At 69.2% G+C, this 57,671-nt stretch carries 51 protein-coding genes and 1 pseudogene (2 of these 52 running past the window's edge); 21 read left to right on the forward strand and 31 right to left on the reverse strand.

The annotated features are described in order from the left end of the window. On the reverse strand, positions 1-865 hold the 5' portion of the coding sequence (locus ABH927_RS18525; RefSeq protein ID WP_370023126.1) for a hypothetical protein. The gene continues 128 nt to the left of window position 1, outside the view; only the first 865 of its 993 coding nucleotides appear in the window; the start codon lies at positions 863-865; its stop codon lies off the left edge, out of view. 550 nt (positions 866-1,415) lie between these two features. Between ABH927_RS18525 and ABH927_RS18530 the strand changes: the two genes are divergently transcribed. The 3 genes from ABH927_RS18530 to sppA all read left to right on the forward strand — a co-directional run bounded on the left by ABH927_RS18530 (position 1,416) and on the right by sppA (position 5,576). Next, complete coding sequence (locus tag ABH927_RS18530) at positions 1,416-1,712, forward strand: hypothetical protein (protein WP_370023128.1); 297 nt, start codon at positions 1,416-1,418, stop codon at positions 1,710-1,712. Positions 1,713-2,065: 353 nt separating this feature from the next. After that, a complete protein-coding gene (locus ABH927_RS18535; RefSeq protein WP_370023130.1) occupies positions 2,066-3,598 on the forward strand; it encodes a glycosyl hydrolase family 18 protein in 1,533 nt (510 codons plus the stop codon). A gap of 286 nt (positions 3,599-3,884) precedes the next feature. Further along, complete coding sequence (gene sppA / locus ABH927_RS18540; protein ID WP_370023132.1) at positions 3,885-5,576, forward strand: signal peptide peptidase SppA; 1,692 nt, start codon at positions 3,885-3,887, stop codon at positions 5,574-5,576. A gap of 3 nt (positions 5,577-5,579) precedes the next feature. On the opposite strand, the gene ABH927_RS18545 is transcribed toward sppA, so the two are convergent. The 5 genes from ABH927_RS18545 to ABH927_RS18565 form a co-directional block, all read right to left on the reverse strand. Then, positions 5,580-6,056 carry a flavin reductase family protein gene (locus tag ABH927_RS18545; RefSeq protein ID WP_370023134.1) on the reverse strand — a complete coding sequence of 159 codons (477 nt, stop codon included), beginning with the start codon at positions 6,054-6,056 and terminating at the stop codon, positions 5,580-5,582. Positions 6,057-6,344: 288 nt separating this feature from the next. Next, positions 6,345-7,262, reverse strand: coding sequence for an ABC transporter substrate-binding protein (locus ABH927_RS18550; protein ID WP_370023136.1), 918 nt, complete (start codon positions 7,260-7,262; stop codon positions 6,345-6,347). Between the two features lie 36 nt (positions 7,263-7,298). After that, positions 7,299-7,961, reverse strand: a complete 663-nt coding sequence (locus tag ABH927_RS18555) for an ABC transporter permease (RefSeq protein WP_370023138.1) — start codon at positions 7,959-7,961, stop codon at positions 7,299-7,301. Continuing rightward, on the reverse strand, positions 7,958-8,632 hold the full coding sequence (locus ABH927_RS18560) for an ABC transporter permease (protein ID WP_370023140.1): 675 nt from the start codon (positions 8,630-8,632) through the stop codon (positions 7,958-7,960). Before ABH927_RS18560 ends, ABH927_RS18555 begins: the two co-directional genes overlap by 4 nt. Further along, positions 8,629-9,726, reverse strand: coding sequence for an ABC transporter ATP-binding protein (locus ABH927_RS18565; RefSeq protein WP_370023142.1), 1,098 nt, complete (start codon positions 9,724-9,726; stop codon positions 8,629-8,631). The genes ABH927_RS18560 and ABH927_RS18565 overlap by 4 nt, the downstream gene beginning before the upstream one ends. Positions 9,727-10,041: 315 nt before the next feature. On the opposite strand from ABH927_RS18565, the gene ABH927_RS18570 reads away from it, so the two are divergent. Beyond that, complete coding sequence (locus ABH927_RS18570; protein WP_370023144.1) at positions 10,042-11,625, forward strand: RNA polymerase sigma factor; 1,584 nt, start codon at positions 10,042-10,044, stop codon at positions 11,623-11,625. A 95-nt stretch (positions 11,626-11,720) separates the two neighbouring features. Here ABH927_RS18570 and ABH927_RS18575 read toward each other — a convergent pair whose 3' ends face one another. The 6 genes from ABH927_RS18575 to ABH927_RS18600 all read right to left on the reverse strand — a co-directional run bounded on the left by ABH927_RS18575 (position 11,721) and on the right by ABH927_RS18600 (position 18,403). Beyond that, complete coding sequence (locus ABH927_RS18575; protein WP_370023146.1) at positions 11,721-12,893, reverse strand: lipid-transfer protein; 1,173 nt, start codon at positions 12,891-12,893, stop codon at positions 11,721-11,723. 102 nt (positions 12,894-12,995) lie between these two features. Continuing rightward, complete coding sequence (locus tag ABH927_RS18580) at positions 12,996-13,418, reverse strand: MaoC family dehydratase (protein ID WP_370023147.1); 423 nt, start codon at positions 13,416-13,418, stop codon at positions 12,996-12,998. Then, positions 13,418-14,338, reverse strand: coding sequence for a bifunctional MaoC family dehydratase N-terminal/OB-fold nucleic acid binding domain-containing protein (locus tag ABH927_RS18585; RefSeq protein WP_370023149.1), 921 nt, complete (start codon positions 14,336-14,338; stop codon positions 13,418-13,420). The genes ABH927_RS18580 and ABH927_RS18585 overlap by 1 nt, the downstream gene beginning before the upstream one ends. Positions 14,339-14,361: 23 nt before the next feature. Then, positions 14,362-15,534, reverse strand: a complete 1,173-nt coding sequence (locus tag ABH927_RS18590) for an acyl-CoA dehydrogenase family protein (protein ID WP_370023151.1) — start codon at positions 15,532-15,534, stop codon at positions 14,362-14,364. Beyond that, entirely contained in the window at positions 15,534-16,604 is a 1,071-nt protein-coding gene (locus ABH927_RS18595) for an acyl-CoA dehydrogenase family protein (RefSeq protein ID WP_370023153.1), read from the reverse strand. The genes ABH927_RS18590 and ABH927_RS18595 overlap by 1 nt, the downstream gene beginning before the upstream one ends. Continuing rightward, positions 16,604-18,403: an AMP-binding protein gene (locus ABH927_RS18600; protein ID WP_370023155.1), complete on the reverse strand. Its 1,800-nt coding sequence runs from the start codon at positions 18,401-18,403 to the stop codon at positions 16,604-16,606. The genes ABH927_RS18595 and ABH927_RS18600 overlap by 1 nt, the downstream gene beginning before the upstream one ends. Before the next feature lie 256 nt (positions 18,404-18,659). Here ABH927_RS18600 and ABH927_RS18605 point away from each other — a divergent pair, with 256 nt between their 5' ends. From ABH927_RS18605 to ABH927_RS18615, 3 genes are all read left to right on the forward strand, one after another. Continuing rightward, the gene (locus tag ABH927_RS18605; protein ID WP_370023156.1) at positions 18,660-19,262 is read left to right on the forward strand and encodes a TetR family transcriptional regulator; all 603 of its coding nucleotides are present in this window, start codon (positions 18,660-18,662) and stop codon (positions 19,260-19,262) included. Between the two features lie 137 nt (positions 19,263-19,399). Beyond that, entirely contained in the window at positions 19,400-20,560 is a 1,161-nt protein-coding gene (locus ABH927_RS18610) for a steroid 3-ketoacyl-CoA thiolase (RefSeq protein WP_370023158.1), read from the forward strand. 442 nt (positions 20,561-21,002) lie between these two features. Continuing rightward, positions 21,003-21,674, forward strand: a complete 672-nt coding sequence (locus tag ABH927_RS18615; protein ID WP_370023160.1) for a FadR/GntR family transcriptional regulator — start codon at positions 21,003-21,005, stop codon at positions 21,672-21,674. A 125-nt stretch (positions 21,675-21,799) separates the two neighbouring features. Here ABH927_RS18615 and ABH927_RS18620 read toward each other — a convergent pair whose 3' ends face one another. Next, complete coding sequence (locus ABH927_RS18620) at positions 21,800-22,288, reverse strand: NlpC/P60 family protein (protein WP_370023161.1); 489 nt, start codon at positions 22,286-22,288, stop codon at positions 21,800-21,802. A gap of 581 nt (positions 22,289-22,869) precedes the next feature. Between ABH927_RS18620 and ABH927_RS18625 the strand changes: the two genes are divergently transcribed. Then, positions 22,870-23,322: an NUDIX domain-containing protein gene (locus ABH927_RS18625; protein ID WP_370023163.1), complete on the forward strand. Its 453-nt coding sequence runs from the start codon at positions 22,870-22,872 to the stop codon at positions 23,320-23,322. Between the two features lie 116 nt (positions 23,323-23,438). On the opposite strand, the gene ABH927_RS18630 is transcribed toward ABH927_RS18625, so the two are convergent. The 6 genes from ABH927_RS18630 to ABH927_RS18655 all read right to left on the reverse strand — a co-directional run bounded on the left by ABH927_RS18630 (position 23,439) and on the right by ABH927_RS18655 (position 28,748). Then, positions 23,439-24,287 (reverse strand): amidohydrolase, encoded by an 849-nt coding sequence (locus ABH927_RS18630; RefSeq protein WP_370023165.1) that lies wholly within the window; start codon positions 24,285-24,287, stop codon positions 23,439-23,441. A gap of 242 nt (positions 24,288-24,529) precedes the next feature. After that, positions 24,530-25,465, reverse strand: coding sequence for an aldo/keto reductase (locus tag ABH927_RS18635; protein WP_370023167.1), 936 nt, complete (start codon positions 25,463-25,465; stop codon positions 24,530-24,532). Then, the gene (locus ABH927_RS18640; protein ID WP_370023168.1) at positions 25,462-25,767 is read right to left on the reverse strand and encodes an L-rhamnose mutarotase; all 306 of its coding nucleotides are present in this window, start codon (positions 25,765-25,767) and stop codon (positions 25,462-25,464) included. Before ABH927_RS18640 ends, ABH927_RS18635 begins: the two co-directional genes overlap by 4 nt. A gap of 24 nt (positions 25,768-25,791) precedes the next feature. Next, positions 25,792-26,544 (reverse strand): SDR family NAD(P)-dependent oxidoreductase, encoded by a 753-nt coding sequence (locus tag ABH927_RS18645; RefSeq protein WP_261584085.1) that lies wholly within the window; start codon positions 26,542-26,544, stop codon positions 25,792-25,794. 39 nt (positions 26,545-26,583) lie between these two features. Further along, entirely contained in the window at positions 26,584-27,894 is a 1,311-nt protein-coding gene (locus ABH927_RS18650; RefSeq protein WP_370023170.1) for an L-fuconate dehydratase, read from the reverse strand. Next, the gene (locus ABH927_RS18655; RefSeq protein ID WP_370023172.1) at positions 27,891-28,748 is read right to left on the reverse strand and encodes a fumarylacetoacetate hydrolase family protein; all 858 of its coding nucleotides are present in this window, start codon (positions 28,746-28,748) and stop codon (positions 27,891-27,893) included. The genes ABH927_RS18650 and ABH927_RS18655 overlap by 4 nt, the downstream gene beginning before the upstream one ends. A gap of 296 nt (positions 28,749-29,044) precedes the next feature. Between ABH927_RS18655 and ABH927_RS18660 the strand changes: the two genes are divergently transcribed. After that, on the forward strand, positions 29,045-30,328 hold the full coding sequence (locus ABH927_RS18660; RefSeq protein WP_370023174.1) for a cytochrome P450: 1,284 nt from the start codon (positions 29,045-29,047) through the stop codon (positions 30,326-30,328). 391 nt (positions 30,329-30,719) lie between these two features. On the opposite strand, the gene ABH927_RS18665 is transcribed toward ABH927_RS18660, so the two are convergent. Then, positions 30,720-31,745: a GDP-mannose 4,6-dehydratase gene (locus ABH927_RS18665; RefSeq protein ID WP_370023176.1), complete on the reverse strand. Its 1,026-nt coding sequence runs from the start codon at positions 31,743-31,745 to the stop codon at positions 30,720-30,722. Positions 31,746-31,944: 199 nt separating this feature from the next. Here ABH927_RS18665 and ABH927_RS18670 point away from each other — a divergent pair, with 199 nt between their 5' ends. The 3 genes from ABH927_RS18670 to ABH927_RS18680 all read left to right on the forward strand — a co-directional run bounded on the left by ABH927_RS18670 (position 31,945) and on the right by ABH927_RS18680 (position 35,098). Next, positions 31,945-33,258, forward strand: a complete 1,314-nt coding sequence (locus tag ABH927_RS18670) for a glycosyltransferase family 4 protein (RefSeq protein WP_370023178.1) — start codon at positions 31,945-31,947, stop codon at positions 33,256-33,258. Positions 33,259-33,326: 68 nt separating this feature from the next. Continuing rightward, positions 33,327-34,040, forward strand: coding sequence for a class I SAM-dependent methyltransferase (locus ABH927_RS18675; RefSeq protein WP_370023180.1), 714 nt, complete (start codon positions 33,327-33,329; stop codon positions 34,038-34,040). Beyond that, positions 34,037-35,098 carry a prenyltransferase gene (locus ABH927_RS18680; RefSeq protein WP_370023182.1) on the forward strand — a complete coding sequence of 354 codons (1,062 nt, stop codon included), beginning with the start codon at positions 34,037-34,039 and terminating at the stop codon, positions 35,096-35,098. The genes ABH927_RS18675 and ABH927_RS18680 overlap by 4 nt, the downstream gene beginning before the upstream one ends. Positions 35,099-35,183: 85 nt before the next feature. Here the strand turns inward: ABH927_RS18680 and ABH927_RS18685 are convergent, their stop codons facing one another. After that, positions 35,184-35,813, reverse strand: coding sequence for a class I SAM-dependent methyltransferase (locus ABH927_RS18685; protein ID WP_370023184.1), 630 nt, complete (start codon positions 35,811-35,813; stop codon positions 35,184-35,186). A gap of 147 nt (positions 35,814-35,960) precedes the next feature. Here ABH927_RS18685 and ABH927_RS18690 point away from each other — a divergent pair, with 147 nt between their 5' ends. From ABH927_RS18690 to ABH927_RS18700, 3 genes and pseudogenes are all read left to right on the forward strand, one after another. After that, on the forward strand, positions 35,961-36,452 hold the full coding sequence (locus ABH927_RS18690; RefSeq protein ID WP_370023186.1) for a pyridoxamine 5'-phosphate oxidase family protein: 492 nt from the start codon (positions 35,961-35,963) through the stop codon (positions 36,450-36,452). Between the two features lie 69 nt (positions 36,453-36,521). Beyond that, positions 36,522-36,710, forward strand: a pseudogene (locus ABH927_RS18695) (ferredoxin); the annotation flags it as partial. A gap of 99 nt (positions 36,711-36,809) precedes the next feature. After that, a complete protein-coding gene (locus ABH927_RS18700; protein ID WP_370023188.1) occupies positions 36,810-37,895 on the forward strand; it encodes an alcohol dehydrogenase catalytic domain-containing protein in 1,086 nt (361 codons plus the stop codon). Positions 37,896-38,094: 199 nt separating this feature from the next. On the opposite strand, the gene ABH927_RS18705 is transcribed toward ABH927_RS18700, so the two are convergent. Both ABH927_RS18705 and ABH927_RS18710 read right to left on the reverse strand, forming a co-directional pair. Further along, complete coding sequence (locus ABH927_RS18705; RefSeq protein ID WP_370023190.1) at positions 38,095-39,105, reverse strand: sugar phosphate isomerase/epimerase family protein; 1,011 nt, start codon at positions 39,103-39,105, stop codon at positions 38,095-38,097. Then, entirely contained in the window at positions 39,102-40,361 is a 1,260-nt protein-coding gene (locus ABH927_RS18710; RefSeq protein WP_370023192.1) for an ROK family protein, read from the reverse strand. The genes ABH927_RS18705 and ABH927_RS18710 overlap by 4 nt, the downstream gene beginning before the upstream one ends. 182 nt (positions 40,362-40,543) lie before the next feature. On the opposite strand from ABH927_RS18710, the gene ABH927_RS18715 reads away from it, so the two are divergent. Continuing rightward, the gene (locus ABH927_RS18715) at positions 40,544-41,287 is read left to right on the forward strand and encodes an HAD family hydrolase (protein WP_370023194.1); all 744 of its coding nucleotides are present in this window, start codon (positions 40,544-40,546) and stop codon (positions 41,285-41,287) included. Next, complete coding sequence (locus ABH927_RS18720; RefSeq protein WP_370023196.1) at positions 41,284-43,653, forward strand: glycoside hydrolase family 65 protein; 2,370 nt, start codon at positions 41,284-41,286, stop codon at positions 43,651-43,653. The genes ABH927_RS18715 and ABH927_RS18720 overlap by 4 nt, the downstream gene beginning before the upstream one ends. Before the next feature lie 199 nt (positions 43,654-43,852). On the opposite strand, the gene ABH927_RS18725 is transcribed toward ABH927_RS18720, so the two are convergent. Continuing rightward, positions 43,853-44,749, reverse strand: coding sequence for an SDR family oxidoreductase (locus ABH927_RS18725; protein ID WP_370023198.1), 897 nt, complete (start codon positions 44,747-44,749; stop codon positions 43,853-43,855). Positions 44,750-44,958: 209 nt separating this feature from the next. Between ABH927_RS18725 and ABH927_RS18730 the strand changes: the two genes are divergently transcribed. Continuing rightward, complete coding sequence (locus ABH927_RS18730; protein WP_370023201.1) at positions 44,959-46,017, forward strand: dihydrodipicolinate reductase; 1,059 nt, start codon at positions 44,959-44,961, stop codon at positions 46,015-46,017. Positions 46,018-46,053: 36 nt separating this feature from the next. Here ABH927_RS18730 and ABH927_RS18735 read toward each other — a convergent pair whose 3' ends face one another. From ABH927_RS18735 to ABH927_RS18760, 6 genes are all read right to left on the reverse strand, one after another. Continuing rightward, entirely contained in the window at positions 46,054-46,671 is a 618-nt protein-coding gene (locus ABH927_RS18735; protein ID WP_370023203.1) for a flavin reductase family protein, read from the reverse strand. Between the two features lie 148 nt (positions 46,672-46,819). Beyond that, positions 46,820-47,512 (reverse strand): NADPH-dependent FMN reductase, encoded by a 693-nt coding sequence (locus tag ABH927_RS18740; RefSeq protein WP_370023205.1) that lies wholly within the window; start codon positions 47,510-47,512, stop codon positions 46,820-46,822. 52 nt (positions 47,513-47,564) lie between these two features. Further along, positions 47,565-49,001, reverse strand: a complete 1,437-nt coding sequence (locus ABH927_RS18745; RefSeq protein ID WP_370023207.1) for an LLM class flavin-dependent oxidoreductase — start codon at positions 48,999-49,001, stop codon at positions 47,565-47,567. Further along, complete coding sequence (locus ABH927_RS18750; RefSeq protein WP_370023209.1) at positions 48,998-49,915, reverse strand: ABC transporter permease; 918 nt, start codon at positions 49,913-49,915, stop codon at positions 48,998-49,000. The genes ABH927_RS18745 and ABH927_RS18750 overlap by 4 nt, the downstream gene beginning before the upstream one ends. Beyond that, entirely contained in the window at positions 49,908-50,696 is a 789-nt protein-coding gene (locus ABH927_RS18755; RefSeq protein ID WP_370023346.1) for an ABC transporter ATP-binding protein, read from the reverse strand. The genes ABH927_RS18750 and ABH927_RS18755 overlap by 8 nt, the downstream gene beginning before the upstream one ends. A gap of 35 nt (positions 50,697-50,731) precedes the next feature. After that, positions 50,732-51,742 carry an ABC transporter substrate-binding protein gene (locus ABH927_RS18760; RefSeq protein ID WP_370023211.1) on the reverse strand — a complete coding sequence of 337 codons (1,011 nt, stop codon included), beginning with the start codon at positions 51,740-51,742 and terminating at the stop codon, positions 50,732-50,734. A 282-nt stretch (positions 51,743-52,024) separates the two neighbouring features. Here ABH927_RS18760 and ABH927_RS18765 point away from each other — a divergent pair, with 282 nt between their 5' ends. After that, positions 52,025-52,192: a discoidin domain-containing protein gene (locus tag ABH927_RS18765; protein WP_370023213.1), complete on the forward strand. Its 168-nt coding sequence runs from the start codon at positions 52,025-52,027 to the stop codon at positions 52,190-52,192. 260 nt (positions 52,193-52,452) lie between these two features. On the opposite strand, the gene ABH927_RS18770 is transcribed toward ABH927_RS18765, so the two are convergent. Continuing rightward, complete coding sequence (locus tag ABH927_RS18770) at positions 52,453-53,520, reverse strand: MBL fold metallo-hydrolase (RefSeq protein ID WP_370023215.1); 1,068 nt, start codon at positions 53,518-53,520, stop codon at positions 52,453-52,455. Positions 53,521-53,880: 360 nt separating this feature from the next. On the opposite strand from ABH927_RS18770, the gene ABH927_RS18775 reads away from it, so the two are divergent. After that, positions 53,881-54,546, forward strand: a complete 666-nt coding sequence (locus ABH927_RS18775) for a B3/4 domain-containing protein (protein ID WP_370023217.1) — start codon at positions 53,881-53,883, stop codon at positions 54,544-54,546. Between the two features lie 171 nt (positions 54,547-54,717). Continuing rightward, on the forward strand, positions 54,718-57,671 hold the 5' portion of the coding sequence (locus ABH927_RS18780) for a multifunctional oxoglutarate decarboxylase/oxoglutarate dehydrogenase thiamine pyrophosphate-binding subunit/dihydrolipoyllysine-residue succinyltransferase subunit (RefSeq protein WP_370023219.1). It continues 742 nt past the right edge of the window; 2,954 of the gene's 3,696 nt are visible here — the first part of the coding sequence; the start codon lies at positions 54,718-54,720; its stop codon lies off the right edge, out of view.

Raw genomic sequence — 57,671 nt, forward strand, 5'->3', positions numbered from 1 at the left:
GGTAGCCGGGTGCCAGGGAGCCGATCACGGTCGCCGCCTTGCGCGTGCCCTCATCGACTCCGCCCTGGGCGACCGTGCACAGCGCCTCGTGGAGCCGGACATTGGCGCCGTACTGGTAAGTAGAGGTGAGCGTGAGCACATCGTCGCGTGCCCTGTCCGCCGCCCTCTCCTCGCCCGCACCGGCGTAGACCCAGCTCTCGGCGAAGTGAATCTGGTCAGCCTTCCAGAAGCCAAAGGAGTCCGCCGCGACGCCTGCCGACGCCAGATCTAGCAGGTCGTTCAGCGTTGCCCGAGCCTCGTCGTGCCTGCCAAGCATCGTCAGGGCCTTGGCCCGGTTGGTCAGCACATCGACGGTGGGTCGGCCGGCGATCCCCTGGGCGCTATCGAGGAGGCGGAGAACCGTCTCCGGATCGCGCTGGCCGTACAGGCCGTGACCGGCCTCCTCGCCCCTGACCAGCAACCGCAGCCGCAGGTCTCCGGAGGCGTCAGCCGCGTGCCGTGCCGTACGCCACCAGCGCAGCGCGGCCCCGTGCTCACCCAACCTCGTCAGCGCGTTCGCGTACACGGATGCCATCGCCGCCGTGACCCGCTGCAACTCGGTCACATCGCTCGGCGAGGACACCTCCATCTGCCGCCGTACGGCCAGCAGGTCGATGAGGAGATCCGCCGCTACCTGGGCCGGAGGGCGGGTCCGCAGCGCGTACAAGTGATCACCGCAGGCGAGGTTCCAGTCCTCGATGCTCCGGGGCTCGCCGTCCATGGCCATGTCGAGAAGCTGGCGCACCGACTCGTCCGCGGAGCCGCCGGTGAGCGCTCCGATTCCAATACTCGCCGCGGCCAACTGGAGCAGACGACGACGCTCCATAAAGTCACCCTCATCATCATTTGACGTCTGAATCTTGGTCGCGGCTCGTAGCCGTTCCAATTCGGCCACCGATTCACGGAGTGCGACGAGAAATCCCTCCGCGCCGAAGAACCCGTCCAAGCGCCGCACGGAATCGGCATGAGGCAGGCATTCCCCCCGTTCCCATCGTGCAATCCTGGACCAATCGGTAAGAGTCTCCTGCCCCACGGTGGTCAGAGGAACGTCACCGCGCATCCGGCGCAGCGCCGCACCGAACAGATGCAGCGGAGAAGCACTCGGATCGACCGGATTCGGCTTACGCGACATGCCGCTCCAATTGGCGAGGTTGGCTCCCTGATTCGGCCAGATCAAAACCCTTGGACGGGCTTTGATCCCGCCTCAGTATGGACCCGGAAACAGCCCCCTGGCCTCGAAAACAACGGACCCGCAGGCGTTCGCACCGCCGTACGGGTCCCTTGATCAGGAAACGGAGCCCTGACCCATGACACACGATAAAACGACACACGATAAAACCACGGCGCCGGCTACGGAATTCGCCGGGTGGCGAGTCATGAGAAGCGACACCGGGCGCTTCTGGGCCACCCGGGAGCGTCCCTTCTCTGCGGCGGCCCAGCGCGCGGGGGCCATGCGCACAGTCGACGGCGACGACCTCAGCGGTCGGCAGCCACAACGGCTGTGGCTCGATCTGATCCTCGCCTCCGACGACGAGCCACCCCGCGTGCATCTCCAACTCGATGACCTCCCCATCGCCACGCTGACCGCCGACGAGGCCCAGCGCCTCGGCCTCAACCTCATCGCCCTCGCAACCCTGAGCGCGATGGAGAGCCCACCCTCCATCCGACCGTGACGTCGGCCCTCGCGCCGCCTGCGAGCCCCCACAAACCTCCCGCCTGCCGTACATTCCCCGTCCCGGCAGGCGGGCCATACTGTTTCTCCCGAGATCTGCGACGGCCCTGTGGTCTCTCGCATCCGAGGCGTGATGCCTGGCAAGTACGTCTACGGCTTGCGTGATGCCGACGGCGCAAGGGGGGGCCGCACCGGTCGGCGCGGCGCGACGCCGCACCTTAGGGGAGGCTTAAGCGAAGGTTAACCCGGCACGAACCCGTTGACCGGAGGGTGAACGCTGCCTAGTGTTCACTACTAATAGGAAACTTTCCTATGAATAACCCAGGTCCCCCCTCCCCCCACCTGGAGCCTTTCTTGCGAAGAATCCTGCTCGGGTCCCTCGTCGCCGGAGCGGCGCTCCTCGCGCCGCTCGCCCTCGGGACCGCCTCCGCCAGCACCGCCGCCGCCCCCCAGAGCCAGTTGGTCGCGCTGGCCTACGCGGCCTGGGCCCCCAACACCTCTTATGCCATCGGCGCGCGGGTGACCTACAACGGGGCCGACTACGAGTGCATCCAGGCGCACACGTCTCTCACGGGCTGGGAGCCGCCGAACGTCCCGGCCCTGTGGAAGCCCGTCTCGGGCTCCACCCCGACGCCGACTCCCACCAGGACGCCGACGCCGACGCCGACGCCGACTCCCACCAAGACCCCCACCCCCACGCCGACCCCGACGCCCACGAAGACGCCGACGCCCACGCCGACCCCGACGCCGACCGGCACGCCGACCCCCGGCGGCAAGAAGGTGATCGGCTACTTCACCAACTGGGGCGTCTACGCGCGCAATTACCACGTGAAGAACCTCGTCACCAGCGGTTCGGCCGCCAAGCTGACGCACATCATCTACGCCTTCGGCAACGTCGCGGGCGGCCAGTGCGCGCTGTCGGACACCTACGCCGACTACGACAAGTTCTACGACGCCGGATCCAGCGTGGACGGCACGTCCGACACGTGGGACGCGGGCGCGCTGCGCGGCAACTTCAACCAACTCCGCAAGCTGAAGAAGCTCTACCCGAACATCAAGGTCCTGTTCTCCTTCGGCGGCTGGACCTACTCGGGCGGCTTCACGCAGGCGGCGGCCAACCCGACGGCCTTCGCCAACTCCTGCTACAACGCCGTCGAGGACCCGCGCTGGGCGGACGTGTTCGACGGCATCGACATCGACTGGGAGTACCCGAACGCCTGCGGCCTCTCCTGTGACACCAGCGGCACCAGCGCGTACACCAACCTGATGAAGGCGCTTCGCGCCAAGTTCGGGTCCAGCTACCTGATCACCTCGGCCATCACGGCCGACGGCACCAGCGGCGGCAAGATCGACCTCGGCGGGTACGGCACCGCCGCCCAGTACGTCAACTGGTACGACGTGATGACCTACGACTACTTCGGGGCCTGGGCCGCGCAGGGACCGACCGCGCCGCACGCGCCGCTCACCTCCTACACCGGCATCCCGATCGCGAACTACTACTCCGACGCGGCCATCCAGAAGCTGAAGAGCCTCGGCGTCCCGGCGAGCAAGCTGCTTCTCGGCATCGGGTTCTACGGTCGCGGGTGGACCGGCGTGACGCAGAGCGCGCCGGGCGGCACCGCCACGGGCGCGGCGCCCGGAACGTACGAGCCCGGCATCGAGGACTACAAGGTCCTCAAGAGCAGCTGCCCGGCGACCGGCACCATCGCCGGCACGGCGTACGCCAAGTGCGGCAGCAACTGGTGGAGCTACGACACCCCCAGCACGATCGGGGGCAAGATGACCTACGCCAAGAACCAGGGTCTCGGCGGCGCCTTCTTCTGGGAGTTCACCGGGGACACCTCGAACGGTGAGCTGATCACGGCCATCTCCAACGGCCTGAGGTAACCGGCCGAGCACCCTTCGGCCTCACGTGGATCCATCGACTCCAGCCGCGGTATCAGCCCACCCCCCGGGCCACCTCGGCCGCCACTGACCGCGGCTGGCAAGGCCCCCGCGTCTCCGGACGCGGGGGCCTTCACATGTCTCCCGCAGCCTCCCGCGACACAGCACCCCATCTCGTACGGCACAGCCTCTACGCCCACAGCCTCGGACGGCACGGCTCGAAAGCAGGCGAAAGCCGTACCAATCGGGAGGGGCGTCGATAGGGATACCGTCGCTTAAGGTGGCATTTATGGACGCGACTAAGGCGATCTTGGAGACTGTCGACCGGGTGCGGCAGCGCCGTACCGCACCGCTGGTGCTGGAGCTCGATCTGACCGAGGGGCTGTCCGAGGGCCCGCCCGCCGACCCGCTGGGCGCGCTGCTGTCCATGCGCAAGGCGCGCCTCACCGACGTGCTGTCCGGCCTCAAGCGGGCCCGCAAGGACCCCCGCGTCAAGGCGCTGATCGTCAAGATAGGCGGCAACCCGCTCGGGCTCGGCATGGTCCAGGAGCTGCGGACCGCCGTGCTCCAGTTCAGAGCCGCGGGCAAGCGGACCGTCGCGTTCGCGGAGACGTTCGGCGAGTTCGGCGCCGGGACCGTTCCCTACTACCTGGCCAGCGCGTTCGAGAAGGTCTACCTCCAGCCCTCCGGCGACGTGGGCCTGACCGGCGTCGCGCTCGAACAGCGGTTCCTCCGGGACGCGCTCGCCAAGGCCGGCGTGGAGTATCAGCTCGGCCAGCGGCACGAGTACAAGACCGCCGCGAACACGTTCACCCAGAACCACATGACCGAGCCGCACCGCGAGTCGGCCACCCGGATCGCCGAGTCGGTGACCGAGCAGATCACGGCCGGCATCGCGGAGGCCCGCACGCTCGACCCGCTGCGGGTGCGGGAGCTGATCGACCGCGGCCCGTTCATCGGCGCCGAAGCCGTCGAGGCCGGACTGGTGGACGCGCTCAAGTACCGGGACGAGGTCTACGCCGAGACGGTGAAGGACGACGCCCACCTGCTCTACGTGTCGCGGTACGCCAAGTCCGTGCTGTCGAAGCGGCTGCCCCACCCCGGAGAGGACGTCGTCGCGCTGGTGCACGGCACGGGCATGATCCGGCTCGGCCGCAGCGGACGCTCCCCGCTGGGCGGTGGGGGCGCCATGGGCTCCGACACGATCTGCGCCGCCCTGCGCTCGGCCCGGAAGGACGAGAAGGTCAAGGCCATCGTGTTCCGGGTGGACAGCCCCGGCGGGTCGTACGTCGCCTCCGACGCCATCTGGCGTGAGGTCGTGCTGGCCCGGAAGGCGGGCAAGCCCGTGATCATCTCCATGGGCGACCTGGCCGCGTCGGGCGGATATTTCGTGTCGATGGCCGCCGACGTGATCGTGGCCCAGCCCGGCACGCTCACCGGATCGATCGGCGTGTTCGGCGGCAAGCCGGTCGTCGGGGAGCTGCTGGGCAAGCTCGGCGTGGTGACCGAGGCGATCACGGAAGGCGCCAACGCCGGGATGTTCTCCCCGGCGCGCGAGTTCTCCGACGCCCAGTGGGAGCGGGTGAACGCCTGGCTCGACCGGATCTACGACGACTTCGTCGGCAAGGTCGCGGACGGGCGTCGCATGGGCAAGGACAGGGCGCACGAGCTGGCCAGGGGCCGGGTCTGGACGGGCGCCGATGCCCGGGAGTCCGGCCTCGTCGACGAGCTCGGCGGCCTGGAGGACGCGCTCGACCTCGCCCGTAAGAAGGCCGGGCTCGCCTCGGATGCCACCGTCCGGACATATCCGCGCATGCACCCGCTGGAGCGGCTGCGGCCGCCGGAGTCCAGCGAGGACAAGTCGGCCGCGCTGACCCGTGTCCGGCTGGAGGCCTGGGGCCCGATGGCCCGGCTGGCCGGTGAGCTCGGTCTCCCGGCGTACGGCCCGCTCGTCCTGCCCGGCTGGTGGACGATCCGCTAGCCCTTACTGGGAAACCGGGCGGTAGCGGGCGCGGAGCCGTACCAGCGGGGCCTTGACGGGGTCGACGTAGTCGACGCCGAGGACCTCCCCGATGAACAGGGTGTGGTCACCGGCCGGGACGACCTGTGCCGTCTCGACCTCCAGCGCCGTCACGCCGCCGTCGATGACGAGCGCCTCGCTGTGCGTCCCGCGATGATGCGGGACGCCGGCGAGGAGGAGGCGGGCACTGGGCCTGCCCGGAGTGGCGAACCGCGAGGCGATGGCCTGCTGGCCGTCGGCGAGCAGGCTGGCCGACCAGCGGTCCCGGCGGAGCAGCACCTCGGCGAGGTAGCTCTCCGCGCCGAGGCTGACGAGGACGAGCGGAGGGTCGAGCGACACCGACATGAGCGTCGCCACGGTGGTGCCGACGTCGTCCCGGTCATCCTTGACCGTCACCACGCCGACCCCCGCCGGCACCTGCCCCATGGCCTCCGTGAACATTCCCCGCCTCCCTGTCTGTGTGGAGGTGATCATGCGCAGGTTCCACGGCGGCCCGTGTGACCCGCACCTCCCATTTTCGTGATCATGCACAGATTCCCCGCGAGGAGCCATGACCTGCGGCGCCGCCGTTCGTGATCATGCATTCTGTAAACGCATGATCACCAACAGTCTTGGCGCAGGTCAGCAGCCCTTCGCGGGAACCCGTGCATGATCACGCACGAGGTTGGACCTGACGAGAACACCTTCCCAGGAACCTGTGCATGATCACGCCCGAGGGGGGAGTTCGGGTTACAGGAGGCCGTTCTGGGTCAGCCAGTCCTTGGCGACCACCGGCGGGTCGTCCTTGTCGACCGCGATCCGCTTCATCAGCGACACCAGCGTGGCCGTGTCGAGCTTGGCCGAGATCGCGTTGAGGGTCGAGGTCACCGTGTCGTTGGCGCCCGACTTGTAGACGAGCGGAGCGACGTTCTCGGCGCCGAAGGCGTTCTTGGTGTCCTTCAGGGGCACGAGGTCGTTCAGCACGATCTTGGGGTCGGTCGTGAAGACGTTGCCGACCTGGATCGTGCCGCTCTTGATCGCGTCAGCGGTGGTGTCGGCTGTCGGCTTCCACTGCTTGAACTCCAGGCCGTAGACGGACTTGAAGTTCGCCTCCTGCCGCTCCTTGAACTCCGGCGGGCCGCCGACGACGAAGCCCTTCGACACCTTGGCCAGATCCTCGATCGTCGCGAGGTTGTTCTTGGTGGCCGTGTCCTTGGTGACCGTCAGCGAGTTGTTGTCCTCGGCCGCGGCCGGGTCCAGGACCTCCAGCTCAGGCGGAAGCTTGGCCTTGAGGTTGGCCAGGATCTCGTCCTTGGTCTTCGCCGTGGTGCTCTTGTCCACGAAGGCGTTCAGCGAGCCGATGTACTCGGGCAGGATCGTCAGCCCGCCGCTCTTCACCTGGTCGTAGACCACCTCACGGCTGCCGATGTTTGGCTTCTCCTCGACCGTGACGCCCTTGGCCTGAAGAGCCTGCGCGTAGATCGAGGCGAGGAGCACGCTCTCGGGGAAGTTGAAAGAGCCGACGACGACCTTGGCGGCCATTCCCCCCGAGGTCGCGGGAGCGGCGGACGTCGTGGCTGTGGTCAGGGGGTCTGACCCTCCACCACACGCGGATAGGGCGAGCGCTGCGGTCAGGGCGACCGCGGCAGCGCTGAGGATACGTCTCATCGTGCAATCCCTTCACATTCGGGGGGTAATAGAAGGTTAGCGGACCTGCCGCACCCCCGGGGAGACGACCACCCGGTTGAGCAGTGTGAATCCCAACTGGACGGCTAGGGCGAGGGCCGCGATGAGCACCGCTCCCCCGATGACACTGGAGTAACTCTTGGTGGCGAGACCGTCGATGATGAACCGTCCGAGCCCGCCCAGGCCGACGAACGCGGCCACGGTGGCGGTCGACACCACCTGGATCGCGGCGAGCCGCAGGCCCAGCAGGATCAGCGGCAGCGCCACCGGCGTCAACGTCTGGAACAGGACCTGGTGGCCGCGCAGGCCCATGCCGTACGCCGCGTCCCGGAGGTCGGCGTCCACTCCGCGCACGCCCTCGTAGGTGTTGACCAGGATCGGCGGGATGGCGAGCACGACGAGCGGGACGAGCACCGGGAGGACGGTCCCGACGCCGATCAGCAGCACGACCAGCACCAGCAGCCCGAGCGTGGGAAGAGCGCGGGCGGCGTTCGCGGAGATCACGACGAGCAGCGCGCCCCGCCCCGTGTGGCCGATCAGCATGCCGAGCGGGACCGCGACCAACGCCGAGATGAGGAAGGCGGCGGCCGAGAACTCGAGGTGCTCCAGCAGCCGGACGGGGATCCCGTCGGGGCCGGACCAGTTCGCCGCGTCGCCGAAGAAGTCGATCAGCCAGTTCACGCCGTCCTCCTCGCCCGGGACCACGGGGTCAGCAGCCGCTGCGCGAGCACGAGCAGGCCGTCGGACAACACGGCGAGCAGCACGATGAGCGCGATCCCGACGACGATCGGCGTGTAGAACTGCCGCTGCCAGCCGTCGATGAAGAGGTTGCCGAGGCCGCCCTGACCGATGAGCGCGCCGACGCTGACCAGGCTGATGCTCGACACCGTGGCGACCCGCAGGCCCGCGAGGACCACGGGCACGGCGACCGGCAGCTCGACCTGGAGAAGGCGGCGCAGCGGCCGGAATCCCATCGCGACCGCCGACTGCCGCACGTGGTCCGGAACCGAGGTGAGCCCGTCGACCACGGCCGGGATCAGCACGGCCAGCGTGAAGAACGTGAGCGGGAGGATCACCGTCGACTGGCTGAGCCCGGTGACGGACAGGAAGATCGAGAAGAGCACGAGCGAGGGCAGCGAGTAGGTCACGTTCATCAGCCCGGCCGTCGGCTGGTAGAGCCAGCGCCAGCGCATGCAGGCGAGCCCGAGCGGCAACGCGATGAGCAGCCCGAAGACCACCGGCAGGAACGCCATCACGACGTGGTTCTCCAACAGGGTCTTGATTGCGGAAGGGCTGCCGTTGTCCCAGTTCCGCAGGATCCAGTCCCAGCGGACCAGCGGCTCGTCGTTCATGACGGCGACCCTCCCAGATCAGACCCTCCCGAATCGGCCCCGGCCGTCTCCCCGCCGGGCCCGCCGCGGCCGGGGTCCTCGTGGACGCCCACGGCGTACTGGCCGAGGACCTCGTCCAGCGCCTCGCGGGTCACGACGCCCTCCACGCGGCCGTCACCGTTGACGGCGACCGCGGTGCCGTTCGGCGAGAGGAGGGCCGCGTCCAGCACCGCGCGCAGCGAGTCACGCTCGGGGTTGAAGGTCCCGTACGGCGCGAGCCCGCCGTTCCAGCGCCACCCGAGGGGCCGGTTGTGGTCGTCCACCACGAGGTCGGGGGGAGCCGCGCCGGGCCGGACGCTCTTGGCGGAGATGAACGACAGCCGCCGGATGCCCCGGTCGCGGCCGAGGAACTCGCGGACGAAGTCGTCGGCGGGCTCGGTCAGCAGGGTGGCGGGGCCCGCCACCTGCGCCAGACGCCCTCCCACGCGCAGGACGGCGACCGTGTCGCCCAGCTTGATGGCCTCGTCGATGTCGTGGGTGACGAACACGATCGTCTTGTGCAGCTCGGACTGGAGGCGCAGCAGCTCGTCCTGGAGGCTGGCCCGCACGATCGGGTCGACGGCGCTGAAGGGCTCGTCCATCAGCAGCACGGGCGGGTCCGCCGCGAGGGCCCTGGCCACCCCGACCCGCTGCTGCTGGCCGCCGGAGAGCTGGAAGGGGTAGCGGCTCGCCAGCTTCGGGTCGAGGCCGACCAGCTCCATCAGCTCCATCGCCCGCGCCCGGGCCTTCTTCTTGTCCCAGCCCAGGAGGTACGGCACGGTCGCCACGTTGTCCACGATCCTGCGGTGCGGGAACAGGCCGGCCTGCTGGATGACGTACCCGATGCCGCGCCGCAGCGTGGGCGGGTCGATATTTTTCACGTCCTGGTCGTCGAGCAGAATCCGGCCGGAAGTGGCGTCGATCATACGATTGATCATGCGGAGCGAGGTCGTCTTGCCACAGCCGGAGGGCCCCACGAACACGGTGATCGCGCCAGTGGGCACCTCGAGGCTGAGGTGGTCCACCGCCACCGTTCCGTCCTCGTAGCGCTTGGTGACGCCTTCAAATGTGATCACGCGGACCTCGTCCCTCGAAATTGCGATCATCCCAACAGCGCGAGCGCCCTCACTGTTCCCAGGAGTGGCCGCCTTAGCCACTCGGCGTGACGGCCTCTTTCGTGGCCCCCGCCACATGATCCGCCCGTCAGCCTAAGGGCACCTGCCTAGTCTGTCCCGTCCGCCCGAGTTTCGGGAGATCCCAATGGTCCGCGAAACCCGCGACTGAATATCTATCAAAAACGCATCTAATAGTGCGCTGACCCGCGATGTCTTGGCATGATTACTCTCTGGAACCTCTCCAGCCCCTCCGCCACGAACCCAGAGGAGCCGGTCGTGACCCCATCGCTCACCGGTCAGCGCTCCCGCAGCGAGCTGATCGCCGAGCTCTACGAGCGTCACGCCGCCGGTCTGTTCGCGTACTGCCACGACCAGCTCGGTGAGTCGGCCTCCGCCGCCGACGCCATCGTGGCGGTCTTCACCGGCGTCCCGACCGTCGAGCCGCCGCGCGCCGTCCTCTACGCGCTGGCCCGCCGAGAGATCTACCGCAGGGACGTCAGCTACGCCCTTCCCGCCGTCGACTCGATCACCGACCCCGCTACCGCGCTGATCGAGCGGGTGTTCCGCGACATCCGGCCGCACCAGCGGGAGGTTCTGCTCCTGTCGGCCGTCTGCGGCCTCGTGGCGCCGGAGCTGGCGGTCGTGCTCGACGTCGCGCCAGACACCGCCGAGGACCTGACGCTCGGCGCCCGGCGGCGCTTCGCCCAGACGCTGGAGACCGCGACGGCGGCGGCCAGGTCGGCGCCGTTCGTGGCCAGGGAGGTAGCCGAGGTCTACGACGCGATCGGGGTCGCCCCGATGGAGGACGTGCTGGCCCGGCTGCCGTGGCGCCGTCCGGCCGCGGCGGTGCGCGCCCGTGTGCTCTCCTCGCTGCCCTTCGAGGACCCCGGTACGGCTACCGCCGCGCCGAAGCTGCCGACCAAGAAGCTCTGGCCGACCACGCCGACCTGGCCGCTGCCGCTGAGCGATCCCGACCAGGTGAGCAACACGTGCGTCGTGCAGACCGGCGCGCTCACCCCGGCGGAGACGAGACGGAAGCCCAAGCACGAGGCCACGACCGAGCCCATGCCCAAGTTGCGTGGGTCGCTCCTCGCCGCCCTGGGCGAGAGCCGTACGCGCAAGCGGCGTGCGGCCGAACCGGCGGCGTTGCCCGCTCCCGTCCCGGTGGAGGTCGAAGCCCCGGAGGGCTTCGACGCGTTCCGACCGGCCGATACCGACGAGAAACCGGCGACCGCGTCGTCCGCCTCAGACGCTTCGGCTGGCTCGTCCGCTTCGGCGGCTTCGGCGGCTGAGCCTTCTGTGCCGGTCGCGGGTGCGGTGACGGCGGCGAACGCGCCCATCATGCCCGTCTTGTCCGTGTCGCGCCCGGTTGAGGCCCCCGGCGTGGCGGGCACGGAGGCCTCGATAGGTACTCAGGCCTCCGCAGGCACTTCCGGCGCTTCCGGTTCTCCCAGCACTCCGGTCGCTCCCATTGCTCCGGGCGTGCCGTCGAACCTGACGCCGGGTCCGACGCGGGGCTCGGCTCCAGGCGCCGCTTCGGGTGCCACTTCCGGAGCCGCTTCAGGAGTCGCTTCAGGAGTCGCTTCAGGAGTCGCTTCAGGAGTCGCTTCAGGAGTCACCGCTCAGGCGGGCGGCACGGCGGCGAGCACCGCGAGAGAGCCGACCCTCACGCGCACGGAGGCGGCGGCCGCACGGCGCGGCGGCAAAGGCGGTAAGGCCAGCAAGGGCGGCAGGAAGGTGAAGCCCATCAAGGTGGGCGAGCACCACTACGACTGGCTGTGGGAGCTCGTCGGCTTCCTGATCTGCCTCGCCATCGCGCTGATCGTCTTCTTCTGCGTCCCGACCATCGTCACCCCTTAGGCAACCAAGATCTGACCGCGACGCGGAAACTGCGGGATGCTCCGGCCCGCGCGGCTCTCGCATGATCACGAGATCGGGGCATGCGGCGGCGGTGTTCAGCCGCCCGACAGGACCAGCCCGCTCGTCGGGACGCCGGTCCCGGCTGTGACGAGGACGTTCCGCACCTTCGGCACCTGGTTCACGGCGCTTCCACGGATCTGCCGTACGGCTTCCGCGATGCCGTTCATGCCGTGAATGTAGGCCTCGCCGAGCTGTCCGCCGTGCGGGTTGACGGGCAGATGTCCATCGATCTCGATGCCGCCGTCCTGGATGAAGTGCTTCGCCTCCCCCCGGTCGCAGAAGCCCAGTTCCTCCAGCTGTGCAAGGACAAACGGCGTGAAATGGTCATACAGGATGGCTGTCTGAATGTCGGCCGGAGTAAGACCCGACTTCTCCCACAATTGCCTTCCGACAACCCCCATCTCGGGCAGACCGGCCATGTCGTCGCGGTAATAGCTGGTCATCATCATCTGCCCCGCTCCCGCACCCTGGGCGGCGGCCGTGATGATCGCCGCCGGGCGGCGCAGATCTCTGGCGCGCTCGGCGGAGGTCACGACCAGCGCGACCGCGCCGTCGCTCTCCTGACAGCAGTCCAGCAGGTGCAGCGGCTCCACGATCCACCTGGAGCTCTGGTGCTCCTCCAAGGTGATCGGCCTGCCGTAGAACCAGGCGGCCGGATTCGTCGAGGCGTGACGCCGCATGGCCACCGCGACCCGCCCGAAGTCTTCCGACGTAACGCCGTATTGGTGCATGTAGCGCTGGGCGAACATGGCCACCCACGCCGCCGGGGTCATCAGCCCGTACGGCACATGCCAGCTCATCTCCATTCCCTGTGACGAGGGCTGGCCTCCCAACCGGGCGTCCGGCTGACCGAAACGGCGACCGGACCGCTCGTTGAACGCCCGATAGCACACGACCGTGTGAGCGGCCCCCGTCGCGACCGCCATGGCGGCGTGGAGAACCGTGCCGCAGGCCGCCCCGCCGCCATACTCCACGCGGGAGAAGAACGACAGATCGCCGATGCCGACCTCGCGGGCGACGGCGATCTCCTGGTTCGTGTCCTGGGTGTAGGTCACCATGCCGTCCACGTCGGACGGCTGGAGCCCGGCGTCGTCCAGCGCGGCGAACACCGCCTCGGCGGCCAATTGGAGCTCCGAGCGCCCGGACTCCTTGGAGAACTCGGTCGCGCCGATGCCGGCGACAGCCGTACGGCCGGAAAGTGAGCCCATCGAAAAACCCTTCTGCATGATCACGAAAATGGTCGCCGCAGGTCGGCGATGTCGATCGGGAATCCGCGCATGATCACGAGGGAGGGAGGGGGAGCGGGGATGTCAGGCACGGTCGTCTTCGAGGCTGAGGCGGACGGTGGCGGTGGCGTGGGGGCCGAGGCTAACCATGCCGATCACCTCGATCGTGATCTCGCCGTCCGCCACCCCGGCCACCGTGCCGGAGAAGGTGAGGGTGTCACCCGCGTACGCCGGCACGCCGAGCTTCACCTTGATGCCGTGGAGCAGGGCGCCGGGACCGGCCCAGTCGGTGACGTACCGCTCGACCAGCCCCATCGTCGTCAGGATGTTGAGGAAGATGTCCTTCGACCCCTGCGCCCGGGCACCCTCGGTGTCGTGGTGCACCGGCGTGAAGTCCCTGGTCGCGATCGCGGTGGAGACGATCACCGTGGGGGTGAGCTCGATCGTGAGCGGCGGCAGCGTCTTTCCGGCTACGACCTGCTCCTCCGTCGACGTGTGGCTCTGCATCACGACTCCCTCGGAACCCACATCGGCAAGGTCAGCTCGTCGTCCATCTCGCGGTAGGTCACCCGCACCGGCATACCGATACCCACCTCCGAAGCGGGGCAGTCCACGACATTGCCCACAATCCGCACTCCTTCCGGCAGTTCGACCACAGCGACCACGAAAGGCGTCTCCCGTCCCGGCACCGGCGGATGGTGGTGGACCACGTAGCTGTAGACCGTGCCCACACCGCTCGCCACGGCGTACGTCCGGTCGGTCGAACGGCACGAGGGGCAGACCGGCCCAGGAGGATGCCGCAGCTCGCCGCAATCACGGCATTTCTGGATGCGGAGCTCGCCCCTGGCCACCCCCTCCCAGAAGAACTCGGTGTCCCTGTTGACGGCCGGTTTCAGCGGGTACGGCTCGCGCGCCGCCGCCTTGCGCCGAGGACGGAACTTGAGGAGCCGGAACAGCATCTCCGCCACCGGCTCGTCCTGGGAGTACCAGGTGACGTTCCACGTGACGAAGTAGCCCTCGCCGAGCGCGGTCTGCTTGGGACCGGCAAGATCGGCCATCCGCGTCCCGACGGTCAGCTCCTCTCCGGGCCGCACGTACCGGTGATAGGTGTGCTCGCAGTTGGTCGCGACCACCCCCGTGTACCCGGCCTCCGTGAGGGCGTCGAGGACGTCGTCTAGCGGCACCCTCGTCTGCCTGGCCGCGTCGCGGTCGAGCCCCTGCATCGACCAGACCTGGATCATCGCCGGGGGCGCGACGGCGTCCGGACCGGTGTAACGGGGATTGCGATCTCCCATCGCCTCGGTCCAGTGCCGGATCATGGTCGCGTTCACCGGGTACGGCGTGGCGAGCCGGGGGCCCTCTCCCGCCTCGATCGCCTTCTCCGCCGCCGCCATGAGCTGATCGCGCAGGTCTGACTCCGCCGTCACCGTCTCGCTCCCCTTTCCACGGCTCATCGCGGCGGCTTGGGGAGCTGGAGGCCGAGCATGGCGATGAGCTCGCGCTGCACCTCGTTGACGCCGCCGCCGAAGGTCAGCACGATCGCGCCCTTGACGCCGTGGTCGATGCGGTCGATGAGGTCACAGGTCTCCTCGTCGCCCGGATCGCCGAACCGGGCCAGCGTGTCGCCGACGATCCGGCCGACGTCCTGCATCCGCTCGGAGCCGTAGATCTTGGTGGCCGACGCGTCGGGAGCCCCCAGCCAGCCGAGATCCATGTTCGCGGCGACCTGCCAGTTGAGCAGTTCGTTCGTCCGGAAGTACGCGTAAACCTGGGCGATCGCCCGCCGTACGGCCGGCTCGTCGTAGAGCGGCCTGCCGTTCCGGCCGGGCTTGTCCTTAGCCCACCGGACGAACCGCAGGTAGGTGTGCGCGATGTTGCCCGCCGGGCCGAGGGTCACCCGCTCGTGGTTGAGCTGGTTGACGATGAGGTCCCAGCCCTTGTTCACCTCGCCGACGACCATGTCCACCGGGACGCGGACGTCGGAGTAGTACGTGGAGTTGGTGTGGTGCCGGCCGTCCATCGTGATGATGGGTGTCCAGGAGTAGCCGGGATCGTCGCAGTTCACGATCATCATGGTGATCCCGCGGTGCTTCTTCGCCTGCGGATCCGTGCGGGCGGCCAGCCAGATGTACTGCGCGTAGTGCGCCCCGGATGTGAAGATCTTCTGACCGTTGACGACGTAGTGGTCGCCGTCCCTGACGGCCGTCGTCCGCAGCGAGGCCAGGTCCGTGCCCGCCTCCGGCTCGCTGTATCCGATCGCGAAGTGGCACTCCCCCGCCAGGATGCGCGGCAGGAAGAACTCCTTCTGTCCGGCCGTGCCGTACTGCATCAGGGTGGGGCCCACGGTCTGCAGCGTGATGATCGGGTAGGGCACCTCGGCCCTGGCGATCTCGTTGGCGAAGATCTGCTGCTCCAGCGGGCCGTATCCGCCCCCGCCGTACTCCTTCGGCCAGCCCAGGCCGAGCTTGCCGTCCCGGCCGAGCCTGCGGCAGTGCTCCATGTAGGCGTGCCCGAACGGATCCTGGGCGATCTTCGCGCGGTCCACGTCGCTCAGGCAGCCGGCGAAGTAGTCGCGCAGCTCGTCGCGGAGCCGTCGCTGCTCCCGCGTCAGTTCGATGAACATCAGACCAGCGCTCCGATCAGATCGAGCTGGGCCTCCGCGCCGCCCAGCAGGTGGGCGGCGTGTTTGCCCCAGGCGAAGTAGCGGTGCAGCGGGTAGGTCACGTCGAGGCCGATGCCGCCGTGCAGGTGCTGGCAGGTATAGAGCGCCCGCAGCGCGGCGTCGGCGGTGTTGTAGGCGGCGATGGCGAGGTCCTCCTCGGCGGGCAGCCCTTCGGCGAGCCGCCACGCGCCCGACCACACGGCCACGTCGAGCGCCCTCCCCGCGATGTACACGTCGGCGATCTGCATGGTCACGGCCTGGAACTCGGCCAGCGCCCGGTCGAACTGCCTTCGGGTCCGGATGTAGCCGGTGGTCAGCTTGAGCGCCCCCGCGAGGACCCCCGAGGCGGTGGCGGTGATCCCCGCGAGCGCGTGGAGCCGCAGCGACTCCCACGCCCGCCCGTCCGGCTCGCCGACGAGCTCGCCGGGAGCGTCGTCCAGGGTGATCACCGCGCCCGGTTCCCCCGTCGAGAGCGGCGTGTCCTGTACGGCCACCGCCCCCGGCTCGACCAGGAAGAGCCCGACCCCGGCTCCCTCGACGCGGGCCGGAACGAGGATTTTCGCCGCCTCGGCGGCATAGGAGACCATGCTCTTGCGGCCCGTGATCCTGCCGTCCACCGCCGTGGCCATGGGAGGCTCGGCGAGGTCCGCGCCCGGCTCCCGGAGGGCGAACGTGAGCACGATCTGCCCTTCGGCCAGCGGCGCGAGCGCCTCCTTCTGGGCCGCCGTGCCGTACTGGGCGATGGTGAGCGCGGCGACCAGGCTGGACAGCACGGGGACCGGCGCCACGTGCGCGCCCACCTCCCGCAGGATCACCGCCATCTCGACCGCGCCCAGCCCCGCGCCACCCGCCTCCTCGGGAAGGCACACGCCGAGCAGCCCCGCCTGGGCCAGCGCCTTCCAGGTCCCGGTGTCGTACGGCCGGTCGCTCTTCTCGTGCGCGTCGATCCTGGCCTGGGTGGCCTCGCGAGCCAGCACGCCGGATGCCAGCGTGCGCAGCTCTGCCTGGGTCTCGTCCAGATTGAAGTCCACTAGCTCTCCAGAAGGTGTTGCCGGCCGTGCCGGGCGAACTCGTTGGCGATCTCCGTGGTGTCCTCCGGAGTGAGCCGCCGCCAGCCGTCCTCACGGGGCGGCCGCCACCAGACGGGGTCGCCGACCCGCCATCCTTCGGAGGCGAGGCGGCGTTTTATGACCTTGTTGGACGGCGTCTGTGGAAGTGCCGTGCTGATCCGGATATATCTAGGTACGGCTTTGGCGCCCAGATCATCGCGGCGTGCGAGAAAAGCGGAGAACGACGCGATGTCGAAGTCGTCCCGCTCCGGCGTGTCCGGCTCCGGCGTGTCCGGCTCCGGCGTGAGGACGAGCGCGGCCATGACCTGGTCTCCTGCCGCCGCGTCGGGCACGGGATAGACGGCGGCCTCCACGACCCCGGGGAACTCCCTGATCACACCCTCGATGGGGGCGACGGCGAGGTTCTCCCCGTCGACGCGGAGCCGCTCGGTGCCCCGCCCGGCGAAGAAGACGTATCCCTCCTTGTCGGCGTACGCGAGATCGCCGCTCCAGAAGGCGCCGTCGCGGACACGCTCGACGTCGGCCTCAGGATCGTTGTAGTAGCCGTCGAACAGGCCGGCCCCGGCCGTGTTGACCAGCTCGCCGATCGCCTCCTCGGCATTGAGGAGCCGTCCGCCCTCGATGACCGCAGGAGGACACGGCCTGCCGGTCAGCGGGTCGCGGATCTCGACGCCCTCGGGCAGGCGTCCCAGGCATCCCGGCGGCCCGGCGGGGTCCGGCGAGATCGAGATCGCGGTCTCCGTGGAGCCGAACGCGTCGATCACGTGACACCCGAAGCGCTCCCCGAAGCGCCTGGTGGCGATCGCGCTGCCCTCGTTGCCGAAGGCGATTTTCAGCGTGTTGTCCCGGTCGTCCGGGCGCTCAGGGGTGGCCAGCACGTAGGACAGGGCCTTGCCGACGTAGTGGAGGTAGGTGCAGCCGTACTTCCTGACGTCCGGCATGAGGCCGCTGGCCGAGAACCTGCGCCGCAGCACCAGAGCGGCCCCCGACGCGACGGCCGGCGCGTACGCCGCCATGATCGCGCCAGAGTGGAAAAGAGGCATGGAGCAGTAGACGACGTCCTCGGGCGTGAGCAGGGCGGCCAGGCTCATGCCCGGCACCGCGATCTTCCGCTGGGTCACCTTGACCGCCCGCGGCCTCCCCGAGGTGCCCGACGTGAAGATCAGCATCGTCAGCGCGTTCCCCCGGACGGCATCAACCCCTGGCCCCGTGTGCGCCCTGTCGAGCCGTACGGCATCGGCCCTTGGCCCTGCGGACCGCCCTTCGGGCCGCCGTACGGCGTCGGCGGGAACGACCGGGACATGGAGTTCGGCCGCCATCTGGTCCGCGAGGGCGGCGTATGAGCCCTCGGCGACGAGGAGGTCGACGTGGGTGGCGCGCGCGTCCCGCGCCAGGTCGGACGCGGCGCGCGTGGTGTTGAGCGCGACGAGGACGTTGCCCGACAGAGCGGCCGCGCCCAGCAGGAACACGAGCTCCGGAACGTTGTCGAGAAGCACCCCGACGTGAAGCGTGTCCTTACCCAGGGCCGCCGCACGGCCGGCCATCCAGGTGGCCAGGGAGCGGCACTGCGCGACGTACTCCCGCCACGTCCAGACGCGGTCCTCGAACAGCAGCCCGGGGCGGTCGTCCGCGCCCCGCCGCTCGATCAGCGCCGCCAGTGTCTCCGCGGCCGTCTCCGTGGCCGTCTTCGCGAGCGCCTCCGCGCCCCCTGCGGCGGCGGGCGTCATCGGAGAGTGTGCGGACTCGCTCGCCCCTCCCAATCCCGCCTCCTCGCAAAACGTCGACAGAACCGCAAAGTAGAACGGATTCTAATCTCTGTCTAGGGGGCAACTTCTTGAACCACCCATGACACGCAGATGAAACACGAAAGTCATGGATGGACGCGGTTCTTTGTGACTGGTGAGTAACCAAGCCGGGCACGCGGAAATCAGATAACGTGTTCCTATGCGTACCCCGCATGCCGTCTCAGATGCCTCCGCAGATGCCCTCACGCCACCTCCGGAGGGGGCGCCCAGCATGGAAAGCCATCCGATCTCAACCGCCGCCGCCCCCGGTGTCCGGACCCGGAGTCAGCATCAGCGGCGCAAGCGCATCGTTCAGGCGGCGGCCGCGCTCGCCTCACGTGGCGGTGTCGAGGCCATGCAGATGCGCACGGTGGCCGAGCGCGCGGGCGTCGCCCTTGGCACGCTCTACCGCTATTTTCCGTCGAAGATGGATCTCGTCGTGGCGGTGGTGGGCGAGGAGATCGACCTGCTCGAGTCGAGCATCGAGCGACGGCCGCCGAGCGCCCCCACGGCCGCCGGGCGGGGCGTCGACGTCCTGATGCGGGCGACTCGTGGTCTCATGCGCGAGCCGGAGCTCGCCGACGCCCTCATCCGCTCGCTGATCCTGGCGGAGGTGGAGACGCCCTTCGGCGACCGGATGGCCGGCCTCCTCCTGCGGGTCGCCGGAGAGGGGCTGACCGCCGAGGACGCCTCGGAGGAGCAGTTCGCCCTCGCCGGATCTCTCGCCAGCGTCTGGGTCCACGAGCTGCTGGAGATGCTGCGTGGCCGCCGGACCTACGACCAGATCCAGCGGCGCATCGAGATCGCGGCCGCACGCCTCCTCGCCGACTTCTGACTGCGGGCGTCTGACTGCGGGCGTCGAGTTTCTCCTCGGTTGAACATCGTCCCCCCGCCGGACCTGGCTTCTTCCGCTCGAAAGTAGAACGGGTTACATTCTGAGCCAGAACAAGGTTCTGAGCGCAGGAGGTCCCCGTGGGCACGCCGGTCATCGTCGAGGCGGTACGCACTCCGATCGGGAAGAAGGGCGGCTGGCTGTCGGGCGTCAAACCGCGGGCCCTGCTGGGCGCCACCCTGAAGGGTTTGGTGGACAAATCCGGCATTGACCCCTCGGCCGTGGGACAGGTGTTCGCCGGCTGCGTCACCCAGGCCGGAGAGCAGGGCGGCCACGTGGGCCGGTACGCCTGGCTGTACGCGGGCCTGCCGTACCAGACGGGCGTGACGACGATCGACGCGCAGTGCGGATCGTCGCAGCAGGCCGTGCACCTGGTCGCGGCGCTGATCCAGGCAGGCGTCATCGACGTGGGCATCGCGTGCGGCGTCGAGGTGATGAGCCGTCAGCCGCTCGGCAGCAACGTCATCCCCGCCAAGCCTCAGCCCGACGACTGGTCGATCGACCTGCCGGACCAGTTCACCGCCGCGGAGCGGATCGCGGGCCGTCGCGGCATCACACGTCAGCAGCTCGACGCCTTCGGTGCCCGCTCGCAGCAGCTCGCGGCCAAGGCATGGGCCGACGGCCGGTTCGAACGCGAGATCCTGCCCGTGGTCGCTCCCGTGCTCGGGGAGGACGGCACACCGACGGGTGAGCGCCGCATGGTGACCAAGGACCAGGGGCTGCGCGAGACGACGGCCGAGGGGCTCGCCAGGCTCAAGCCGGTGCTGGGCGAGAACGGCCTGCACACGGCGGGCACCTCGTCACAGATCTCGGACGGCGCCGCGGCGGTGCTGCTGATGAGCGAGGAAGCGGCCGCTCAGCACGGGCTGCGTCCCCGTGCCAGGATCCTCGCCCAGGCGCTCGTCGGCGCCGAGCCGTACTACCACCTCGACGGCCCGGTGGACGCGACGGCGAAGGTGCTCGCTCGGACCGGGATGGCGATCGGCGACCTCGACCTCTTCGAGGTGAACGAGGCGTTCGCGGCCGTCGTGCTCTCGTGGGCGTCGGCCCACCAGCCGGACATGGACCGGGTGAACATGAACGGCGGAGCCATCGCGCTTGGCCACCCGGTCGGGGCGACCGGCTCGCGCCTGATCACGACGGCACTGCACGAACTGGAGCGGTCGAACTCGTCCACCGCCCTCATCTCGATGTGCGCCGGAGGAGCCCTGGCGACCGCCACCGTCCTCGAACGCGTCTGACAGTGATGATGTAGATGAGCCTGCGGCCCACGCGCTCCCCGCACGGAACCGGAGACCGTGAGCCGATCTTCCCGGCCCTCCCCCTGAACTGCTCATCCGAGCCAGGGCCCCTGATTTCAGCCCTCCCGCCCAAGCTCAAGCCCCCACAAGCCCCACAAGCCCCGCAAAGTCCCCAGACCAAGCCCGGAGACCGGAGCCTTCTCCCCCAACCCTTCCGTCGGAGTCCCGCTCGACCCCGATGGCCGCCACACGGCCAACTTCCCGATCCGGCACGGCATTTCGCCGCCGCCGTGGCGATAACCTGCCTTTTTACAGGAGGAATAGGCCCTGGTTGGAGCAGGCGATGGCGCACTTCGTCATAGACTCTTAGACATCGGATGTCTAAGAGTCCGGACAAACGAGACATACCGCTTGTCGGTAGGGGCTCCAAGGGGTGCATGGCGTGGCAGTTACCGACGCGGCTATCGACAGAATCAAAGACATGATCATCTCGGGAGAGCTGGCCCCGGGCGATCGGCTGCCCAAGGAGGCCGATCTGGCCGAGCGGCTGGGCCTGTCCCGTAATTCGCTCCGCGAGGCGGTCCGGGCGCTCGCTTTGATCAATGTCCTGGACGTACGACAAGGCGACGGCACCTATGTCACGAGCCTGGAGCCGCACCTCCTTCTGGACGCGTTGTCGTTCGTGGTCGATTTCCACCGGGACGACACGGTCCTGCAGTTCTTCCAGGTGAGAAGGATTCTGGAGCCTGCCGCGACGGCGATGGCGGCGACGCAGATGAGCGACACCGACATCGAGGACCTGCGCAAGATCCTGGACTCGCTGCCCCCAGAGCCCAGTGTCGAGCAGCTCGTGGCCAACGACCTCGAGTTTCACCAGCGGATCGCGGCGGGCTCGGGCAACGCCGTGCTGTGCTCCCTGATAGAGAGCCTGTCCGGGCCGACCACCAGGGCGCGGGTGTGGCGCGGTCTCACCCAGGAGGGCGCGCTCGGCAAGACGCGGGAGCAGCACGTCGCCATCTATGAGGCGATCGCCGCCCGACAGCCCGAGGTGGCGAGGGCCTGGGCGACCGTCCACGTCGCAGGCGTCGAGGAGTGGCTCCGCCAAGCCCTCTGACTCCTCCTCAGCGCGCGAGCCGCCGCACATGCCGCCCACATCCCGCCCACATGCCGCCGCGCATGCCCCTGCGCGCGACGATGCGGAACTCGCCGCTGGGCCTCCATGAGTGCGACCGCGTGCGCTCAGCCGGGGCGTACGGCGCCACGGAAGGTCTGCAGGTAGAAGGCCGAGTGCAGGACGTCGACCTTGCGCACGACGTCTCCCGTTTTCGGCGCGTGAATCATCATCCCGCTCTTGGCGTACAGCCCCACGTGGGCGGGAGCTCCAGGGCCACCGCCGAAGAACAGCAGGTCGCCAGGCCGTACGCCATGGAGGGACACCCGACGGCCCTGATGGAACTGCGTCCCCGTGTAGTGAGCCAGCTTCACTCCCGCCCTCGCCCACGCCGCCACGGCAAGGCCGGAGCAGTCGAACCCGACTCGGCCCGCTCCTTTGCCGATCCCCCGGCTTGGCCCGCTCAGCGAGCCACCACCCCAGGTGTACGGCAGGCCGAGCCACCTCTCCGCCGCCTGGACCGCGATCTCGCCCCGCGTCCTCAGCGCGGTCCTCTCCGCCGTGCTCTTCGTCGTGTTATGCCTCGAAGACGTCTCGCCGGAGCGTTTCTCCTGCACCGCCTTGCTTCGCCGGTCGGGCGGCGGGCCGCCGGGGCGAGCCCACCACTCAGTGAGAACCCTGGGCGGCCTCACACTTCTGGCCTGCCCCTGCGGCTCTCCTCGCCCCGGGCGCTCCGACTGGCGCCACTCCCAGCCGAATTCCTCCCGACCCCGCAGAGCTCCAGTCGGCAGCACGGGTCCACCTGGCGCCGGCCTGCTCGGCGCTGAAGCGGGCGTCGTTCGGCCCGGCTTCACCTCCTCGCTCCAGGACGCGGTGAATGCTGCTCCGGCGACGGCCGCGGTGCCGAGATTGATAACCAGGATGAATGAGATCACTGTTCCTCCCGCACTCGATGGGAAATCGAGCCTCAGGATGCGATCCGGAATGTCAGCCACCCATCGCCGAACTCAGTTCTGTGGAGAACGCCAGTTATCCACAGAACTGAGGACTCCCATGAACGCCGCCTGCACCGATCTTGTTGCACGGCTGCGCGTGTTCCGCCATGGTGAGGCACGGCGTTCAACGTCTTAACGGTGCCGTTCTCGCTGCGGGGGCCCTTCGGAAGGCAAGGGCGCGATGAGAGAGCAGAGGATTCATTGTGAAAAGCCTGATCGCCCGGCTGTGGCGGAGCATCGGCGGGTCGCTTCAGTGGCGGATCCTGTGGATCTTCCATGCGAAATTCATGGTCGGTGTCACGGGGATCGTGCGAGACGAGGACGGGCGGGTGCTGTTGCTGAGGCATCGGTTGTGGCCGGAGGGCCGGCAGTGGGGGCTGCCCACGGGCTACGCGATCAAAGGCGAGACCTTCCAAGACACGGTCGTGCGGGAGGTGCGCGAAGAGACCGGGCTGGCCGTTCGACCCGGCGAACTCGTCCAGCTCAAAAGCGGCTACCGGCTGCGGGTGGAGGTGGCCTATGAAGCCGAATTCGTCAGCGGCACCGTGAAGATCGACTCCCTTGAGATTCTGGAGGCGAAGTGGTTCGCCGCGAGCGATCTACCGGAAGGGCTGCTGGAGTCGCACCGGCGCCTGATTGCCGGCAAAGGCGAGTAGCCGGCGCGGGAGGCAGTCGCACTCTGTCAGCCCGGCACCGGATGAGCATCCCGCTGTGAGCGCGGCAGAGCACTCACCCGGAACTTGTGATGTTTCTCCTGGGCTGGGGGCCGGCCTCAGGCGCGGGGCAGGCCGTACCATTCCTGGGCGGTGGAGCCGAAGACCTGCGCGCGCTCGGGCTCGGAGAGGTCGGCTGTGAGCTCGCGAGCCAGCTCTACTACCCGGCCGTACGACGCGGCGAGTTCGCAGACGGGCCAGTCCGAGCCGAACATCACGCGGTCAGGGCCGAAGCACTCCAGGACATGGGCGGCATAAGGCGAGATCTGCGGCGTCTCCCATGACGTCCATGACGCCTCGGTGACGAGGCCGGACAGCTTGCACGCCACGTTGGGCAGCTTGGCGATCTCCTTGATCTCGCTGGCCCACGGCTCCACCTCCCCGGAGGCGATGGGCGGCTTGGCGGCGTGGTCGAGCACGAACTTCAGGTCGGGCGTCTCCCGCGCCACGGCGCGGGCCACCGGAAGCTGCGGCAGCAGCACGAGCAGGTCATAGGCCAAGCCGGCGTCGCAGATCGCACGCAGCCCCCGGCGGACGTCGGGCCGGGCGATCCAGGCGGCGTCGGCCTCGTCCTGCACCTGATGACGGAAGCCGACGAGCCGGTCGCCGCCCACCAGGAGGCGCAGCTTCGCCACCTGGTCGGCCACGTCGGACGCGGTGAGGTCCACCCAGCCGACGACCCCGGCGATCAGGCCGTCCGACGCCGCGGCCGTGCTCAGGAACTCGGCCGTTTCGTCCGAATCGGAGACGGTCTGCACGAGCACCGTCCCGCTCACACCCGCCGCGGCCGTCTCCCGCCGGAGGTCCTCCAGCGTGTACGGCTTCCGCAACGGCGCCAGGGCGTCACCGGACATCCACGGATATTTCCGCCGAGACGGGTCCCACAGATGGTGGTGTGCGTCGATCACGTCAAGTCTCCCGGTACGCCCCATTGCCTGATCACGATGGGGGATCTCCATGGTCAGATGGGCGAAAGAGGAACCAGTTCAGGATCACGTAAAGAGTGCGCGCCGGTCAACGGCTCGGCGGGGAGCCTGTGCATGATCACGACGAGGGGTGCAGGCGGTCAGAGGGCACATCCAGGAAAGTGTGCGTGATCACGCACAAGGTTGCGGCTGGCCACACGGCACATCCGGGACCCTGTGCATGATCACGCCGGGGGGAGGAGGTCGGGCCAGAGGGCGTCGGGGATGGGGTGGGCGGCCAGGGTCATGTTCTGCTCGACCTCGGCTGCCGATCGCATGCCGATGACGACCGACTTCACCGCCGGATGCCGGAGCGGGAAGGCCATCGCCGCCTGCGGAAGCGTGACGCCGTGCCGTTCGCACACCCTGGCCATCTCCCGGGCCCGTTCGAGCAGCTCAGGAGGCGCCGGCGCGTAGTTGAAGGTCCCACTCGGATCGTGTGTGGCCAGCAGGCCGCTGTTGAACACTCCCCCGGCGAGGACGGACACTCCGCGCTCCACGCACAGCGGGAGCAGCTCGGCCGCGCCCGACTGGTCGAGCAGCGTGTAGCGCCCGGCCAGCAGCACGACGTCGATGTCCGTCTCCCTGACGAAGTCCGCGAGCATCTGCCACTGGTTCATCCCGGCGCCGATCGCCTTGACCACGCCCTGGTCGCGGAGCTCGGCCAGGGCCGGGTACGCCTCGGAGACGGCCTCCTTCCAGTGGTCGTCCGGGTCGTGGATGAGGGCGATGTCGATCGTGTCGAGGCCGAGGCGCTCCATGGACTCCTCCAGCGACCGGCGGACGCCGTCGCGGGAGAAGTCCCAGACCCGCTTGTGGGTGGCAGGCACGTCGAAGCCCTGGTCGTCACGGAAGGCATGGTCGTCGCGGCTGCCGTCCGAGTTGGGCACGAGCAGGCGGCCGACCTTCGTCGACACCACGAATTCCTCGCGCGGCCGCTCCCGCAGCGCCGCCCCGAGCCGCCGCTCGGACAGGCCGAGGCCGTAGTGAGGGGCGGTGTCGAAGAGCCTGATCCCGGAGTCCCAGGCGGCGTCCACGGCCGCGAACGCCTCCTCGTCCGTCAGGGCCGAGAACAGGTTTCCGATGGGCGCGGCTCCGAAACCGTGCCTGGTCAGGTTCACGGAAGCTCCCATACCTGGTGAAGCCCGGTGGACGAGGGGTCGAAGTCGCCGTCGAGGAGGGGGTTGATCCGTGCCTGCCACGCCTGGTCCGCGGGATGGTCACGCAGGAACTCCTGCAGCCGGGCGTAGTCCTCCACCTCCACATAGTGGAAGAGGTCGAGGCCGTCGCGCCAGATCCGCCAGGTGTGGACGCCGCCCTCCCTAAGAGCGGCGTCCAGGTCGGCCGGAATGACCGCGTGGACCTTCTCGTACTCCTCCTCGCTGCCCGCCTTGACGCGGGTGCGCAGAGCGATCCTTTGCATGGGTGCGCTTTCTGCTAGGACGACCTAGGACGAGCGGGGCCGCAGGCGCAGGCCCTGCATGCCGCCGTCGACGGCGAGAGCCGTACCGGTGGTGGCAGAGGCGAGCGGGCTGGCCAGGTACGCGATGGCGTGTGCGATCTCCTGCGCGCTCACGAGCCGGCCCATCGGCTGGCGCTGTTCGAGCGCGGCACGCTCGGCGACCGGGTCCGGCGCGGCGTCGAGCAGGCGGCCGACCCAGGGGGTGTCCGCTGTGCCCGGGTTGACGCAGTTGACCCGGATGCCGTCCTGAACGTGATCTGCCGCCATAGCGAGGGTCAACGACAGTACGGCCCCTTTGGAGGCACTGTAGAGCGCCCGGTTCGGCAGCCCGGCCGTCGCGGCGATCGAGCAGGTGTTGACGATGGCCGCGTGCTGCGACTGCCGGAGGTACGGCAGGGCCGCCCTGGCCACGCGGACCATGCCCACGACGTTGATGTCGAGGACCCGGAGCCACTCGTCGTCGGGGTTGTCCGCGACGGTCCCGGCGGCTCCGATCCCGGCGTTGTTGATGACGATGTCGATCCCGCCGAAGTGCTCGGCCGCCGCGGCGACAGCCGTACGGACCGAGGAGTCGTCGCTGACGTCGGCTTTGAGGCCGAGGAACGGCTCGCCGGGCGGGTTGATGTCGAGGCAGGCGACGCGGGCGCCGCGCTCGGCGAGCAGAGTCGCCGTGGCGAGCCCGATTCCGGAACCGCCGCCGGTCACGAGTGCGGCAAGGCCGTCGAATTCCGCGCTCATCGGTCACTCATTTCTTGCGGGTGAGGGGGGTCGGACAGCTCATGAGGATCTCCAGACCGGTCCGTCGGGGTAAGAGTAGGCCGCGATGGACTCGGGGTACATGGTGGCGCTGAAGCCGGGGGCGAGCGGCGCCTGGTAGGCGCCGTCCCTGATCACGACGGGGTCGGCGAAGTGCTCGTGGAGGTGGTCGACGTACTCGATGATCCGGTCCTCCATGGAGGCGCTCACGGCCACGTAGTCGAACATCGCCAGGTGCTGGACCAGCTCGCACAGGCCCACGCCGCCGGCGTGCGGGCAGACCGGCACGCCGAACTTGGCCGCGAGCAGCAGGATCGCGATGTTCTCGTTCACTCCGGCGACGCGGGCGGCGTCGAGTTGGAGATAGGAGACGGCCCCCGCCTGCAGCAGTTGCTTGAAGACCACCCGGTTCTGCACGTGCTCCCCGGTCGCGACCTTGATGGGCGCGACCTCCCGCGCGATGGTCGCGTGTCCGAGCACGTCGTCGGGGCTGGTGGGCTCCTCGACCCACCACGGCTCGAACTCGGCGAGCGCGTTCACCCAGGCGACAGCCGCGCCGACGTCCCAGCGCTGGTTGGCGTCGACGGCGATCCGGATGTCGTCGCCGCAGACCTCACGGGCGATGCGCATACGCCGGATGTCGTCGTCGAGGTCGGCGCCCACCTTGAGTTTGATCTGCGTGAAGCCGTCCTGGATGGCCTCTTTGCACAGGCGGCGCAGCTTGTCGTCGCTGTAGCCGAGCCAGCCCGGCGAGGTGGTGTACGCGGGAAAGCCATGCTCCTTGAGCCGGGCGATCCGCTCCTGCCTGCCGGGTTCGGCCGCGCGGAGGATGGCCAGGGCCTCCTCGGGCGTGATGGCGTCGGTGATGTACCGGAAGTCGACGAGGTCGACGATCTCCTCGGGGGACATCTCGCTCAGGAGCAGCCAGACCGGCTTGCCCTCTTTCTTGGCCTTGAGGTCCCACAGGGCGTTGACGACCGCGGAGATCGCCATGTGCATGACGCCCTTCTCCGGGCCGAGCCAGCGGAGCTGGGAGTCGTAGACCATCTCGCGGTACACCGCGCCGATATCCTCGGTGGACCTGCCCACGACGTACGGCTCCAGCGCCTTGATGGCGGCGGTCTGGATGTCGTTGCCCCGGCCGATGGTGAAGGCGAAGCCGTGGCCCTCGTGCTCACCGTCGCGGATTACCAGGTAGGCCGCCGAGTAGTCCGGGTCCGGGTTCATCGCGTCGGAGCCGTCGAGCTCGACCGACGTCGGGAACCGGATGTCGTAGGTATCCATCGCCGTGATCACGGAGGACTCTCTCGACGTGACCTGCTCCGCCGTCATGCCTGGCCAACCGTCTGGCGCTGCCGGCCGAGGCCGTCGATCTCAAGCTCCATGACGTCGCCCTTCCGCAGGTACGGCTGGCCGGGAATGCCCAGCGCCACCCCAGCCGGGGTCCCGGTGTTGATCACGTCTCCCGGGTCCAGAACCATGAACCAGCTCAGATAACGGATGATCTCGGCCACCTCGAAGACCATGTCCTTGGTGTCGCCGTTCTGACGGAGCTCGCCGTTGACCCACAACCGCAGGCCCAGGCTCTGGGGGTTCGGGACCTCGTCGGCCGTCACCAGCCACGGACCGAGCGGGTTGAAGGTCTCGCACGACTTGCCCTTGTCCCACTGGCCGCCGCGCTCCAGCTGGAACTCGCGCTCGGAGACGTCGTTCGAGATGGCATAACCTGCGATCACGGACAGCGCGTCCTCATGGGACTCCAGGTAGCGGGCGGTCTTGCCGATCACCACGGCGAGCTCGACCTCCCAGTCGGTCTTCTCGCTTTTCCGTGGAACGAGGACGTCGTCAAAAGGTCCGACGACTGTGTTGGACGCCTTCATGAAGACGACCGGCTCGTCCGGGATCGCCGCACCGGACTCGGCGGCGTGGTCGCGGTAGTTGAGACCGATGCACACGACCTTTCCCGGGCGCGCGACGGGCGCCCCGATCCGCAGCCCTTCGGCGTCCAGGACGGGCAGGTCGTCATCGGCGAGGGCGGCACGCACACGTTCCACCCCATCGCCGGCCAGGAACCGCCCGTCGAGATCCGCTCCGTTCAGGACGCCGGTCAGGTCGCGCAGACGACCCTCGCCGTCGAGCACCGCCGGGCGCTCGGCATCCTTGGATCCAACCCGAAGCAGCTTCACAAGGCCCCCTATACATCCGATGTTTTCTCCAAGAGAAGATTCGTGGGAGGTGAGGGGGATGTCAAGCCCGCAAGCGTAAAAACATCGGATGACCTGCGATGACGACCGAGGGTGACTGAAAACGCCTGAGGTTACGTCATGGTTACCAGAGAGCCCGCCTTGACGGGCAGGCGGGGCCGTAATAGAACACGTTTCAGAAAGAGTCAGCGAACAAGCGCTTGATCAAACGGATATCTCACCGTCATGGGCCGGGAATCGCCCTCGACAACGGCAGCCGAACGCAATTAGGTGGTCCCATGCACATCGACCTCGTCGACCAGGACGATTACGCCAGCCAAGGTGTCCCGCACGACCAGCTTCGATGGCTCCGGGACAACGCCCCGGTCTTCTGGCACGAGGGCGACGCCGAGCGCGGCTGGCCCGGCTTCTGGGCGATCACCAAGCACGAGGACGTCGTCCACGTGTCCCGTCACTCGGACCTGTTCTCGTCGGCGCGACGGCTCGCGCTGTTCAACGAGATGCCGGAGGAGCAGCGCGACCTCCAGCGGCTCATGATGCTCAACCAGGACCCCCCGGAGCACACCCGGCGGCGGTCCCTGGTCAACCGCGGCTTCACGCCCCGCGCGATCGGTCAGCTCGAGGAGCACATCCGGGACATCTGCCACCAGCTCGTCGACGAGGCGCAGCGCAAGTTCGCGTTGTCTCGCGATCTCACGCCGGCTTCTGAGATCGCTGTGTCACGCAATCTCATGCCGACTTCTGAGATCGCTGAAGTCGACTTCGTCACGGACATCGCGGCGCCGCTGCCGCTGTACGTCATCTGCGAGCTGCTCGGCGCGCCGGTCGAGGACCGGGACAAGATCTTCGAGTGGTCCAACCGGATGATCGGCAGCGAGGATCCGGACTACGCCACCAGCCCGGAGGAGGGCGCGGTCGCGGCCGCCGAGGTCTACGCGTACGCCAACGCCCTCGCCGCCGCGCGCAGGGAGCAGCCGAGGGACGACATCGTCTCCAAGCTCATCCAGCCGGCCGACAACGGCGAGGTGCTGGCGGAGGACGAGTTCGACCTGTTCGTCCTGCTGCTCGTCGTCGCGGGCAACGAGACCACCAGGAACGCGGCGTCCGGCGGCATGCTCGCCCTCTTCGAGCATCCCGAGCAGTGGGCGAGGCTGGTCGAGAATCCGGCGCTCGCCCGCACGGCGGCCGACGAAATCGTCCGATGGGTGTCGCCCGTCAACCTCTTCCGCCGTACGGCCACGGCCGACACGGCGATCAGGGGCGCGAAGATCGCCAAGGGCGACAAGGTCGTCGTGTTCTACGCCTCGGCCAACCGGGACGCGGACGTCTTCGCCTCGCCGGACGTCTTCGACATCGGGCGTGACCCCAACCCGCACATCGGCTTCGGCGGCGGCGGCGCCCACTTCTGCCTGGGCAACCACCTGGCCAAACTGGAGCTGCGGGTCCTCTTCGAGGTCCTGGCGGAGCGCCTCCCCGGCATCCGCCAAACCGGCGACGCCACCCGGCTGCGCTCCAACTTCATCAACGGCATCAAAACCCTCCCCGTCACCCTGTCGGCGTGATCATGCAGGGTTTCCCGGGAACCGCCCATGACCTGCGCCCCACCCCGGCGTGATCATGCACAGGTTCCCAGGAAGCGTTCCCGCCTGCGCCGACCGCTGCCGTGATCATGTACGGCCTCCCGGAAGGCGCTCCCACCACCGCCTACTTCCGTTGTGATCATGCATTTCACACTGGGGGCGGGGGAACGTACACGTGAACCGAGACCGTCCTCCTGAGGAGCACGATGCCCGGGGCCTTGTCCGGCCGCATGGACAGGAACCTGCGCATGATCACGCTGGATTGGGATGCACATCACGGATAACCCAAAGGAACCCTTGCATGATCACGCTGGGACGGGGGGCACGCCACGGGCATCCCCAGGAACGCATGCATGATCACGGCGGGTGGGGGTTAGGGCCAGGAGGAGTCCTGGTCGGGGTCTCCCCCGCCGGCGAGGAGGCGCAGGTCGGCCTCCACCATCATGGCGACGAGCTCCTCGAACGACACCGTGGGCTCCCAGCCGAGCTGCGTCCGCGCCTTCTTCGGGTCGGCGCACAGCAGATCGACCTCCGCCGGGCGGTGTAACGCCTGGTCGCAGACGACGTACCGCTCCCAGTCCAGACCCGCCGCGCCGAAGGCGGCCTCGACCAGTTCGCGTACGGACTGCGTCCGCCCTGTGCCGATCACGTAGTCCTCCGGCTCGGCGGCGCGCAGCATGAGGTGCATGGCCTTGACGAAGTCCCCCGCGTAGCCCCAGTCCCGGCGGGCCTCCAGGTTGCCGAGGCGCAGCTCGGTCGCCATGCCGAGCTTGATCCGCGCCACCCCCAGCGTGACCTTGCGGGTGACGAACTCCGCTCCCCGGCGGGGCGACTCGTGGTTGAACAGGATGCCCGACACCGCGTACATCCCGTAGGACTCGCGGTAGTTCTGCGTCAGGAAATGCCCGTACGCCTTGGCCACGCCGTACGGCGAGCGGGGGTGGAAGGGGGTCCGCTCGGTCTGCGGGGTCTCCCTCACCTGGCCGAACATCTCCGAGGACGAAGCCTGATAAAAGCGGATCTGTCCGGAGGCCGACCCCCGCGAGGCCGTGATCCCGGAGCACACCCGGATCGCCTCCAGCATGCGGAGCACGCCCATCCCGGTGACCTCGGCCGTCAGCTCCGCCTGCTCCCACGACATCGGGACGAACGAGATGGCGCCCAGGTTGTAGACCTCGTCGGGCTGCACCTTCTCGACGGCCGAGATCAGCGAGCCCTGGTCGAGCAGGTCGCCCCGCACGAGCTGGACGTCCTGGAGGAGCTTCCGTACGCGCGACACCCGCGGGTTGGCCTGGCCGCGGACGAGCCCCCAGACCTCGTAGCCCTCGCTGAGCAGATGCTCCGCGAGATAGGAGCCGTCCTGACCGGTGATGCCGGTGAGCAGCGCACGTCTGGCCAACGGGTCCTCCTCGCTGTGCCCAACTTTGGTCTGTGAGAGGCGAATGTACCGCCCTGCTTATGTCCGGGCGCTATCACCCGACCACGCTAGATAGAACGTGTTACACCGAACGACGTTCAGGTAAGCTAACGTCGCAGTTCCGGCATGGTGCGGGCAAGGCGAGTGACAATTTCACCTTATCTGCCCCCTCTAAGGTCAAATGGTAGGGTTCGGTGGCAGCCCCTCGGGGGGCACAGCTGGGAAGGGGTACCCCTTGGCGGAGAGGCTGCGAGTCGCGCTGCTGTCCTATCGCAGCAAGCCCACCTGCGGCGGCCAGGGGGTGTATCTGCGCCACATCAGCCGTGAGCTGGTGGCCCTCGGGCACCACGTGGAGGTCTTCTCCGGCCAGCCGTACCCGGAACTCGACGAGGGCGTCATCCTCAACAAGGTCCCGAGCCTCGACCTGTACAACGACGACGACCCGTTCCGGACGCCCAAGCTGGGCGAATACCGCGACTGGATCGACGCCCTGGAAGTCGCCACGATGTGGACGGCCGGCTTCCCCGAGCCGCTCACCTTCAGCCTGCGGGCCTACCGCGAGCTCAAGAAGCGGCAGGGCGACTTCGACGTCGTCCAGGACAACCAGACCCTCGGCTACGGCGTGCTGGGCATCCAGAAGCTCTTCCCCGTCGTGGGGACGATCCACCACCCGATCAGCGTTGACCGGCGGATCGAGCTGAAGGCCGCCAAGGGCTGGAAGAGGCTCTCGATGCGCCGCTGGTACGGGTTCGTGCGCATGCAGAGCATCGTCGCCCCCAGGCTCAACCCGATCCTCACGGTCAGCGAGTCGTCCCTGGCCGACATCCACCGCGACTTCAACGTCCCCCAGTCGAACATGCGGCTGATCCCGCTCGGCGTCGACACCCGCTTCTTCCACCCGCGGCCCCACCTGCCCAAGCGCGAGAGCTCGATCGTGGCCGTGGCCAGCGCCGACTCCCCGATGAAGGGCGTCGCGACGCTCCTGCGGGCGGTCGCCAAGCTAGCCACCGAACGGGACGTCAACCTGACCGTGGTCAGCAAGCCCACGCCGGGAGGGCCCACCGAGAAGCTCGTCGCGGAGCTCTCACTGCACGACCACGTGAAATTCGTCCACGGCATCTCGGACGAGGAACTCGCCGAGCTGATCGCCACCTCGGAGGTGTCGGTCGTTCCCTCGCTCTACGAGGGCTTCTCGCTGCCCGCCGTGGAGCACATGGCCTGCGGCACGCCGCTCGTCGCCTCCAGGACGGGCGCGCTGCCGGAGGTGGTCGGCGACGCCGCCGTCCAGGTCGCGCCGGGCGACCCGGAGGAGCTCGCCGCGGCCCTGCGCCGCCTGCTCGACTCCCCCGAGGAGCGCGCGGCGGTCGGCCGCAGGGGCTACGACCGTGTGATGGAGCGCTACGCGTGGCCCGTCGTCGCCCAGCGCACCGTGGACGCGTACCGCGAGGCCATCGCCGCCCGCACGGCGCCCACCCGCACAGCCCCCGCCCGGTGACCCCACCCTCCCCGGCGCCGTACGGCTCCCGCACGGCAAACCCGCACGATCATGGAAAGGTGGCGTGAGTGCTGACCGTCGACTTCAACCGGCTGCCCGTCGGGCGAGGAGACCGCGTTCTGGACCTCGGCGCCGGCGGTGGCAGGCATGCCTTCGAAGTGCTGCGCCGGGGCGCCGACGTGGTCGCCTTCGACATGGACGCCGCCGAGCTCGAAGGCGTGGCGTCCATGTTCGCGGCCATGGACAAGGAAGGCCAGATCCCTGACGGGGCCTCCGGGGAGACCGTGGTCGGCGACGCGCTCGACATGCCGTTCCCCGACGCCTCCTTCGACCGGGTGATCGCCGCCGAGGTCCTGGAGCACATCCCCGACGACATGGCCGCGATGCGGGAGATCGTCCGGGTGCTGAAGCCGGGCGGCCGGGCCGCCATCACGGTCCCGAGCTTCCTGCCCGAGCGCATCTGCTGGGCCCTGTCCGAGGACTACCACACCGCCCCCGGCGGACATATCCGCATCTACACGCTGGCCGAGCTGGAGGCCAAGCTCAAGTCCTCCGGCCTGGAGGTGGGCCCCCACCACCACGCCCACGGCCTGCACTCGCCGTACTGGTGGATCAAGTGCGCGGTGGGCGTCAACAACGACGACCACCCGCTGGCCAAGGCCTATCACGAGCTCCTGGTGTGGGACATCATGAAGCGCCCCGCCGCCACCCGGATCGCGGAAGCCGTACTGAACCCTCTGATCGGGAAGAGTGTGGTGGTCTACGTCCGGAAACCCGCATGACGGGGGTCCCCGCCGTACCGGGGATCATCACCGCCGAGCAGGTGATCCAGACGGCGCGGAGCATCGCGGCGATCCAGGACGCGGAGGGCGGCGTGCCGTGGCCCGAAGGGCACGTGGACGCCTGGAACCACGTCGAGTGCCTCATGGCCATGACCGTGGCCGGGCTCCGCGTAGAGGCGCGCAGGGGCTACGACTGGCTGGTCCGGCACCAGCGGCCGGACGGATCGTGGCCGATGAAGCTCGTCGGCGGCGAGCCCACCGAGCCGAACGGCGAGTCCAACCACGCCGCCTACGTCGCCGTCGGGGTCTGGCACGACCTGCTCGTGACGGGTGACGAGGGCTTCGCCCGCGCGATGTGGCCGACGGTGGCCAAGGCGCTCGACTTCGTCGTCGGCCTCCAGACGACCCGTGGCGAAATCGCCTGGGAGCGCGACGCCGGCGGCGAGCCTGCGGCGTACGCCCTGCTCACCGGCTCGTCGTCGATCTACCAGGGGCTGCGCAGCGGAGTCCTGCTCGCCGAACGGCTGGGCGACCCGCAGCCCGACTGGGAGCTCGCCGCCGACCAGCTCGGACACGTCCTGTCGGCCCATCCGGAGGCGTTCGCGGACAAGAGCCGCTTCTCGATGGACTGGTACTACCCGATCCTCGGCGGAGCCGTACGCGGCCCGGAGGCGAGCCGGCGGTTCGACCTGGAATGGGACACCTTCGTCGTGCCCGGGCTCGGCGTCCGATGCGTGTCGGACCAGCCGTGGGTCACGGGGGCCGAGTCCTGCGAGCTGGCGCTCGCCCTCGACGCGGCCGGGGACCGGGAGCGGGCCCTGGCGGTGTTCGCGGACATGCAGCACCTGCGGCACGAGGACGGCTCCTACTGGACCGGCTGGCAGTTCGCGAACGAGAAGCACTTCCCGCACGAGCGGTCGGGGTACACGGCCGCCGCGGTGATCCTGGCGGCCGACGCCCTGGCCGAGGCCACGCCCGGGTCCGGCATCTTCCGCGAGGCCGGGCGTGTCCAGGTCCGCATCACCGGCGAATGCGGCTGCGAGCGCGCCCGGGCCTGAGCCTGAGCTTCATGATCACGTACGGCCGAGCCGCAGGTCGTACGGCACACCGCGGAACCTATGCATGATCATGCGCTGGAGGGCGCTAGGGGCGCTGGAGGACGCGGAGGGAGCCGACCGTCCTGATCTCCTTGAAGGCTCCGGAGGCCAGCGCGCGCTGGTAGACGCGGTAGGGGGCCTGGCCGCCCATGGCCGGGTCGGGGTAGATGTCGTGGAACACCAGCGTTCCCCCTTCCATCACGTGGGGCGCCCATCCCTCGTAGTCCCTGGTCACCGGGTCGTCGGAGTGGCCTCCGTCGATGAAGAGGACGGCGAGCGGGGCGTTCCAGAACCGGGCGACCGTCGCCGAAGCGCCCACGACGGCGATGACCTCGTCCTCCAGCCCGGCGGAGGCGATGGTCTCGCGGAAGAACGGCAGCGAGTCCATCCGGCCGAAGCGCGGGTCCATCAGCTCGGGGTCGTGATGCTCCCAGCCCGGCTGGATCTCCTCCGAGCCTCGGTGGTGATCGACCGTGAACACGACCGAGCCCGACTGCCGCGCTCCCGCGCCGAGGTAGATGGCCGACTTGCCGCAGTATGTGCCGATCTCGCAGATGGGGCCGCGAGAGCCGTACTCACAGGCGACCTCGAACAGCGCGAGCCCCTCGTCCGGCGGCATGAAGCCTCTGGCCCGCTCGGCGAAGCGGCGGAGGTCCGCGGGCATCGTGACGGTCATGATCTCCCTCTGCACCCGAGTCCGTACGGCCGGCGGCGGCCGCCTGCCGAGGTCGAACTTTATCCGGGAACGGCTACCGCCCGGCCACCGGAACAAGATTCCACTCGCCCCTTGCCGGGCCTTATGGAACGTGTTCTACTTTGCAGCGTGAACCAAGCGAACCAGCGCGCCGGCATCACGATGGACGAGGCGGAGATCGCCGGTTTCCTGCGGGACGCCCGCAAGCTCCAGCTCGGCACGATCAATCCCGACGGCACGCCGCACATGGTCACGATGTTCTACGGCCTCCGCGACGGGAAAATCACCTTCTGGACGTACGGCAAAGCCCAGAAGACCCGCAACATCGAGCGCGACCCCCGGGTCACCTGCCTGATCGAAGCGGGCGACGACTACTTCGAGCTGCGCGGTGTGATGATCTACGGTACGGCCCGGCTCATCGACGACCCTTCGGTCGTCCTGGAGGTCGGCATGGACGTCACCCGGCGGATGACCGGTATGACGGCACCAGAGGCGGACGTCGAGCCGCTCCGGGAGTACGTCGCGCACACCGGCCGCAAGCGGGTCGCCTTCGTCGTCGAGCCGTCCCGCGCCGTCTCCTGGGATCACCGCAAGCTGTCCGGCGCTAACGTGGGGCGATAGCGGTCTCCGCGATCTCACAGCTGGGCGGGGATCGCGGGACGAGCAGCCGTACAAAGGGAGAGCTTGGTTATGAAGGTCAAGGTCGATTACCTGGTCTGTGAGGCCAACGCCGTCTGCATGGGCCTGGCTCCAGAGGTCTTCGAGGTCGACGACGACGACCAGTTGCACGTCCTGATCCCGGAGCCGCCCGCCGAGATGCTGGACCGCGTGCGGCACGCGGTCCGCGCCTGCCCCAAGGCCGCACTGTCGCTCGAAGAATCATCGCCTGAATCCTCGCCTGAATCCTCGCCTGAGTCATCGCCGGAGTCCCCGGAAGAGTAATCACACTCGAAGACGAGTCACCCCCCAGGAGGTCCTATGCGCGGCGCCCTGTTGCACGCGGTCGGCGACGAAAAGCTCGACATCCGTGACGACTTCACGCTCACGCCCGTCGGCCCGGAAGACGTCCGAGTGCGGATCAAGGCGACGGGGGTCTGCCATTCGGACCTTTCGGTCCTCTCGGGCGTCCTGCCCATGCCGCTGCCGGTCATCCCGGGGCACGAGGGCGCGGGCGAAGTCGTGGAGGTGGGCGAGCACGTCAAGTCGGTCCAGCCCGGCGACCACGTCATCATCAGCTGGACGCCCGCCTGCGGGGACTGCCCCAACTGCGCCGTCGGCCAGCCGTTCCTCTGCATGACCTACGTCATGAAGAGCTTCATGGAGGCCAGGTTCGTCTACGGCGGCCAGTCGCCGGCCTTCGGCATGGCGGGCTGCGGCACGTGGGCCGAAGAGATCATCGTCCCGTGGCAGGGCGCCATCAAGGTCGACCCGGAGATTCCGTACGAGGCGGCCGCGCTGATCGGGTGCGGCATCACCACCGGTGTCGGTGCCGTGATCAACACGGCCAAGGTCCGCCCGGGGACGACCGTGGCCGTCGTCGGCTGCGGCGGGGTCGGCCTGTCGGTGATCCAGGGCGCTCGGGTGTCGGGCGCGACGACGATCCTCGCGATCGACCCGCTGGAGTCGAAACACGAGCTGGCCAAGAAGGTCGGCGCGACGCACGCCTGCACGCCCGACCAGCTCACGGACGCGATCGCGACACTCACCGGCGGCCAGGGCTTCGACTACGGCTTCGAGGTCGTCGGCAAGTCCGCCGCGATCATGACGGCCTGGCAGGCCACCCGGCGCGGCGGCGACGTGATCATCGTCGGCGCGGGGGCGATGGACGACCTGGTGCCGCTGACCGCCTTCAACCTGCTGTTCGAGGGCAAGAACATCCTCAGCTCCCTCTACGGCGGCTCGGATGTGCGCCGGGACTTCCCCTTCTTCGCGAACCTCTACAAGGCCGGCAAGCTCGACCTCGACAGCATGATCAGCTCGCGGATCCGGCTGGCCGACCTGAACGACGCCGTGGCGGCTCTCAGGAGCGGCGAGGTGCTCCGCCAGATCGTCGTCTTCGACTGAACCTCGATCGTGATCATGCGTGGGTTCCTGAAGAGCCCACCCAGCCTGCGGAAACCCCTTCCGTGATCATGCACATACCGGTCATGTGCATGATCACGGAAGGGATGGCATCGCCGTACCGAGGTCGCAGCGGGCCCTCGGGGACGCCGGGTCCCGGGCGCTCCATCCGGACTGAATCGCCCGGCCGCGTGCCGGCCGTTCAGCTCTCCGACGAGAAGGCGGCGTCGAAGGCGGCCGTGGGCGGGATGATGGCGTTGAGTGCGCGGATGTACCGCAACGACTCGGGCGCACCGAGGAGACGGTCCATCCCCGCGTCCTCCCACTCGATCGAAATCGGGCCGTCGTAGCCGATCGCGTTGAGCGCGCGGAAGCAGTCCTCCCACGGCACGTCGCCCCGGCCCGTCGAGACGAAGTCCCATCCGCGCCTCGGGTCGGCCCACGGCAGGTGGGAGGACAGGCGGCCCCTTCGGCCGTCCCCCACCCTCACGCGGGTGTCCTTGCAGTCCACGTGATAGATCCGGTCGGCGAAGTCGAGGATGAATCCGGCGGGGTCCAGGTCCTGCCACACCATGTGCGACGGGTCCCAGTTCAGCCCGAACGCCGGCCGTCTCCCGATCGCCTCCAGCGTCCGTACGGTTGTCACGTAGTCGTAGGCGATCTCGCTGGGGTGAACCTCATGGGCGAACCGCACGCCCACCTCGTCGAAGACGTCCAGAATCGGGTTCCACCGGTCGGCGAAGTCCTGGTAGCCCGCCTCGATCATCGACGGCGGCACCGGCGGAAACATCGCCACCGTGTGCCAGATCGACGACCCGGTGAAGCCCACGACGGTGGTGACGCCGAGCTTGGCCGCCGCTCTGGCGGTGTCCTTCATCTCCTCCGCCGCACGCCGCCGCACCTCCTCCGGGTCGCCGGTGCCCCAGATGCGGGCGGGGAGCATGCCCTGGTGCCGCGCGTCGATGGGGTGGTCGCAGACCGCCTGCCCGACAAGGTGGTTGGAGACAGCCCACACGCCGAGGTTGTGCTTGGCCAGCACCTCCCGCTTGCGGTCCACGTAGGAGTCGTCCGCCAGGGCCTTGTCGACCTCGAAATGGTCGCCCCAGCAGGCGATCTCCAGGCCGTCGTAGCCCCACTCGGCGGCCAGGCGGCACACCTCCTCGAAGGGGAGGTCGGCCCACTGCCCGGTGAACAACGTGATCGGTCGCGTCACTGTCCGCTCCTTGTCGTCCTGATCGGCCTCGCCCATGGGCCCTCCGGAAGTGGCCGGTGTACGGCCGGCTGGTTGGCGGAGTAGACGTGGTCGCTGATGAGCCGGGCCGCGCCGATGACGCCCGCCGTCTCTCCCAGCTCGGAGAGCACGATGGGCATGTTGCCGGTGGCGAGCGGCAGCGACCTGCGGTAGACCACGCTCCTGATCTCCGCCAGCAGCACGTGGCCAAGCCTCGCCACGCCCCCCGCGATGATCACCAGACCGGGGTTGAAGAAGCTCACCAGACTGGCCAGCACCTGGCCGACCCGGTGGCCGCCGTCGCGGATGAGCTGGATCGCGCCCGTGTCGCCCTGCGCCGCCGCGGCGGCGACGTCCTCGGCGGTCAGCGCGCCGGTGGCGGCCAGCCTCTCCGCGAGGTACGGCGAGCCGCCCGCGCGGGCGACGGCGGTCGCTTCGCGGGCCAGGGCGGCGCCGCCGAAGTAGGCCTCCAGGCAGCCCGAGTTGCCGCAGGCGCAGACCGGCCCGAGATCGTCGACCCGGATGTGGCCGATGTCGCCCGCGCTTCCGGACACGCCCCGATAGATCTTGCCGTCCACGACGATGCCGCAGCCGATGCCGGTGCCGATCTTCACGAGGAGGAAGTCGCCGACGTTCCTCGCGACGCCGGCGTGGAGCTCGCCGAGGGCCATGATGTTCACGTCGTTGTCGGCCATGGCCGGGCAGCCGAGCTCCTGGCCGATGGCCTCGCGCACCGGGTAGCGGTCCCAGCCCGGCATGATCGGCGGCACGACCGGGATGCCCTCGGAGAAGCTCACCGGCCCGGGAACGCCGATGCCCGCGCCGTTGAGCTGGGTGAACAGCCCGCTCTCGCGGAGCTTGCCCAGCAGTTCGACGGCCCGGTCCAGCACGACGGCGGGACCCTCGCGGATGTCGCACGGCTCGCTGAGGTGCTCGAGCACCTCCAGCTCGCCGTTGGTGACCGCGACGTCGACCGACGTGGCGCCGATGTCGATCCCGGCGAACCTGGTCTGGGACGAGAGCCGCACCTTGCCCGACCGCCTGCCCCCGCGGGAGGCGGCGAGGCCGGCGGGCTCAGCCAGTCCCAGCTCGATCAGCCGGTCGAGCTCGACGTTCAGCTTGGACCGTGAGAGGTCCACTACGTCGGCGAGCTCGGCACGGGACCGGCCGCCCTCCCTGAGCAGCCGCAGCAGGGTGGCCTGGTGCACGTTCTCCGGCCGCGAGGTGGTCCGCTTCACAACGCCTCCGCGTCGAGGTGATTGGCCAGAACGTACCCCTGTTCTCCGGAACAGGAAAGGGCTTTTTCAGATTTGATGGCATCTTTCGCTTAAATCGGCAAAAGTCGCGCAAGTGCATGTGGGACGGGACGCCAGAGCCGGGGTAGGGACCCGGAGAACGCCTATCAAGGCAGGGGATGCCGATGCTCGGGTTGCCCGACGGGGTGCGAGGCTGCCTGTTCGACATGGACGGCGTGCTGACGCGCACGGCCATCGTCCACGCGGCGGCCTGGAAGCAGATGTTCGACGAGTTCCTCCGGGAACGGGCCGAACGGACGGGAGAGCCCTTCGTGGCGTTCGACCCCGTGGCCGACTACGACCGCTACGTGGACGGCAAGAAGCGGCTCGACGGCACGCGGGACTTCCTGGCCGCCCGGGGGATCAGCCTCCCGGAGGGGACGCCCGGCGACCCGCCGGACGCGCGCACCGTCCATGGGCTGAGCGACCGCAAGAACGCGCTTGTACAGAAGGTCCTGGACGAGCAGGGCGTGGACGTATTCGAGGGCTCGGTGCGATACGTCCGCGCCGCCCTCGACGCGGGGATGCGGTGCGCCGTGGTGTCGTCGAGCGCCAACACCGAGCGGATCCTCGCCGCCGCCGGGATCGCGGACCTTTTCGAGGCGCGAATCGACGGCATGGTGGCCCAGCGGCCTAACCTCGCCGGCAAGCCGGCGCCCGACATGTACATCGCCGGGGCGGAGGCGCTCGGTCTCAAACCCGCCGAGGCGGCGGTGTTCGAGGACGCGCTGGCGGGAGTGGAGGCGGGCCGCGCCGGGAGCTTCGCCTTCGTGGTCGGCGTCGACCGGGCGGGCCAGGCGGACGAGCTGCGCGAGCACGGCGCGGACATCGTCGTCGCCGACCTCGACGAGCTGCTGGAGCGGCCATGATCCAGCATCCCGCGTTCACGGTGGAGCCCTGGTCGGTCCGCGAGTGCCGGCTGCACATGGACGTGCTGGCTCAGACCGAGTCGGTGTTCGCGCTGTCCAACGGGCACATCGGCCTGCGAGGCAACCTCGACGAGGGCGAGCCGCACGGCCTCCCCGGCACCTACCTCAACTCGGTCTACGAGCTGCGGCCCCTGCCGTACGCCGAGGCGGGCTACGGATATCCGGAGTCCGGCCAGACCGTGGTGAACGTCACCAACGGCAAGCTGATCCGCCTGCTCGTCGGCGACGAGCCGTTCGACGTGCGGTACGGCACGCTGCACGCGCACGAGCGCGTCCTGGACTTCCGCGCGGGCACGCTCACCCGCCGGGTGCACTGGAGCTCCCCCGCCGGCGGCGAGGTCAGGATCACCTCCACCCGCCTGGTGTCGTTCACCCACAGGGCGGTCGCAGCCATCCACTACGAGGTCGAGCCCGTCGGCCAGCCGCTGGGCGTGGTCGTCCAGTCGGAGCTGGTGGCGAACGAGACGCTCCCCGCCCTGGGGAGCGATCCCCGCGCCGCCGCCGCGCTGCAGGCTCCGCTGGTCGTGGAGGAGAACGTGGCCACGGAGAACATAGCGGTCATGATCCACACCATCCGTGCCAGCGGGCTCCGGGTCGCCGCCGGCATGCGCCACCACGTCGACGGCCCGGAGGGCACCCGGATCGAGGCCGACGGGGCCGACGACGTCAGCCGCCTCACCGTGGCGACCCGGCTGAATCCCGGCCAGCGGCTGCGGGTCGTGAAGCTGTTCGCCTACGGCTGGTCGGCGAAGCGTTCCCGCCCGGCCATGCACGACCAGGTCGTCGCCGCGCTCGCGTCCGCCAGGCTGACCGGGTGGGACGGCCTCATGCGCGAGCAGCGGGCGTTCCTCGACGACTTCTGGGCCGGCGCGGACGTCGAGGTCGAGGGCGACGCGGAGGTGCAGCAGGCCGTCCGCTTCGGGCTGTTCCACCTGCTGCAGGCGGGCGCCCGGCTGGAGCGGCGGCCCATCCCGGGCAAGGGGCTGACCGGCTCGGGCTACGACGGCCACGCGTTCTGGGACACCGAGAGCTTCGTGCTCCCGGTGCTGACCTACACCTATCCCCGGGCGGCGGCGGACGCGCTGTGCTGGCGGCAGTCGATCCTGCCGAAGGCCGAGGACCGCGCCGGACAGCTCGGGCTCCACGGCACGGCCTTCCCCTGGCGGACGATCAACGGCGGGGAGTGCTCGGGCTACTGGCCGGCCGGCACCGCGGCGTTCCACATCAACGCGGACATCGCCGACGCGGTCACACGGTATGTCGACGCCACCGAGGACACCGCGTTCGAGCGCGACACCGGCGTGCCGCTGCTTGTCGGTACGGCCCGGCTTTGGTGCAGCCTCGGCCATCATGACGTCGCCGGGCGATACCGCATCGACGGGGTCACCGGCCCGGACGAATACAGCGCGATCGCGGACAACAACGTCTACACCAACCTCATGGCGCAGCAGAACCTCCGCGCCGCGGCCGACGCCGCCACCCGTCACACCGAACGCGCGCAGGAACTCGGGGTCAGCCTGGAGGAGGTCGCCATGTGGCGGGACGCCGCCTCCGCGATGTTCATCCCCTACGACGAGCGGCTGGGCGTCCACTCCCAGAGCGAGGGCTTCACCGGGCACGCGGTGTGGGACTTCGCCGCCACCAAACCGGAGCAGTATCCGCTGCTGCTACACGTGCCCTACTTCGACCTCTACCGCAAGCAGGTCGTCAAGCAGGCCGACCTCGTGCTCGCCATGCACCTGCGCGGCGACGCTTTCACGGCCGAGGAGAAGGCGCGCGACTTCGCCTACTACGAGGCGCTCACCGTCCGGGACTCGTCGCTGTCCGCCTGCACCCAGGCGGTGCTCGCCGCCGAGGTCGGCCAGCTCGACCTCGCCTACGACTACCTCGGCGAGGCCGCGCTGATGGACCTGCACGACCTGGAGAACAACACCCGCGACGGGGTTCACATGGCCTCGCTCGCCGGGGCGTGGACGGCGCTCGTCGCCGGCTTCGGTGGGATGCGCGCCCGCCAGGGGCGGATCCGCTTCGCCCCCCGGCTGCCGTCCGGCATCACGCGGCTCGCCTTCCGGTTGCGCTATCGGGGACGCCTCCTGCGGGTGAACATCACCGCGGGCCAGACGAGCTACCGGCTCCTGGACGGTCAGCCGCTCAGGCTGGAGCACCACGGCGACGAGTTCGTCCTGGGCGACCAGGCGGTGACCCGCCACACCCCCATCACGCCCGTCCCCACGGAACGGCTCCGCCAGCCCCCCGGCCGCGAGCCCATCCCCCGCCACACCGGCCTCCACCCCCCCTTGCCGTGACCTCCACCCCCTTGCCGTGATCATGCACAGATTCCCGCTTCGCCGCTCCGACCAGCGCCGGCTTCTCTCGTGATCATGCAGGGCGTACGGCAACGCCTCGTCGACCTCGCGGCGCGCCCAGCGCGAAAGCCGTACGGGACGAAGAAACCGGCGCCGCGAAAAGTCGCGGCGCCGGTCGCGGTGATTCGCCTGTGGGGCCCTACAGCATGGCCTGCATGGAGGCGGCGGCCTGCTGGCCCAGCCTGGTGGGCTGGATATAGGGCTGCTCGGCCATGATGGCGTCCCAGTTGTCGCGGATGGACTCGAGGGTGAGGTCGTCCGTGCGCCAGCCGGGCCCCTCGGCGACGAACACGCGGGCGACCCGGCCGGCGCCGACCGAGAACACCTCGCCCGTGGTCTCGCAGCTCTCGTGGGCGAGATAGGCGACGAGCGGGCTGACGCGCTCGGGGGTGAACCTGGCCTCGAACTCGGCCGGGAGCAGCTCCTCCGTCATCCGCGTCCAGGCGACGGGAGCGATCGCGTTGGCCCTGATGTTGGCCCTCGCGCCCTCGATGCCGAGCGTCTTGGTCAGGCCGACCAGGCCCATCTTGGCCGTCGAGTAGTTGGCCTGGCCGAAGTTGCCGAACAGCCCGGCCGGCGAGGAGGTGTTCACGATCCGGCCGTAGGCCTGCTCCTTCATGTGCGGGAACGCCGCGCGGCTCACCAGAAACGAGCCGCGCACGTGTACGGCAAGGACGGCGTCGAACTCCTCGACGCTCATCTTGCCGAACGACCTGTCCCGCAGGATCCCTGCGTTGTTGACGACGATGTCGATCCGGCCGAAGGTGTCGAGCGCGGCCCGCACGATGGCCTGGGCGCCCTCCGGCGTGGCCACGTTGTCGGCGTTGGCGAGCGCCTCTCCCCCGTCTTTGGTGATCAGCTCGACGACCTCGGCCGCCGGTCCGGCCGACGCGCCGGAGCCGTCGAGGGCGCCGCCGAGGTCGTTCACGACCACCTTGGCTCCCCGCTCGGCGAGCAGGAGCGCGTGCGAGCGGCCGAGCCCGTGTCCCGCGCCGGTGACGACCGCGACCTTCCCGTCGAACCTGAGATCCTGCATGGCCTCCACCCTTCGAGGAGAACAACATTCTAGTTGCCCAAACAATAGCTTGCCGATCGCGACGGGGGCAGCAGTCGGCAACACACCACCGCGGATAGTGATCAATTCTGTGAAAATCTGCTATAGTTCTGGGCCCCGACGGGCGTGGGTCAACGACGACACCCTCCCAGCACGGCCCCCGCCCAGAGCGACCCGGCTGGAGGCCACGCATGCCCTCATCTCCGCCCCTGCGCGTGGTCCAGTGGGCCACGGGCGCAGTCGGGGGATACGCGTTGCGCAGCGTGATCACACGTGAGGGGTTCGATCTCGCGGGCGTGCTCGTCTACGACCCCGACAAGGTGGGGCGAGACGCCGGAGAGCTGGTCGGCCTGAGCCCCGCCGGCGTGATCTGCACCGACGACGTCGAGCAGATCCTCGCGCTGGAGGCGGACTGCGTGCTCCACATGCCGCTGCCCGCGTCCTACTTCGGCGGCGACCAGGCGACCGACGTCGAGACCATCTGCGCGCTGCTGTCCTCGGGCAAGAACGTCATCACCACCACCGGCTTCGTCTATCCCCAGGCGTACGGCCCCGGCGTCGTCGAGCGCCTGGAGGCGGCCTGCGCCCGTGGCGGGACCTCACTGCACGGCACCGGCATCAACCCCGGGTTCATGAGCGACCTGCTGCCGCTCGTGCTGACCGGCCTGTCGGCCCGGCTCGACCACATCTACGTCCGGGAGTCGTCGGACTATCGCGGTCATCCGTCCCGGCAGATCGTCACCGACCTGATCGGCTTCTCTAGGGCGCCGAAGGACTACGCGGGAGCCGTACGGCCCTTCCGCGCCTTCCAGCGGTCGCTCTTCGCCGAGAGCGTCCAACTCGTGGCCACCGCACTCGGGGTGGAGCTCGACGAGATCGAGGAGACCGACGAATACGAGCTGGCCACCGAGGAGTTCGAGATCGCGGCGGGCGTCGTGCTGCCCGGCACGGTGTGCGCCTCCCGCTGGATGTTCACCGGTCTCGTCCGGAGCAGGCCCTTCATGACGGTCGAGTGCATCTACAAGGCCGACGCCGAGAAGGTCGCGCGGTGGGCGGACCCGGGGTTCGCCATCCACATCGAGGGACAGCCGACCATGGCCATCACGATCGACGAGGTCAGCCACGGCCTGGCCGGGGCCGCCGCGCACGCGGTCAACTCGATCGCCTCCGTGTGCGCGGCCCCGCCCGGCATCCGCACGTTCCTCGACCTCCCCCTCGCGACCGGCCGCGGCACCGTCCGCCTGGCCTGACCTCCGACGCCGTGACCGGCCGGCGGGGGCGGGGGGTCAGGACGGGAGGAACCGGCCGAACCTGCCCTGGTGGTAGAGGAGAGGGCGGCCCGACGTGCTGACGTTCGTCGAGGTCACCAGGCCGACCACGAGGATGTGGTCGCCCACCTCGACGGTGTGGTGGGGGCGGCAGACCAGGTGCGCGGACACGTCCTCGAGCAGCGGCACGTCCTCCGGCCCCGGAGTCCACCGGGTGGGGTGGGCGAACCGGTCGACGCCTCTGTTCGCGAACCTGGCGGCGAGATCGGCCTGGTCGCTGGCGAGCACGTTCACCGCGAAGTGCCCGGCCCGCCGCAGCCACGGCCAGGTCGTGGACGACTGGGCCACATAGAACGACACCAGCGGCGGCGCCAGGCTGACCGAGGAGAACGACGTGGCGGTCAGCCCCACCGGCACGCCCTCCGGCAGCGCGGTGACCACGACGACTCCCGCCGCGTGTACGGCGAGCGCCCGGCGGAACTCGTCGCCGTCGACGTGCTCGGCGTCATGGGGGGACACCAGGCGAAGCCGCACGGGAGCCGGGTCCTCCGGGGTCGAGGAGACAGTCGAGGGGGCGGTCGAGGGGGCGGTCGAGGGGGCAGGGTTCTCCGGGGGCGAGCCGTAGAGGGCTGTCATCTTCGTTCCTCCCAATGCGACGCCATACGATCTAACGCTTCAGGACCCGATGTCTTCCCAGAGACCTCACGACCCGGCGTCTTCCCAGGCCACACCGCACGAGCCGACGTCTCCCCGGGCCGCGGCGCCGGGTGTGGTCCACTGGCCGTCATGCGGGCACCTCCTGACGGAACGACAGTTGGCGGGCCACCACGCCGGCCCACTTCTCCAGCACATCATCCAGATCGGGAATTTGGGACTCCAGAATTGCGAGTCCTGGGGTGGGGACGAACGCGCCGAGCTCGACCAGCAGGGGCCGAAGGTGCACCTCCACGGCGAGCGCGTGCTTGGCGTCGCCCATGACCAGCAGCGGCAGCGCCGCCTTCCCCGCCAGCGCCTGAGGCGGCAGCTTGTCGAGGAACGCCTTGAGCAGCCCGGTGTAGGTGCCCTTGTAGGTCGGGCTCGCGACCACCAGGATGTCCGCGTCACGGACCAACTCCAGCGCGACCTCCACGCCCGGCGACGGCTCGGGGGCGAACAGGTGCGGCGCGAGCCCGGCGAGGTCCACCGTGTCTGTCAGCGCGGTGTCTGTCAGCGCGGTGTCTGTCAGCGCGGTGTCTGTCAGCGCGGTGTCTGTCAGCGCCGTGCCTGTCAGCGCCGTGCCTGTCAGTTCTGCCGCGGCGCCCGGCACGCCGTGCCCCGCTCCGGCCGACGCCGGCGATCCGGGGCCGTTCGGCGGGGAGCCGCCGTTCAGCACCGGGTCGGGGCCGAGCCGCCTCGCCAGCGCTCCGGCCGCGCGCACGGCCACGGCCAGCGTGCGGGACCCGTCCCTTGGGTTCCCCACCAGCGTCACGATGCTCATCGCGTTCTCCTTACTCGAGCCGGGGCTTTCGTGATACCCCGCCGGTCGGCGATCACGAAGCGACCACCACCGTGTCGTTCGCGTTTTTCGTGTTTTCCGTGTTTTCCGTGGTTTCCGCCGCGTTCTCTCCCGCGCTGACCGCCGTGTCGCCGGAAGGGCCCTCGGCGGGCTTCGCGGCGTAACGGCTGACGGGGCGGGCCAGGCCGTAGTTGTCTCTCAGGGTCCGGCCCTCGTACTCGTACCGGAACAGGCCCCTGGCCTGGAGCACCGGGACCACGTGGTCCACGAAGTCCTCGAGGCCGCTCGGCAGGATCGGCGGCATGATGTTGAAGCCGTCCGCCGCGCCGTTTGCGAACCACTCCTGGATCTGGTCGGCGACCTGCTCCGGGGTTCCGGCGACCACGCGGTGCCCCCGGCCGCCCGCGAGCCTGCCGATGAGCTGGCGGAGGGTCAGGTGTTCCCGCCGGGCCAGGTCGGTGACGAGCTTGAGCCGGCTCTGCTGGCCTTCGGTCTGCCCCGTGATCTCAGGCAGCGGCTCGTCCAGCGGGTGCTCCGACAGGTCGACGCCGAGGATGTTGGACAGCTGGGCCACGCCGTACGCCGGGATGGTGAGGTCCTCCAGCTCCTTCTCAAGCTGAAGGGCCTCCCGCTCGGTGGATCCGAGGATGGGCGCGATGCCGGGGAGAATGACGATCTCCTCGGGCAGCCTGCCGTACCGGGACGCCCGGGCCTTGAGGTCGGCGTAGAACTCCTGGCCCTCCTCCAGGGTCTGCTGGGCCGTGAAGACGGCCTCGGCGTGCCGCGCGGCGAAGTCCCTGCCGTCCTCGGACGAGCCCGCCTGGACGAGCAGCGGGCGGCCCTGAGGCGGGCGCTGGGTGTTGAGCGGGCCCTTCACCCGGAAGTGGTCGCCCGTGTGCTCGATCTGGTGGATCTTGCCGGTGTCGGCGTAGACGCCGGCGGCCCGGTCGCCGAGGACCGCGTCGTCCTCCCAGCTGTCCCAGAGCTTGGTGACGACGTCGAGGAACTCGGAGGCGCGCTCGTAGCGCCGCCGGTGAACGGGGCGGTCGATGCCGAAGTTGTGGGCCTCGGCCTCTCCGGCGGAGGTCACGATGTTCCAGCCCGCCCGGCCGTCGCTGATGTGGTCGAGCGAGGCGAACTTGCGGGCGACGTGGAACGGCTCGTTGTACGTCGTGGACACGGTCGCGATCAGCCCGACGTGGTCGGTCACGGCGGCCAGCGCCGACAGCAGTGTCAGGGGCTCGAGCCCGCCCAGCGCGTTGTGCTTCACGTTGCCCCACAGCGCGAGGCCGTCGGCCAGGAACACCGAGTCGAGCCTGCCCCGCTCCGCGATCCTGGCGAGGTTCTGGTAGTGGCGGATGTCGGTCAGCCGCCCCGGCTCGCTGAGGGGGTGCCGCCAGGCCGCCTCGTGGTGCCCGACTCCCATCAGGAAGGCGTTGAGATGCAGTTTCCTGGTCACGTTTCTGGTCATGCGGTCCTCCATGTGGAAAATCGGCGCTCCAGATGGACCAGGAGCTGGTTGAAGAGCAGGCCGATCACCGAGATCGTGATGATCCCGGCGTACATGTCGTAGATCCGGAAGCTCGACTGGGCGGCGTTGATGAGGTAGCCGAGCCCCGCCTTCGCGCCGACCATCTCGGCGAACAGGAGCACGAGGATCGAGTACGCCCCGGCGAGCCGGACTCCCGTGAAGATCGTCGGGACGGCGGCGGGCAGCAGGACCTTCTGGAACAGCCGGATCGAGGAGAGACCCATCGACCTGGCCGACTTGATCAGCAGCGGGTCGACGGTCTTCACGCCGCTGATCGTGTTCAGCAGGATCGGCCAGGAGCAGGCGTAGAAGACGAAGGCGACCTTCGACGTCTCCCCGATGCCGAGGATGAGGGTGAAGACCGGCAGCAGGGCCACCGCCGAGGTGTTGCGGAACAGCTCCAGCACCGGGCTGACGAACTCGGCCACCGGCTTGTACCAGCCGATCAGCAGCCCGAGCGGGATCGCCGCCACGATGGCCAGGCCGAACCCGGCGAGCGACCGGACCAGGCTGGCCTGCGTGTGGTCGAGCAGCTCGCCGCTGCGCAGCAGGCCGTACCACGCGACCAGGTCCTCGGACAGGGGCGGCAGGAAGACCCGGTCGACCACTCCGGTCCGGGGCAGGACCTCCCACAGCGCCAGCAGCAGCACGACGGCCAGTGATCGCTTGCCGAGGCCGCCCACCGCCCGCAGGCGGCTGCCCCTGCTGCCCCTGCTGCCCCTCGCCGGAGACCTGCGCGAGCGCGCCGGCGGCTTGACGGTTCCGGCGGAAGCGCCGACCCGTTCCGGCACGGGGACGGCCCCACCGGAAACGGCTGTCTCGGACGCCGCAGCCGAGGTGAGGGTGTCAGCCAACGCTCGCCACCTCCTGCGCCTGGGCCGCGGCGACCTCGTCGCGCAGCAGGGTCCACAGCTGATGGCGGTACTCGCCGAACTTCGGGTCGGCCCGCAGGTCTCCGGCGCGGGTGTCGAACTCCACTCCGATGACCTGCTTGATCTGGCCCGGCCGTGAGGTCATGACCGCCACTCGCTGGCCGAGGTACACGGCCTCGTCGATCCCGTGAGTGATGAAGATGACCGTCTTGCCGGTCTTCTCCCAGATGCTCAGCAGTTCCTCCTGGAGGGACTCGCGGGTCTGGGCGTCGAGCGCGGCGAACGGCTCGTCCATCAGCAGCACGTCGGGGTCGAACGCGAGACTCCGGGCGATGGCGACCCGCTGCCGCATGCCCCCCGACAGCTCGTGGGGATACCGCTGGTCGAACCCGGTCAGCCCCACGAGGTCGAGGTAGTGCCGCGCCTTCTCCGCCCGCTCCTTCCTGGCGATTCCCTTCGCCTCCAGGCCGAACTCGATGTTGGCGAGAGCCGTACGCCAGGGGAAAAGCGCGTACTGCTGGAAGACGATCCCCCTGTCCAGGCCCGGACCGGCGATGGGAGTGCCGTCGAGGAGGATCTCGCCGGAGGTGGGGGCGGCCAGGCCGGCGACGAGGTCGAGGAGCGTCGACTTGCCGCAGCCGCTCGGGCCGACGAGGGTCAGGAACTCGCCCTCGCGCACGTCGAGGGTCACGTCCTCGATGGCGGTGAACAGCTCGGCGGAGTCCCGCACTTGGAAGACCTTGCTCACCCCCCGAATGCTGATCTTCGTGCCGCCCGTACGGCTCTCGCTGGAAGCGGTCACTGGGCACCCCCGTTGGCGTAGGGATTGAAGGAGTCGGTGTAGATGTCGGAGACCTTCACCTGGCCGGGCCGCAGCTCGCCCTCCCGCTGGAGCCAGTCGATCCAGGTCTGGAAGTCCCTGTCGCCGATCAGGCCGCCCGTGGCGGAGACGCCGTAGCTCTTCCAGTAGCCGATGGCCGTGGTGTCCTCGCTGCGCTTGCGCTTGGCGATGATGGCCTTGAACCGGGCGACGACCTCGTCACGCGGGTGGGTCTTGCTCCACTCGATCGCCTTGGCGACCCCGGTGACGAAGGCCCGGGCAGCGTTGGGGTTCTTGGCGATGAAGTCGTCGCGCAGGACGTACGTCCCGGCGTTGAACGGGCCGAGCAGCTCGTAGTCGGTGAAGAGCGGGTGGATGCCGCCGCGGGTGAGGGCCTTGTCCCGCAGGATCCCGCCGAGCGTGGCGACGTCGATTTGCTTTTGCCGGAGGGCCTGCTCTGTGTTGACGGGCGGCACCACGACGAGCTCTACCTGCTTGATCTCGTCCTTGGTCAGGCCGGCGCGCTGCAGGTATTCCTTGACGACAGCCTCGTGGTGCGCGCCGAGGGTGTTGACGGCGATCTTCTTGCCGATCAGGTCGCGCGCGGTCTTGATCGGGCTGCCGTCGAGGACGTAGTAGCCGTTGTAGGCGTCCTTGTCCGAGCCGTAGTAGCCGACGACGGCCTTGATCGGGGCCTTGGCGGCGACGAGCTTGATGACCGCGCCGTTGAACGCGCCGCCGAAGTCGGTCTGGCCGGTCGCGGCCGACTGGATGTCCTGCGGGCCGCTGATCGTGTTGCCGACCCACTTGAGCTTGACCTTGCCCAGGTAGCCGAGGTCCTCGGCGAGCTCGGGAGGGGTGACGGCGCCGACGCTGCCCTGGTAGCGCAGCTCGGTGACCTCTCCGTCACCGGACGTGCCTCCGGACGACCCGCAGGCGCTGAGCACGACGAGAAACGTAAAGACTAGGACGAATCTGAACTTGTTCATGGAAACCCTCAGAGCTGTACGCGCTGGCTCGCGCGGCCGATCCGGTCGCGCGGCGGGGGGATAGGAAGGGGGAGGAACCGCCCACGTCGATGGGGCGGCCTGCCCCGTCTCCGGGACGGGGGTCTTTCCTAGAAGGCGCGGCGACACTGGGCGCTGACCACGTGGCCGAAGTCCACGTGAGGGCGCCGGATCAAGTACAAGCCCTGGCTCATACCGGAGACGCTAAACGCATCCGGGGGCATAGTCAACAATTCCTACTTGATTTACATAGAATGCCCTTAAATGGGCACTCACCGTGCCCAGGGATCCGGGCTGCCCGACCCGTCCTGGCTCCAGGTGGACCTCGGGTCGGTCAAGCAGATCACCGCGGTCGTGACGACCTTCGAGAAGTCGAGCGGCTACAAGTACAAGATCGAATACTCGGCCGACTACACCGACCCGAGCAACTGAACCACGCTCGACGACCACACGGCCGACTACACCACCGCCCAGACCAACTACTCCCTGGCCGGCAACGCGGTTAACGCACGCTACATCCGCATCACCGTCACCGACTCCAGCTGGAACGGCGGCAGCATCTTCGAGTTCGCGGCCTACGGCCCGACCGGCTGAGGCCGGATACCGCGGCCGGATACCGCCACAACACCCACGGGCACCCTCGTCACGAACGAGGGTGCCCCATCCCACGAAAAGGGGCGCGTGCCGTACGCCTAGGGCTTGCCGGAGGCCTGCCAGATGTCCGGTTCCCCGGGGACGCGGGACACGAGGCCGCGGACCTCCAGCCACACGAGGTGGGCGAGTGTCTCGTTGTTGGCGCTCCGCTGCATGAACGGAGGGATCGTCTCCCACGGCCGCGACCACGTCAGCCGGGTGGCGAGCTCCCAGCACGTGCTGCCGCCGGACTCCGCGAGGACCCGCCCGACCTCCGTGAGCCGCTCCTCGTGGTGGCCGATCACGTAGTCGACCCGGTCGGCCAGCTCCAGGAACCGGAACTCGTGGGCGGGCAGCACCTCGTCCACGTCGAGCTTGCCGACGGCCCGCAGGGAGTCGAGGTAGTCGGCGAGCGGGTTCGCCGACGACTGCGGGTGCACCGCGACGATCGGCGTGATCTTGGCGAGCACGTGGTCGCCGGAGAAGAGCAGCCTGCGCTCCGGCTCGACGAAGCACAGGTGTCCAGGCGAGTGCCCCGGCGTCCAGATCGCCCGGACGTCCCATCCCGGCAGGTCGAGCCGGTCGCCGTCCTCGATCAGGCGATCGGGTGCGGCCATCGTCACGAGCTGGCGGAGGAACATCGAGCCCCCGGCGAGCTCCTGGGCCGTCAGGGGCGGCACGCCGCACCTGAGCAGCAGCTTCCGCTCCCGGTCCGCCAGCGCGTCGATGGCCGACTCGTCGTAGCGGTCGTGGAGCAGCCGGGCGTCGGCCGGGTGCAGTCCGATCCACGCGCCCGACACCTCCCGGATCCGCCCCGCCAGGCCGTAGTGGTCCGGATGGATGTGCGTGACGAGCACCGCCTTGACGTCGGTGACCTCGTATCCGGCGATCCGGAGACCGGCCTCCAGCGCGTCGTACGCCTCGTCGGTGTTCCATCCGGCGTCGATGATCGCGACGCCGCCGGAGATCTCCAGCGCGTAGACCAGGACGTACCGCAGGGGGTTGATCGGGATGGGCACCGGGATGGACCACAGCCCCGGCCGCACGCGCTCCACCTCGGGCAGCGTCCTGCCGAGCCACGCGGCGCGCTGCTCCTCGCTCGCCGCCGTCACCATCACCTTGGTCATCCGTCCACCTTGGTCATACGTCCACCCTTTTCGCACCCCCGATTGTGCCCCCTCACCGAATATCGTTCTACTGGAGCCCCCGCCGAGCCGCGTGATCATGCACGCCTTCCCTGCCGACGGGCCCTGCCTGCACACTCTCACTTCGTGATCATGCACTTGGGAACCTCGCGATATTGCATGATCACGAACCGTGTTCCCGCACGTGGAACGAGTGCTAGAGGAATGCGTGCATGATCACGTATGGCGTTTGCCCAGCCAGCCACCCCTGCCCGGGAATCTGTGCATGATCACGCGGGGGTGGGGGGGCACCGGTTGCTCGAGTCCCACGAAGCCACCTCCGCAGGCCCTAGCCTGGAGGGCGTGATCGACGACATCCGGGTGGACCCCGCCGTCACCGCTCTGCGCCCCGACTTCGCCGTGCTGGTCATCGGCGCGTACGGCCTGCGCAACGGGCCCTCCGACGACAGGTCGCGCGGCTGGCTCGCCGACGCGGCGGCGGAAGCCGTACCGCTCGACCACGAGAAGATCGAGGCGTGGCGCGCGGCCTACCGGGCGTTCGGCGCCAAGCCGCAGCGAACCCGGCCGTCCGTCGACGCCCTCATCCGCCGGATGCCGCTCCCCGAGATCAACCGCGTGGTCGACGCCTACAACGCCGTGTCCGTACGGCACGGCCTGCCGATCGGCGGCGAGGACCTGGGCCGCTACGAGGGCCCCGCCCGCCTGGTCCGGGCGGAGGGCGACGAGCCGTCCGACGAGGCGCTCGGCGACCCGGAGATCGGCGAGGTCGTCTGGCGCGACGACACGGGCGTCACCTGCCGGCGGTGGAACTGGCGGCAGTGCGTCCGCACGAGGATCACCGAGGAGACCGTGGACGCGCTGTTCCTGCTGGAACGGCTGAAGCCGCTCTCACTCGTCGAGCTGGACGCCGCCGGCGCCGAGCTGGCCGGGCTACTGACCGCCATCACACCGGAAATCCGGGTGGAGACTCGCCTGATCAGCGGCGACGCCAGTGTGACCATGCGGTAAGTGTCACCTCACCACCCAGACGGACTACCTGCGCGTGACCTGTTTGATCGGTCCTGGGAGGATGGACCGGGACCTGCGGCCTGATGGGCGCACCTCACTGTTCAGGGCGAGTAGCCTTGGACAGGTTCATGTAACATCAACGCCGATCTGCGGAAGAAGGCGATTTCCGCCGTGTCGTCTGAGTCGTCGCGGACAAACCCGCTGGCAAGCTTCGGGCAAAACGAGTGGCTTGTCGACGAGCTCTACCAGAAGTACCTCGAGGATCCCGAGTCTGTGGACAAGGCCTGGTGGCACTTCTTCGCTGACTACAACGGAACGGGGAAGTCAGCTCCCCCCACGACCCCCAACGGAACATCGAACGGCGCCACCGCCGCCGCTCCTCCTCCCCCCGCCGCTCCGGTGACCCCGGCGCCGCAGACGGCTCCTCAGGCGCCCGCTCCGCAGGCGAAGGCGCAGCCCGCCGCCGCTCCGGAGAAGCCCAAGGCCGCCACCCCGGTGCCGGCCGGCGCGGCCGAGGAGAAGCTGCGCGGCGCCGCCGCCCGCACGGCCCTCAACATGGAGGCCTCGCTGGCGGTTCCGACGGCGACCAGCGTGCGGGCCGTCCCCGCGAAGCTGCTCATCGACAACCGCATCGTGATCAACAACCACCTCTCCCGCGGGCGCGGCGGCAAGATCTCCTTCACGCACCTGATCGGCTTCGCGATCGTCAAGGCGCTCAAGGCGATGCCCGAGATGAACCACTCCTACGCGGAGGTGGACGGCAAGCCGGTCCTGGTCAAGCCCGAGCACGTCGGCCTCGGCCTCGCCATCGACGTGCAGAAGAGCGACGGCAGCCGCCAGCTCCTCGTGCCGTCGATCAAGGCCGCCGAGTCGATGGACTTCCGCAAGTTCTGGGTGGCCTACGAGGACGTCGTCCGCAAGGCCCGCGCCGGCAAGCTCGGCGTGGAGGATTTCCAGGGCACCACGATCTCGCTGACCAACCCCGGCACGATCGGCACCGTGCACTCGGTGCCGCGCCTGATGCCCGGCCAGGGCACGATCATCGGCGTCGGCGCGATGGAGTACCCGGCCGAGTACCAGGGCGCGTCGGAGGAGACGCTGTCCCGCCTGGCGATCAGCAAGGTCATGACGCTGACCTCCACGTACGACCACCGGATCATCCAGGGCGCCCAGTCGGGTGACTTCCTGCGCCGGATCCACCAGCTGCTGCTCGGGGCCGACGGCTTCTACGACGAGGTCTTCGAGTCGCTCCGCATTCCGTACGAGCCGGTCCGCTGGGTGCAGGACATCTCGGCCACCCACGACGACGATGTGGCCAAGTCCGCCCGGGTCATCGAGCTGATCCACGCCTACCGGGTCCGCGGCCACCTCATGGCCGACACCGACCCGCTCGAGTACCGCCAGCGCAAGCACCCCGACCTCGACATCAAGTCCCACGGGCTGACCCTGTGGGACCTGGAGCGCGAGTTCGCGACCGGCGGCTTCGGCGGACGTCCGCTGATGAAGCTGCGCGACATCCTGGGCGTGCTGCGCGACACGTACTGCCGCACGGTCGGCATCGAGTACATGCACATCCAGAACCCCGAGGAGCGGGCCTGGATCCAGGCGCGGGTGGAGAAGCCGCACGCCAAGCCCGGGCGTGAGGAGCAGCTCAACATCCTGCGCCGCCTCAACACCGCCGAGGCGTTCGAGACCTTCCTCCAGACGAAGTACGTCGGGCAGAAGCGGTTCTCGCTCGAAGGCGGCGAGTCGCTGATCCCGCTGCTCGACTCGGTCATCAGCGCGGCCGCCGCCGAGAGCCTCGACGAGGTCGTCATCGGCATGGCCCACCGCGGCCGGCTCAACGTGCTGGCCAACATCGTCGGCAAGTCGTACGCCCAGGTCTTCGGCGAGTTCGAGGGCAACCTCGACCCGCGCAGCGCGCACGGCTCCGGCGACGTGAAGTATCACCTCGGGGCGGCCGGCGACTTCGTCGCCGCGGACGGCACCAAGATCGCCGCTTCGGTGGTGGCCAACCCGTCCCACCTGGAGGCCGTCGATCCCGTCCTCGAAGGCGTGGTCCGGGCCAAGCAGGACCTCCTGGAGCGCGGCGAGGAGGGCTTCACCGTCCTCCCCGTGCTGGTCCACGGCGACGCGGCGTTCGCCGGCCAGGGCGTGGTCGCCGAGACGCTGCACCTGTCCCAGCTTCGCGGCTACCGCACCGGCGGCACGGTCCACATCGTCGTCAACAACCAGGTCGGCTTCACCACCAGCCCGGCCAGCTCGCGCTCGTCCGTCTACGCCACGGACGTCGCCCGGATGATCCAGGCGCCGATCTTCCACGTGAACGGCGACGACCCCGAGGCCGTGGTCCGCGTCGGCAGGCTCGCCTACGAGTATCGCCAGGTGTTCCGCAAGGACGTGGTCATCGACCTGGTCTGCTACCGGCGGCGCGGCCACAACGAGGCCGACAACCCCAGCTTCACCCAGCCGTTGATGTACGACCTGATCGACGCCAAGCGGTCCACCCGCAAGCTCTACACCGAGGCGCTGATCGGCCGCGGGGACATCACGGTCGAGGAAGCCGAGCAGGCGCTCCGCGACTACCATGAGCAACTGGAGCGGGCCTTCACCGAGACCCGCGAGGCCACGAAGCGGCCGCTGGAGCCGGGCGCGGTCGTCGCGCCGGAGCCGGACGAGCTGATCCCGTGGTCGCACGAGGACACCAAGACCGCCATCTCCGAGGAGACGGTCAAGCGGGTCATCGACACCCAGCTCAACCTGCCCGAGGGCTTCACGGTGCACCCGCGCCTCGCCCCGGTGCTCCAGCGCCGCGGCGCCATGATCACCGAGGACGCGATCGACTGGGCCACGGGCGAGACGCTCGCCTTCGGTTCGCTTCTGATCGACGGGCACCCCGTCCGCCTGGCCGGGCAGGACTCCCGCCGGGGCACCTTCGGCCAGCGCCACGCCGTGCTCGTCGACCGGGTAACGGGGGAGGACCACACCCCGCTCAAGACGTTCAACCAGGGGACCACGAAGTTCTACATCTACGACTCGCTGCTGAGCGAGTTCGCGGCGATGGGCTTCGAGTACGGCTACAGCGTGGTCAGGCCGGACGCCCTGGTCGCCTGGGAGGCCCAGTT

Source organism: Planotetraspora sp. GP83 (genome assembly GCF_041262585.1).
Taxonomy (GTDB): Bacteria; Actinomycetota; Actinomycetes; order Streptosporangiales; family Streptosporangiaceae; genus JAOEGB01.

Coding starts and splice junctions, on each gene's coding strand:
- ABH927_RS18550 (WP_370023136.1), bottom strand. CDS start 7,262: ATGAGACGTATCCTCAGCGCTGCCGCGGTCGCCCTGACCGCAGCGCTC.
- ABH927_RS18680 (WP_370023182.1), top strand. CDS start 34,037: ATGACGGGGGTCCCCGCCGTACCGGGGATCATCACCGCCGAGCAGGTG.
- ABH927_RS18660 (WP_370023174.1), top strand. CDS start 29,045: ATGCACATCGACCTCGTCGACCAGGACGATTACGCCAGCCAAGGTGTC.
- ABH927_RS18745 (WP_370023207.1), bottom strand. CDS start 49,001: ATGACCAGAAACGTGACCAGGAAACTGCATCTCAACGCCTTCCTGATG.
- ABH927_RS18720 (WP_370023196.1), top strand. CDS start 41,284: ATGATCCAGCATCCCGCGTTCACGGTGGAGCCCTGGTCGGTCCGCGAG.
- ABH927_RS18560 (WP_370023140.1), bottom strand. CDS start 8,632: ATGAACGACGAGCCGCTGGTCCGCTGGGACTGGATCCTGCGGAACTGG.
- ABH927_RS18725 (WP_370023198.1), bottom strand. CDS start 44,749: ATGCAGGATCTCAGGTTCGACGGGAAGGTCGCGGTCGTCACCGGCGCG.
- ABH927_RS18650 (WP_370023170.1), bottom strand. CDS start 27,894: ATGACGGCGGAGCAGGTCACGTCGAGAGAGTCCTCCGTGATCACGGCG.
- ABH927_RS18735 (WP_370023203.1), bottom strand. CDS start 46,671: ATGACAGCCCTCTACGGCTCGCCCCCGGAGAACCCTGCCCCCTCGACC.
- ABH927_RS18765 (WP_370023213.1), top strand. CDS start 52,025: ATGGGCACTCACCGTGCCCAGGGATCCGGGCTGCCCGACCCGTCCTGG.
- ABH927_RS18530 (WP_370023128.1), top strand. CDS start 1,416: ATGAGAAGCGACACCGGGCGCTTCTGGGCCACCCGGGAGCGTCCCTTC.
- ABH927_RS18740 (WP_370023205.1), bottom strand. CDS start 47,512: ATGAGCATCGTGACGCTGGTGGGGAACCCAAGGGACGGGTCCCGCACG.
- ABH927_RS18730 (WP_370023201.1), top strand. CDS start 44,959: ATGCCCTCATCTCCGCCCCTGCGCGTGGTCCAGTGGGCCACGGGCGCA.
- ABH927_RS18545 (WP_370023134.1), bottom strand. CDS start 6,056: ATGTTCACGGAGGCCATGGGGCAGGTGCCGGCGGGGGTCGGCGTGGTG.
- ABH927_RS18605 (WP_370023156.1), top strand. CDS start 18,660: ATGGAAAGCCATCCGATCTCAACCGCCGCCGCCCCCGGTGTCCGGACC.
- ABH927_RS18770 (WP_370023215.1), bottom strand. CDS start 53,520: ATGACCAAGGTGATGGTGACGGCGGCGAGCGAGGAGCAGCGCGCCGCG.
- sppA (WP_370023132.1), top strand. CDS start 3,885: ATGGACGCGACTAAGGCGATCTTGGAGACTGTCGACCGGGTGCGGCAG.
- ABH927_RS18670 (WP_370023178.1), top strand. CDS start 31,945: ATGGTAGGGTTCGGTGGCAGCCCCTCGGGGGGCACAGCTGGGAAGGGG.
- ABH927_RS18715 (WP_370023194.1), top strand. CDS start 40,544: ATGCTCGGGTTGCCCGACGGGGTGCGAGGCTGCCTGTTCGACATGGAC.
- ABH927_RS18760 (WP_370023211.1), bottom strand. CDS start 51,742: ATGAACAAGTTCAGATTCGTCCTAGTCTTTACGTTTCTCGTCGTGCTC.
- ABH927_RS18575 (WP_370023146.1), bottom strand. CDS start 12,893: ATGGGCTCACTTTCCGGCCGTACGGCTGTCGCCGGCATCGGCGCGACC.
- ABH927_RS18580 (WP_370023147.1), bottom strand. CDS start 13,418: ATGCAGAGCCACACGTCGACGGAGGAGCAGGTCGTAGCCGGAAAGACG.
- ABH927_RS18590 (WP_370023151.1), bottom strand. CDS start 15,534: ATGTTCATCGAACTGACGCGGGAGCAGCGACGGCTCCGCGACGAGCTG.
- ABH927_RS18700 (WP_370023188.1), top strand. CDS start 36,810: ATGCGCGGCGCCCTGTTGCACGCGGTCGGCGACGAAAAGCTCGACATC.
- ABH927_RS18685 (WP_370023184.1), bottom strand. CDS start 35,813: ATGACCGTCACGATGCCCGCGGACCTCCGCCGCTTCGCCGAGCGGGCC.
- ABH927_RS18645 (WP_261584085.1), bottom strand. CDS start 26,544: ATGAGCGCGGAATTCGACGGCCTTGCCGCACTCGTGACCGGCGGCGGT.
- ABH927_RS18640 (WP_370023168.1), bottom strand. CDS start 25,767: ATGCAAAGGATCGCTCTGCGCACCCGCGTCAAGGCGGGCAGCGAGGAG.